A 55795-nucleotide genomic window follows, 5' to 3' on the forward strand; every position below is an offset into this window, starting at 1 on the left:
CATAGGTGCCCTGGCCGGTCAGCGTATAGATGCGGCGCGAGAACACGTTGGACTCGCCGGCCTGGTAGCGGGCCCAGGCTTCGGCCAGCGCGGCGTCGTCGATGGCCCGGGCAATCTCGTCGGTCAGGCCCGACAGACCGGCCTGCGGCTGGGTGCTGGCCTGCTTGGCCGTGGCATTGCGCAACACGTCGCGGAGCCAGCCGCCTTCGCCCTGCGGGGCGGCATCGGCTTCCACCGCTGCCTGGGCATCCACGTCGCGCTGCGGCGCTGCGGCACGGGCAGGTTCGGGCTGACGAACAGGTTCAGGCTGGCGCACGGGCTCGGTGGTGCGGATCGGGTCGACCAGCGTCTGGCGCGGCGGCTCGCGATAGGTGTCGCGCGGGGCCTGATAGGCCGGGGCTTCCTGGCGCGGTTCAGTGCGCGGGGCAGGGCGCTGCGGCGGGCGGCGGTCGTTGAGGTCGAGCGTGGCCGGCTGGCTGCGCACGATGGCATTGAGTTCGCTCAGCGCCTCGATCTGCTCGGCCACGACGCGGCGCATGGCAGCGGCACTGGCGCGGGTTTCCTCGGGCAGCTCGTTGACGCCGCGAGCCAGTTCGGCGCGGGTGGCTTCGAGTTCGCTGCCCACTTCCTTGGCCGTCTGGCGCATGGCCCGCGCAGTGTCGTTGAAGCGCTGGGTGGCTTCTTCCATCGCCTTCTGCATTTCGGCGATCATCTGCTGCTGCGCTTGCTGCAGGGCCGCATTGGCGCGGCGACCTTCGGCATCGGCACTGTCGCGGAAATCGCCGAGACGGCTGCTGACTTCGCCCGAAGTTTCGTCCAGTGCCTGGCGGAACGTGCCGGTGGTCTGGTCGATGGCGTTGCGCAGCTGGCCGGTATTGGAGGCAATCGCCCCACGAACAGAAGCGGTCGAATCCGCAATGGTGTCGGCCAGCGTGCTGGTCGTCGTGGTCAGCACATCGGTGACATTGCCGGCGGTCGAAGCCAGCACGTCACTGACGCGGTTGGCGTTTTCTTCCAGTGCGTTGTTGACCTGGCTGGTCTGATCGCTGAGCGCCAGGCGAACCGAGGAGGCCGTCTGGTTGAGCGCATTGGCGGCAGCTTCGGCGGCACGCTGCACGGCGCCATCGACCTGGGCGGCATTGCTCGACAGGGTCGAGGTGAACCGCTGGTTGGTCTGGTAGAGCGCGTCGTTGACATCGGCGGTCGAGGACTGGATGGCCTCGGTAATGGTTGCCGTGGTGGCTTCCAGCGTTTCGGCAACCGAGCCGGTGGTGGCCTGCAGGGCCTCGTCCATGGCGCGGCGGGCGCCGATCAAACGGCGTTCCGTGTCATTGACCGTATCGGCGATCGACTGCGCGAACATGCGCATGCGGCCATCGATATCGTCGGCGCGGCTGGCAAAGCTCTGGGCTAGGGCATCCATGGCGCCGCGGCGATCTTCGAGCGTAATAAGAGCGGTTTCGCTGGTCGAGCTGAGCTCGTGCGACACCTGCTGCATATTGGCTGCTTCCGCATCGAGCCGGCCGAGCACGGTCGAGAATTCGTCGACCATGGAGCGGATGGTGGATTGCAGCGCGCCAACATGCTGGCTGACCATGACGCCGGCCTGTTCGGTCTGCCCGATGGCATCGCGAATGGTGTTGGAATAGGTCGAGGTCTGCTGGGCGACTGATGTCTCGAGATTGGCCAGGTTTGCCGTCGAGGCATCGAGCACCCGCTGCAGCAGCAGGTTCGAGTCATTGAGCTTGCCGAGCGCGGCGGTGACATCGGTGAGGATGCGCGAGGTCGAGACGGCCATGATGGCCTCGGCTTCCTTGGCATTCTCGCCCAGGGCGTCGCGCAGCAGATTACCATGGCTGAGCAGGGCGTTCTGCAACTGGTCGGAGCGATCGCTGACCAGAGCCGCAAAGGCATTGGTATGCTCTTCGACCGAGCGATTGATGTCGGTGAGGCGGGTTTCGATCGAGCCCACGGCGTCAGGCGCCTTGACGGTCAGCAATTGATCGATATTACCCGCAGCAGCGCGGATCAGGTCGAGCACATTGCGCACCGCGCCGTCCATGCGGTCGGCCGTGGCGGTGACGTCGGTGGCGATATTTTCCGTCGCTGCCGTGATGCGGGTCGCGATGGTTTCCTCGATCCGGTCGGCGCCGGCTTCGAGATCCGCCATGGACTGGGTGATCGAGGTATTGATCGAGGCGTTGAGCGCGGCCAGCCGTTCGGCCGTGATATCGGCACGGGCGGTGATGGCCTCGGGCAGGGTGCCCAGGCGCTGGTCGACCATGTCGGTAATGGCGCGACGAGCCGAATTGACGCCGCTCTCGATGAGGTCGGCGGCCTTGCGGGCGCTTTCGCCCACGGTGGCGCTGGCCGCGTCGATGCGGGCGGACACGCCATGCTCGGCGTCGGAAATGCGCGAAATAGCGCTGTCGAGGCCGGTGCCCAGATGCGTGTTCACCTCGGCCACCTTCTCGGCGATCATGTCCGACATGGTGGTGACGCGCTCGTTCATCGTCTCGGTGACATTGTGCAGCGAGGTTTCGATCTTGGTGCGGGCTTCTTCGCCCTGCAGCGCAATGGCGTCGGCCAGTTCGCTGGTGCGCAGGCCGATGGTTTCGCCCATCGAGGCGGTGTGCGTTTCCAGCGTGTCGCTGAGTGCCTGGGTGCGCTGATTGAGGGCTTCGCTGAGCGCCAGGGTGCGGGTGCCCACGGCCTGGGCCAACTGCTGGGTGCCGCTGTCGAGCGTGGTGCGCAGCTGCGCCGAGCGTTCGTCCAGCGCGCCGGTCAGCGTGGTGGTGTGATCGGCCAATTGGCTGGTCAGCGTTTCGGTGCGCTCGCTGAGCTGAGTGGCCAGCAATTCGGTGCGTTCATCGAGCTGGCTGGCCAGGTTCCCGGTGCGGGATTCGATTTCCAGCGCCAGCGCCGAGGTGCGTTCCGATAGCGTATCGGCCAGCCGCGTGGTGCGGCCCGAGATCGCCTGGTCGAATTCGGAGGTGCCGGCCGAAAGGGCGTCGCCCAGTTCCTGGCTGCGCACGCGGATGGCTTCGCTCATATCGGTGGCGCGGGTGCTGAGCGTTTCGTCCAGTTCGAGCACGCGGGTTTCGATGGCGCTGGTGATTTCGCCGGCGCGGCTGCTCAGAATGCCGTCGAGCTTCTGGGTGCGGCCGTCGAGGGTTTCGGCGAGCTGGCTGACATGGCCTTCAAGCGAAGCCGCGAGGGCCTGGCTGCGGCTACCAATGTCTTCGGAAATGGCGCGGGCCTTGGCGCCCAGCACTTCGCCCAGTTCGCGGGTCTTTTCGCTAATGGCGCTGTCAAAGCGGCCGGATTCTTCGTTGAGCGCCATTTCGAGCACATTGGCGCGGGCGGCGAAGCTGGTGCCCTGCGCTTCAAGGCGCGCGATCAGGCTATCGCCCTTGTCGCCGATAACGCCATCGAGCGTGCCCAGGCGGGTGTCGAGAATGGCAGCGATTTCGGTCAGCCGGGCATCGAACTGGCTGAGCGAATCCTGGCCGGCAGAGGAGAGGGTGATGCGGGCGCGGTCGGACGTGTCGTCCAGCGCCCCGTTGATTTCGATCAGCGCCGATTGCAGGCGGCTATCCATGGCGTTGAGCTGGATGGACACCGATTCATCGAGCTGGCGGGTGAGGGCATTGAGCAGCACCTCGGCTTCGCGCGAGCGGCCGGTAATGTCGTCGGCAATCTTTTGGCCAATCAGGTCCAGCGCGCCGGTCACTTCATGGCCGCGGTCGCGCAATTGGCCGAGCAGGGAGGTGCTGCCATCGCTGAGCAGGCCCGAAATGGTCGCGGTGCGTTCGTCGAGCGCGGTGGCGAGACGACCGGTGGTTTCGTCGAGCGTTTCGGACAGGCGGCCGGTCGTGCCATCCAGCAGGTTGGCGAGCTTTTCGGCGCGAGCGTCGAAGGCCGACGCCAGGTTGCCGGTGCGGCTGTCCATCGCCTCGGCGATGCGGCCGCTGGTGCCTTCGAGCAGGCCCGCCAGGTTCGCCGTGCGGTCTTCGAAGCTGCCGGCAATGGCGCCGGTGCGTTCCTCGATCAGCCGGGTGCGCTCATCCATGGCGGCGGCGATGGTGGAGGCATGGCCGTCAAGGGCGTCGGTCAGCGCGGCAATGCGGCCTTCAACGCCGGCATTGAGCGTGCCGGCACGCTCGTCGAGGGCGCCGGTCATGGCCGCGGTCTTGTCGTCGAAGGTCAGCGACAGGCGGCCGGCGCTATCGTCGAGCGCCGAAATGAAGTCGGTGGTGCGGTTGTCGACCAGCGAGACGAAATTCTCCGTCCGCTCGCCAAAGGCGTTGGTCAGCGTATTGCCGGCGGTTTCGAGCGCGCGCGTCAGGTTGCCGCCGCTTTCCACGATGGTGCCGGAAATGCGCTGGCTGATCATGTCGAGGTCGAACACCAGGCCCGTATGGCTCTCGGTGATGGCTTCGCGCACGCGTTCGGTATTGGTCAAAACGCTTTCGCGCTGGCTGGCCAGTTCGGCGATCAGCGCCCGCATGCGCGATTCATTGTCCGAATAGGTGCGTTCGAGCGCGGTGACCTCGTTGTGGATCATCACTTCGAGCTCGCCGGCGCGCGACAAAGCGCGTTCCAGCCCGTCGCCCAGCGCATTGACTTCGCGGCGCACGGCCTGCCCCACCGAAGCGACCTTGTCGGCAGCGGTGACTTCGGGTTCGGCTAGGCGGATGGCGGCCTGGGTGATCGAGGAGGCTGCGTTGCGCAGGTCCTGGGCACGGCGGAACAGAGTGGCGACGCCGAAAAAGCCCAGCACGGGGAGGATCATGATGGCGGCGAGCGCGATGAAATCGATGCTGCTGGCAAACTGGCCGAAATTGCTGAGCTGGCTGCCATAGCGCAGATAACCGGCTGCGCCCGTAGCCACGAGCCAGATGATCGAGAGTGCCAGCGCTACCCAGGTGGGAGCCGAGGATGAACGGCTCTGCAGCGTATACAGCAGCTTGGAGGTGGGGAAGCGATCGTCATTGGCCACGGCGCCGGCCTGCTGGGCGATCTTATCGGCGGCGCGCAGGCGCTCTGACCGCGCAGGATTGGCCGTGCGCTTTTCCGGGGCCTTTTCCGGCGCGCTGTCGAGATTGAAGACCGAGTCCTTGAGGGCGTCTTCAACGGCAGAAAAAGCCAGGGCGGCGGGATCGTTTGGGGGTGTCGAATTCTGCGCCATACTCTTTACTACTCTCGCGTCGACTTCACAGCGATCGGGCGGCAAACTGGCGGTGTGTTAACCCCCAACCCGTTTCCGGGCCGATGGTCAAATGGAAACAATTCGATGCAAATGCCGCGCATTATTTCCGCACCACCGCCGCCGCGCGCTGGTTCAAAATCCATACATACATTCAATTTTACTCAAACCGAACGCTTTCTTACCCAAAGGTTAATTTTTTGGGGAGAACGAGGGCCATCAAAAACGGCAAAGAACGGCGAAGATGTGGCTTAATCGCCTGTTCATCCGGGGCTCCTAAGCTTGTGCAGCGGTTTTGTCCCTGTGGGCTGCGTCGCCGCTTTTGTTAAGGAGTTCGACGGATGGCCCAGCGGTTCCCCGCGCTCGACAGAGCCAGTCCTGTCCTTGCCCCGCGCCGGGCGCGCCCCATCGATCTGGTGTATTTGGCCAAGCAATGCCTGGGCGATGCCGCGCTGGAACACGAAATGCTACGCCTGTTCGACACCACGATCCAAACTTACCTGACGCGGCTCCTCGCCGCCGAGGCTCCCGATCAGGTCCTGTTCACCCTCCACACCATCAAAGGCGCCGCCGCCGGCGTGGGCGCATTCGCCATAGCCGATCTCGCTAAAGCCATGGAAGCGGACGCCAGGGCCGGGATGAGCACCAATCCCGAGCAGTTGGACGACCTCAAAATAGCGGTGGAGGAAGTTAGCGTGTTTGTTGAGGACGTGCTGAGCAAGGATATGCGGGCGTAGGGATTACCAAACCCCGGGCACCCACCGATACTGAACCCGCAGCGCATAATCCGCGTAGCCCGGCAATTCCTGCTGCAGCGTGCGATCCTCAATAATTGTCCGCATCACCAAAGCCGCGATCACAAGGGCCGCGGGCAGCAGCGCCACCAGCGAGCCGAGAACCAGCGCCACGCTGATCGCCAACAAAGCGCCACTGACATAGCCGGGATGCCGCACCAGCGCGTAGGGGCCGGTATCGATCACCGTGTGCTGCCGGTCGGTCTGGATGCGGACACCCGGCTCGAAATGCCGGTTCCTGGCCTGTGGCCAGATTTGCCCGGCAAAGCTCAGCACGAACAGCAGATAGCCGACGACGACCAGCCAATCGGAGGCCTGCAGCCAGGCGAAGCGATAATCGAGCCCGGCCACCGGCAACAGTGCGGCCAGCCCGCCGATGATGAGGATCAGGAAGATATAGTCCCACCACTTGGTGCCGGCCTGTACACGCGAGCGGGCGACGAAGATCTCCGGATTGGTACGCCACAGGATGCCGACCGAGACCAGCATGGCCGCGATGAAGGCGGCCATGAACCACCAGCCACGTAACCAGTTGAGCGTGCCGGCCGTGCCGAACAACAGCGCTGCCACGATGACAACGGTGACGACCAGCGAAATCATGGATTTTTGCAGGGCCCGCCGTTGTGCCTCGTTTGCCTGGACCATGGTGCGCTCCCATTCGCGGGTGAGTGGCAAGGCTATGCTTGATCCTTACTGGCTTCAACCGTGCCATCCGGTTGCGGCATTTGACCACCACCCTTGCCTTCCCCTATAGAGCGCCCAATATTTGTTGCGCTTCGCAGCCCGCCGATCCGGGCGCCCAAAGGCAAGTTTCCATGAGCATGTCCCTCGCCGCCGAGACGCCGTCTCGCGCCATCACTGAGCCCTATCGCACTCGCCGGACCTTTGCGATCATTTCGCACCCGGACGCGGGCAAGACCACGCTGACCGAGCGGCTGCTGGCTGCTGCCGGCGCGATCCAGTCTGCCGGCGCGGTGCGCGGCAAGGCGGGCACCCGCTCGACCCGTTCGGACTGGATGGAAATGGAGCAGCAGCGCGGCATTTCCATCACCTCCTCGGTGATGACCTTTGATTATGACGGGCTGACACTGAACCTGCTCGACACGCCCGGCCACTCGGACTTTTCCGAGGACACCTATCGAACCCTAACCGCGGTCGACGCCGCCATCATGGTGATCGACGCCGCCAAGGGCATCGAAGCCCAGACCCTGAAACTGTTCGAAGTCTGCCGCCTGCGCGACATCCCGATCATCACCTTCATCAATAAGGTGGATCGCGAGGGCCTTTCCCCGCTCGAACTGATCGACGAAATCCAGGGCAAGCTGGCGCTCGATCTGACACCCGTGCTGTGGCCGATCGGGCAGGGCGTCGATTTCCACGGTTATCTGGACCTGTTGGAAAAGCGCGTGCTGAGCCCGCAGGGCAAGCCGATTGCCGAATATAATGCCATCGAAGACCTGCTCGATAACGACGCGCTTATCGAAGACCCCGTCTTCATGACGGCGCTCGAAACTCTGGAAATGGCCACGGCCATGCTGCCGCCCTTCGATCTCGAAACCTTCCACGCCGGACATTTGAGCCCCGTGCTGTTCGGCTCGGCCCTCAAGGGCATTGGCGTGGCTGAACTACTGCGTACGCTGGGCGAATGGGGCCCCGAGCCCCGCCCGCAGCCCGCCATTCCCGCACCCATCGAGCCAGCCGACAAAAAGGTCACCGGCTTTGTGTTCAAGGTGCAGGCCAATATGGATGCCAACCACCGCGACCGCATCGCCTTTGTCCGCCTTTGCTCGGGCACCTTCACCCGCGGCATGCGTCTGAAGAACGTGCGTTCGGGCAAGGACATGGCCGTGTCCAACCCGATGTTCTTCTTCGGCAATGACCGCGAATTGGCCGAACAGGCCGTTGCCGGCGACATTGTCGGCATCCCCAATCACGGCACCCTCTCGGTCGGCGATACGCTCACCGAGGGCGCGACGATCAACGTGACGGGCATTCCCAACTTCGCGCCGGAAATCATCCGCCGCGTGCGCCTCACCGACCATATGAAGACCAAGCAGATGGCCAAGGCCCTCTCGGACCTGTCCGAAGAGGGCGTCACCCAGGTGTTCCGCCGCGTCGTCGGTGCGGATTGGATCGTGGGCGTTGTCGGCCAGCTGCAGCTCGAAGTGCTGAGCTCGCGCGTCGCCAAGGAATATGGCGTGCCTATCACCTTTGAGAGCCTCAATTACGAAGTCGCCCGCTGGATCGAGAGCGATGATCCCAAGGAATTGGAACGCTTCATCGCCGCCCAGAAGATGAATATTGCCGAGGATCGCACCGGCTCCCCGGTTTTCCTCGCGCAAAACGCCTGGTGGGCCGACCGCGCCAAGCAGGATTTCCCAAAAATCCGCTTCCTCACCACGAAGGAACGGCATTGACCGACCGTATCGAAGAGTTCCTGAGCGCGGTGAAATCGGCCTTTGCCGGCAATAGCCTGGTCAAGCTGAAACTGGCCGGCTATCACGGCGGCGAAGCCGATCTTAAATCCATCGACGTCAAGAAGATCGTCGCCAAGGGGGTGGAGAAGTTCAGCTTCACCTTCCACTACAAAACGCGCGACATCATCAAAAATCAGATTCAGGCCGAGGCCCTGGGCAATCTGCGCATTGCCCTCAAGGACGAGTTCCGCAGCGCCCAGCTCGCGACCACCGAGTTCGATTTAAGCTTTGAGCGCAATGGCGACAAAATCCGCCTCAAGCGCAGTGAAGTCGCCGGCCGCGAAGCTCCTTCGACCGATCACAACCGCGCCAAGAACCGCCCGCTATCCGAGACCAATAAGCCGTATCTGCATGCCCTTGGCATTACCGGCAAGGATGGCGTGGTGCGCAACGACGCGCAGGATAAGTTCCGCCAGATCAACAAGATGGTCGAAATCTTTGCCCCCTTGATTCAGGCGATCAAGGCCGAGAAACCCCGCATCGTCGACATGGGCGCCGGCAAGGGGTATCTGGATTTCGCGCTCTACGATTACCTCGCCAATGTCGCCAATCGCCCCGCCGAGATCGTCGGCGTTGAAATGCGCGACAAGCTGGTCGAAGACGGCAACGCCACTGCCGCCCAGTCCGGTTTCGACGGCCTGAGCTTCCAGCCCGGCACTATTCTGGACCACGACGCGACGGGCGCCGACGCCGTCATCGCGCTGCATGCCTGCGACACGGCTACCGATGACGCCATCTACAAAGGCATTGCCGTCGGCGCTTCCTTAATCGCCGTCGCCCCCTGCTGCCACAAGCAAATCCGCCGCCAGATGGAAGCCGGCAAGCCCGAGGACGCGCTATCGAACCTGCTCCGCCACGGCATCTTCATGGAACGGCAGGCCGAGATGGTCACCGATGCCCTGCGCGCGCTTTATCTTGAGCTGAACGGCTACCGCACCAAGGTGTTCGAGTTCGTCTCCGACGCGCACACGCCCAAGAACAATCTGATCGTCGCCGAAAAGGACGGCCGCGTCGGCCGCGACCGCGATGCGATCCTCAAGCAGATAAGTGACACCAAGGCCATGTTCGGCATCGAGCGGCATTATCTTGAGGGTCTGCTGGGGCTCTGAGGGCGCAATCCCGCAATGCCGTGCGCAGGGTTCCTAAACCGTCCCCCAGCCTCTATATCCTTGGTGAACAGCAAGCCCTTAGAGACCAATGACCAAGATCACTTTCGTCCAGCAGGACGGCGAACGCATCGAGACTGAAGGCCAGAACGGCGCCACCGTGATGGAAACCGCCATCATGAACGGCATACCGGGCATCGTGGCCGAATGCGGCGGCGCCTGCACCTGCGCCACCTGCCATGTCTATGTCGATGACGCCTGGACCGAAACGGTTGGCGGCCCCTCGAACATGGAAGAAGACATGCTCGACTTCGCCTTCGACGTGAAAGCCAGCAGCCGCTTGTCGTGCCAGATCAAGGTCAAAGACGAGCTGGACGGCCTCGTCGTGCATGTGCCGAGCCGTCAGGGCTGAGCGGCGCACTCCCCCGGCACATACTTCACTGGGCTGAGACCCGGTACTATCCTCCCCACCGTTCTCCCTCGGACTTGATCCGAGGGCCGCTCTCAGCGCGGCCGGAATGCGAGAAGACCTCGGATCAAGTCCGAGGGAGACGTGGTGGGCGTTGTCTGATCCAGTTACCGCACCGCCACAGCGAGTAAAATTTTCTCCGCTTCCCCGGCGGAAAGATTCATTTAGCGGGTTTGTGGTATTCCCATTGTCGGCGTTCCACGCCATGCCCCGCTAGGGAAATATAAAAGCTATTGAATTTCAACGCCTTGTGTATTCGGGCCAGAGTGGATTATTTTGCCCACCACTCACAACAGGGTTCCAATGGGTTACCTCAACACATTTCCGTTGAGCTACAAGGTACAGGGTCTGCGCATCGTCATCGTCGGCGGTGGTGAAGAAGCCCTCAACAAAGCCCGGCTGGTGACTAAGACGACCGCTCAGGTCGTGATTATATCCCCTCAGATCGAAGCCGACTTTTCCGGCCTCTCCGTCACCCTGATCGAGCGCGATTTCATCGCCGCCGATCTCGACAATACGGCTCTGGTTTTCGTCGCCGAAGAGAGCGCCGCGGCCGACCGCGCCAAGGTTGAGGCCCGCGCTCGTGGCATCCCGCTCAACGTGGTCGATGTTCCCGCCGAATGCGATTTCTACACGCCCTCCATCGTTGACCGTGCGCCCCTGACCGTCGCCATCTCCACCGAAGGCGATGCGCCGGTTCTGGCCCGTCTGGTCCGCGCCCGGATCGAAGCGATGCTGTCGCCCCGCATTGGCAAAATCGCGAGGCTTGCCGGTGGGTTGCGCCACAAGGTTGAGAGCCTGATTCACGATGGTGCTGCCCGCCGCCGCTTTTACGAAGCGCTGGTGACCTCGCCCGCCATTGAGGCCGCCGAAGCCGCAGGGCAGGGCGTCAGTGCCGCCGAAACCCTGCTGGCTCAGCACGCTGACACGGCCCACGCTAATGGCGTTGTCTGGCTGATCGGCGCCGGTCCGGGTTCGGAAGACCTGCTCACCCTGCGCGCCCAGCGACTGCTGCAGGAAGCCGATGTCATCGTGCATGATCAACTCGTGCCCGATGCCGTGGTGCAGATGGGCCGCCGCGATGCCGAGCAGATTTCGGTGGGCAAGGCCAAGGGCCACCACAGCTTCAGCCAGGCCCAGATCAACACGCTGATCGTTCGCCTCGCCAAGGAGGGCAAAAAGGTTGCCCGCCTCAAATCCGGCGATCCGATGATCTTCGGTCGCGCCGGCGAGGAAATCGCCGCCCTGCGCAAGGCTGGCGTGCCCTATCAGATCGTGCCCGGCGTCAGTGCTGCGCTTGCCGCTGCCGCGGACACCGCCACTCCGGTCACCCTACGCAAAGTCTCGAGCGGCTTCGTCATGGCTACCGCGCATGGCGCCGACGATGGCGACCTGACCCATTGGGCGGCCCTGGCCCAATCCGGTCTGACGCTGGCGCTTTACATGGGCAAGTCCATCGCCCCAGACGTTGCCGCCCGCCTGATCGAGCAGGGCGCCAGCCCCGCGCTGCCCATCGGCATCGTGGTCAATGCGGGCCGGGCCGACAAATCCACCTATTGCGGAACTCTGGGGACGCTGGCGGCCAATGCCGTGGCGTTTGCCGATGGTCCGGCAATCATTTTCGTAGGCGAAGCCGTTGAGGCCGGTGATTGGGCAGATGCGGCCCAGCTTACCGGCATGAGCTTCAAGGTAGCATAGCAGCATGGAAATTCTGACCGGCAATGAGCTGATATCGGGGGCGACGGTTTACCTCGACGCCCACAACAATTGGGTCGAGGACCTGCAAGCCGCCCGGCTCTTCGGCAAGGAGGAGACGGCCGAGCGCGATGCAGCCTTGATCGCGACCAAGGCCGGCGGTCGCGTCATCAGTCTCGAGATCGAGGAAGTGAGCCAACTGGACGGCGTTGTCGTCCCCAAGCGCTTGCGCGAACGCATAAGGGCAGCGGGTCCTACCGCGCCCCTGACATTGAACGGCGAGATCTACGACCGCCAGCATCTGGGTGAGGACGGTCATGTATCGATATGACGAATTCGACGCGGCTTTCGTTGCGGGCCGCACCAGCCAATTTGCCGATCAGGTCAGGCGTCGCCTGTCGGGCGAGCTGAGCGAAGACCAGTTCCGCCCCCTGCGGCTGATGAACGGGCTCTACCTGCAATTGCACGCCTATATGCTGCGCATTGCGGTGCCCTATGGCACGCTATCGAGCAAGCAGATGCGCAAGTTCGCCCATATCGCCCGCACCTATGATCGCGGCTATGGCCACTTCACGACGCGGCAGAACATCCAGTTCAACTGGCCCAAGCTCAAGGACATTCCGGTGATCCTGGAAGAGTTGGCTTCGGTCGAAATGCATGCCATCCAGACCTCGGGCAATTGCATCCGCAATGTCACGGCCGACCATTTCGCGGGCGCCGCCGCCGACGAAATCATCGATCCGCGCCCGATTGCCGAAATCCTGCGCCAATGGTCGAGCCTGCATCCCGAATTCAGCTATCTGCCGCGCAAGTTCAAGATCGCCATTACCGGCGCGCCGAATGACCGCGCCGCCATCCGCTTCCACGATATCGGCCTGCAGGCAGCCACCAATGCCGCGGGCGAAATCGGTTGGGAAGTCTGGGTTGGCGGCGGTCTGGGTCGCACGCCGATGATCGGCAAGCTGATCAACAGCTTCGTGCCCAATGAGCACCTGCTGGCGTATCTTGAATCCATCATGCGGGTCTATAACCGCTATGGCCGCCGCGATAACAAGTACAAGGCGCGCATCAAGATTCTGGTGCACGAAGAAGGCCTTGAGACCATCAAGGGGCAGGTGGAAGCCGAGTTCGCCGAAGTGCGCGGTGGTGTGCTGACACTGCCGGCCGAGGAAGTGGACCGCATCACGGCCTATTTCGCGCCGCCGCAATTCAAGGCCCAGCCCGCCACCAAGATCGATGTGGCCTACCAGTCCATCATAGATCCCGCCTATGGCCGCTGGCTCGATCACAATATCAATTCGCATCGCGAGCCGGGTTATGCCTCGGTCACCATCTCACTCAAGCCGGTTGGCGGCGCCCCGGGCGATGCCACCGACAAGCAGATGGACGATATTGCCGATATTGCCGAGCGCTATGCGTTCGACGAATTGCGCGTGACCCACGAGCAGAACCTGGTCCTGCCCCATGTCGCCATTGCCGACCTGCGCGCCATCTATGACGCACTGGTCGCCACCGGCCTCGCCGAAGGCAACAATGGGCTGATCACCGACATGATCTGCTGCCCGGGCCTCGATTTCTGCGCCTTGGCCAATGCCCGCTCGATCCCCATCGCGCAGGAAATCTCCAAGAAATTCGCCGAGCCCAAGCGGCAGGCCGAAATCGGCGATCTCAAGATCAAGATTTCCGGCTGCATCAATGCCTGCGGCCACCACCATGTCGGTCACATCGGCATTCTGGGCGTCGAGAAAAAGGGCGGCGAACTCTATCAGATCACCCTGGGCGGTGACGCCACCGAGCACGCTTCCGTGGGCAAGATCATCGGCCCCGGCTTTGAGGCTGATGCCGTGCCCGGCGCCATCGAAACGCTGGTCGATACCTATATCGCCAAGCGCACCAGCGCTGACGAAAGCTTCATCGCCGCCTATCGCCGCCTGGGCGAAGCGCCGTTCAAGGAGGCCCTCTATGGCAATGCCTAAATTGGCCCCCGTTCCGGCCGCGCATGACAAATTGCGCGCGCTCGGCATTCTGGCGCTCAATGGTATGTTCGACGAAATGGATGCTGTCGGCGTCCTCCGCCAGGCCGCCAGCGAAATCCTCGCGGGCGATCTGGCTGTCGTGTCGTCCTTTGGTGCGGACTCCGCCGTGCTGCTGCACCTGGTCGCGCAGGTCGATCCGAGCCTGCCGGTCTATTTCCTCGAAACCGGCAAGCACTTCCGCGAAACGCTGGACTATGTCGAAACGCTGAAAAAGCATCTCGGCCTGATCAATGTGCATGCCCTCCATCCCAATTCCGAGGATGTGAAGCGGTTCGACCCGACCGGCGACCTGTGGGAAACCGACCCTGACTCTTGCTGCCATATCCGCAAGACCGAGCCGCTGGAGCCGGTCACCGAGCAATATGGCGGCTGGGTCACGGGCCGCAAGCGCTTCCAGACCAAGGAGCGCGGCGTGCTGCCGCATTTCGAGCTGACGAGCGACGATCGCATCAAGGTCAATCCGCTGGCCTATTTCTCCGATGCCGATGTCAACCAATACAAGATCGACCACGGCTTGCCCGAGCACCCGCTCTTCGCTAAGGGCTACAAGTCGATCGGTTGCGCGCCCTGCACCTCGGTAGTTGCCGAGGGCGAGGACCCGCGAGCCGGCCGGTGGCGCGGCCTCAACAAAAAAGAGTGCGGCATCCATTTCGATTTCAACGGAGCGATCGCCAAGCCGATGACTGCCGCGACCAAACACACTCTGTGGAAGGATGGCGCCTTCATCGCTGACCCATTCCATGAATGGGCCGAAGGCGACGACCCCGCGACCGTCAGCTACAAGCACGTGCCGCTGGCCGTGTTCCTGGCCAATCGCGATGCCGTGCTGGCCAATCCGCATCCGCTGGGCCTGCTGATCGTTCCGGGCGACCGGATCGAGGACGCAGAGGCTGATCTGGGCCGCTTTGCCTCCATCGCCATCAAATTCCCCGCCTTTACCGATGGGCGAGGTTATTCAGTGAGCCGGCTGCTGGCCGAGCGCCATGGATATGGCAATGAAATCCGCGCGATAGGCGATGTGCTTCAGGATCAGATTCCGCTGATGCGCCGCTGCGGCTTCAATGCCTTTGTGGTGACCCATGAACCCACAAGGCAGGCGCTGATCGAAAATCGCCTGCCCGAGGTGGCGCTGTTCTACCAGCCAGTGGGCATTACCGAAGTCCCCGCCGGCACGCGCCCCTTCCTTCGCCGCGCCCATTGAGGTAAGTGGAGCGGGTTTATCACATTAACCCACCGGGTCACTCCCGCGAAAGCGGGAACCCCCGTTTTGCTGAAACAGAGGTTCCCGCTTTGCCGGGAATGACACCGAGGTAAACTGTCATGCCTCGGCAAGAACGGACTTTGAGAAAAGCATGAGCACTGAAATCGTCACCGACGTTGTTGTGATTGGCGCGGGCCCCTGTGGGCTGTTTGCGGCCTTCGAACTCGGGTTGCTCGACCTCAAATGCCATTTCATCGACATTCTGGACCGCCCCGGCGGGCAGTGTGCCGAGCTTTATCCCGAAAAGCCGATCTATGACATTCCCGGCTTCCCGGTGGTGACCGGCCAGGATCTGACCGACAATCTGATGGCTCAGATCGCGCCGTTTGCGCCCGAGTTCCACTTCAATCGCATGGTCAATTCCATCGAGAAGCAGGAAGACGGCTCGTTCAAGCTGGCAACTGATGCCGACGAGATTTTCCACGCCAAGGTGGTGGTCATCGCTGCCGGCGGCGGCTCGTTCCAGCCCAAGCGCCCGCCGGTCGACAATATCGAAGCCTTTGAAAACAAGTCGGTGTTCTATTCCGTCCGCAAGATGGACGACTTCCGCGACCAGGACGTGGTGATTGTCGGCGGCGGCGATTCCGCCCTCGACTGGACGCTCAACCTGCAGCCCATCGTGCGCTCGCTGACCCTGGTGCACCGCCGCGCCGTGTTCAAAGCAGCTCCCGCTTCGGTCAACAAGATGCAGGAGCTGGTGGGCGAGGGGAAGATCAATTTCCTCACCGGCCAGATCGGCAAGCTCGATGGCGAGAACGGCCAGATCAACCATGTGCACCTGACCACCGATGCCGGCGATCTCTCGGTGCCCGCAACGCGCCTGCTGCCCTTCTTTGGTCTCACCATGAAGCTGGGTCCGGTGGCCGATTGGGGCCTTGAGCTCAACGACAACACGATCAAGGTCGATACCGAAAAGTTCGAGACCTCGGTGCCCGGCATTTTCGCCATTGGCGATATCAATTGGTATCCGGGCAAGCTCAAGCTGATCCTCAGCGGTTTCCACGAAGCGGCCCTGATGGCCCAGGCCGCCAAGAAGATCGTCTCGCCGGACGAGCGCGTGGTGTTCCAATACACCACCAGCTCCACCAAGCTGCAGAAGAAGCTGGGCGTGGCTTAAAACCCCAAGTCTGCCGAACAGTCTGCGGGCTTTCCCCTTGCGGGGGAGGCCGGGAGGGGGGTATGGACGCCCCGGAGTTGAGGAAGCGCCCATGAAAATCCAAGTCACCGACCAGGCCGGCGACGTCCACGAGCTTGAAGGGCTCGAGGGCTGGCGCGCCATGGAAGTGATCCGTGACTGGGGCCTCAACATCAAGGCCGAATGCGGCGGCGCGCTCAGCTGCGCCACCTGCCATGTCTATGTCGACAAGGACTGGATGGACGCAGTTGGCGCCCCCAGCGACGAGGAAGAGGACATGCTCGACAGCGTCGGCGACGTCCGCGCCAATTCGCGCCTCTCCTGCCAGATATTGATGAGCGACGCGCTGGATGGCCTCAAGCTGACTTTGGCGCCGAGTGCTGCCAAGGACTGAGCCGGCAAAGGCTCAGCACTGCCCCAATTTTGTTCCACCTACAGTGTCATCCCCGCGAAAGCGGGGACCTCTGTTTTGGGGGCCGGAGAAGGAAACAGAGGTTCCCGCTTTCGCGGGAATGACATTGTGGGTGGATCTATTCCGCAGCAACGTCCAGCGCGACGTCCCCATAGCGCTCGATGAACGCGGCAAACTTGTCCGTCCAACCCGAGAGGAACGTCGCCGTTGCCTCGTCGGTCACTTCCAGGTCGTCCGTGATCAGGCCCGGCTTCATGGTGAAATACATTTCCGGCTGGCCCATCAGGATCAGGCCATAGACGGGCAGGATGGACCGCAGATGGCCCTGGCCCGCCGCCGTACCAACGGCGCCAACCGAGGCGCCAATCAGTGCGGTGGGTTTGCCATGCCAGGAGCTTTGTCCCCAGGGCCGCGAGCCCCAGTCCAGCGCGTTCTTGATCAGCGCGGGGAAGGAGCGGTTGAATTCGGGCATGGCGATCAGCACGGCGTCGGCGCTTTCCACCAGCTGCTTGAACTGGGTGACCGCCGCCGGCGGGTTGCTCCACAATTCATTGTCGTAATGGGGCAGGCTGCCCAGATCGGCATAGCTGAATTTCAGCTTGCCGCCGGCCAGCTTTTCCAGCGTCCGGGTCAGCTGGCGGTTGATGGAATTGGGGCTCAGGCTGCCAACGAGGACGGCGACGGTTTTCATGATAAAGCCTATGGTATCCGTTAGAGACTGAGGCTATATGAGTGACTATATCCAATGCCGCAAGACGGCACTTTTGCGATACGATAGGCACCTGAATGAAACCAATTGAGCCCCACCACGATTGCCGCCCGGTCAGCGAAATCCTGCATCAGATTGGCGGCAAGTGGACTGTTTTGATCATCAACAAGCTCAGCGAAGGCCCGATGCGCTTCGGCGAAATCAAGCGGGTCATCGGCGGCATCAGCCAGAAAGTGCTGACTGCTACGCTGCGCGATCTGGAAATGGACGGGTTTGTCACCCGCACGGTAACGCCATCGATTCCCCCCAGGGTCGATTACGAATTGACCGAGCTGGGCCGCGACCTGCAGGGGCCGCTGCAAGCGCTGGGCAATTGGGCTGTCAACAACCGCCCCAAAGTCATCGCCGCCCGGATGCGCTATTTCGACGCCCACCCCGACGCCATGCCCAAGCCCAAGGGCCGGGTTGTGCTGCACCAGCCAATGCAGGCGGCGGAATAGGCATCTTGCTCTGAGTTCGATGTGGTCGCCTCCCTCCCCTTGAGGGGAGGGATCGAGGGCGGGGGTGCTGAGGTCCCCACGAATATTGAGCATTTGGAGGCCGCAGCACCCCCACCCTAACCCTCCCCTTAAGGGGGGGGATTGATCGTGGTTCGCTGTCGCCGGGACTAACTCGCCTTCCCCGCATCCGCCGTAACCTTGGTCAGTTCCGGAATAAAATCTCGCACCATGGGCTGCTTCTGCGTTTCGAACGGCAGCGGCCGCACCACGCGCATGGCGGCAATGCCCACCCGAACCGTCATCAGCCCATTGACCACGCCTTCGCCCAGCCGTGCCGATAGCTTGGCCGCCAGTCCCTGGCCCACCAGCTGCTCGACAATGCCATCGGTCAGCACCAGACCCCCCGTCACCGCCAGATGCGCCAGCACGGCCCCGGTGAGCCGCCAGGAGCCGAAAAAGCCTGGGCGGGCCCCGTACAGCGCTGCGATGGCCCCGGCAAGCCGAATGCTCTCGTAGATCACGAAGGCAATGTCGACCAAGGCGCGCGGCGACACCGCCGTCACCAGCGCCACGCGCCGCGCCGAGGCCGCCGTCAGCGTCTTGGCCCGCGCATCGAGCGGCGCCATCAGGCTCCGCTCGGCCAGCGCAATGGCCTCATGCCCGTCGAACAGATGCGGCAGATTATCGGCCACATGCTGCCGCGCCCGCGCCAGATCGGGCCGAGCCGCATAAATGGCTTCCAGCCGCTCCACCACATGCCTGGCCCTGTGCTGGTCATTGTCGGCGGTCGCCTGTGCCGCGTCGTTCCGCAGATGATCGAGCACCTTCAGCCGCCGCAGCGCAAACATTTCCCGCGCCGCCAGCACCAATACGGCCAGCACGAACAGCACCAGCACGCCGATGCCGACCCAGCCCAGCCATTCATTGCGCTCGAACAGGTCGCGGATCAGCCGGTCAGCGGCCAGCCCCAGCCCCGCCGATACCAGCACGCCACCCGTCGTCCAGGCCAGCCGCCCAAGCCAGCCCATGGGGCGTGGCGGCGGCGCGGCTAGGGTTTCATCCACGGCCGGGTCAAAATCGATCTCGGCAATCTCCACCTTGGCCGGCGCAAAGGCGCGCGGCACGCGGAGTGCCTCATTATCCTCGGTGATCGTTGCTGTCGGGCGGGCAATAGGGCGTTTCATGCGAGCCAATCTCCCACCAGATAGTCCAGCGCCCGGTCAAACCGGATATGGGGCAGCACCACGTCGCCCGCCGCATTGCGGTCGAGCTTTTGCGGCGGGGTGAAGCGCAGGAAGTTCAGCGCCACGGGCGTCCCATCCTCGAACAATGAATCCGGCCGCTCCGGCAAGTCGCCGGGGAATAGAGCAATTTCGGTTTTGCCGTCATAGCTCGTGCCATCTAGCACTTCGCCGGCCATGGGCGTGCCGATAATGGTCGGCAGCGTCTCGCCATTCTCGACAATGCTGCCTTCACGCGTCGCGCGAATGCCCGCCAACGCAATGGATTTGGTTTCCGCGCCGGCAAAGCGCGCTCGCTTGCTGGCGCTGGCCACCAGCCGGTTGAGGATCGCCTCCAGCCGGTCGTGGCTAGTGTGATGCACATGGTCGGCCTTGGTCGCGGCAAACAGGATGCGGTCGATCTTGCGCATGAACGGGCGCAGCAGCGGATTGCTCTCGCCCTGCCGGAAACAGGACAGCACCGCCGTCAGCGCCGTCTCGAGATCGGCCACCGCGGCAGGCCCGGCATTGAGCGCCCGCAGCGTATCCACCAGCACCACCTGCCGGTCCAGCCGGGCAAAATGATCGCGGAAGAATGGCCGCACGATCCGGTCCTTATAGGCCTCGTAGCGATGCTCCAGCATGGCATAGAGGCTCGATGAGCGGGCGCGCTGGTCCGAAGGCGGCAGCGGCGCAAAGGTTAGCGCGGGCGAGCCCTCAAGATCACCCGGCAGCAGGAACCGGCCCGGGGGCAGGGTGGACAGCGCCCCATGCTCCCGGCTCCGCCTGAGATAATCGGTAAACGCCGCCGCGAGCTTTTCCGCATCGGGATCGTTGGCCTCCTTGTGCGGATCAATCGACCCCAGCAGTTCAAGGAACGGCTTGGCCTCCTTGCCCGATCCGGGGCGATGCGCCCGCTCCAGCGCCTCGGCGCTCCATTCGGCAAAGGACAGGCTCAGCAGCGGCAGGTCCAAAATCCATTCGCCGGGATAATCGACAATATCAAGATTCAGCGTCGAAGGCCCGCGCAGCCCCGAATACCAGTGCTTGGACTGATATTTGAGCACGATGCGCAGTTGCGAAATTTGCCGCGTGCTATCGGGCCAGGTCGGCGTCTTGCCGGTCAGCGCTTCGAGATGCCGCTCATAAGCGAAGCGGGGAATGGTCGCGTCGGGATATTCAGCCAGCCGCGCGCCGATGAACCGCCCTTCGGCCAGTGGCGTGAACCCCGGCAGGCGGCCACCTGTCAGCAAATTATGCACCAGCGCGGTAATGAAAATGGTCTTGCCCGCCCGGCTCAGCCCGGTCACCCCCAGCCGCAGCGTCGGGGTAAAGGCGCCGGTCGCGGCGTCGCTCAGATTGGCCAGGGCAATGCCCAGTTCATCCACGATGGTGGTTGGAGATTGAGCCAAACGTCGAGCCTCCCATGTGCCCGCAGAAGGTAAGGGCTAGTGGCGACAATGCAAGAGCGGCGTGCAAGGGGCTATCCACAGGCGATGAATCCGCCCGCCCGCTCAAGTGTTTGAGCCAGCAGCCAAAACCCTTGTCGTCAAAACGTCATGCAATTGTCGCCCGTCTGTCAGCCGCGCTGCCTACAGATTGGAATGGTTCAAAACTTCCAGGCTGTTGAGGAGCTTTCCGCGATGAACGACCAAGCCCCCATTTTCAAGACGTCCCAGCTCGAAGCGGCCGATGCGCCGCCACGCAACATGACCGCCAATCCCACCATGGGCGAGCTGATCGGCGCGCGGTTCTCGCGCCGCGGGTTCCTGCAGGGTTCGCTGGCCGTGTCGGCTATTGCCGCCACCGTCAGTCCGCTGGCCCTTCTCACAGCCCAGGATGCCAAGGCCGCCGGCGGCTCGGCCTTCTCCTTCCCCGAGGTGGAAGCGGGGATCGATGAAACCCACCATGTCGCTGAAGGCTATGACGCCGATATTCTGCTGCGCTGGGGCGATGGCCTGTTCCCCGACGCCCCCGAATTCGACCCGACCGCCCAGACTGCCGCGGCCCAGGCCCGCCAGTTCGGCTACAATAACGACTATGTCGGCTATATCCCGTTCGAGGATTCCTCCGAACATGGCCTGTTGGTCGTCAACCACGAATATACCAACCCGCATCTGATGTTCCCCGGCATCGTGACGCTGGCAGAGGGCGAAATGACCCTCAACCCGCTCTCCAAGGAGCAGGTGGATATCGAACTGGCGGCCCATGGCGGCACCATTGTCGAGATCAAGAAGACCGACGGCAAATGGGCCGTCGTCAAGGATGGCGCGCTCAACCGCCGCGTCACCGTCAACACCGAAATGGCTATCAGCGGCCCGGCCGCCGGCCATGCGCGCCTGCAGACCAATGCGGACCCGAGTGGCAAGAAAGTCTTCGGCACCATCAACAATTGCGCCGGGGGCGTCACGCCCTGGGGCACCTATGTGATGGCCGAGGAAAACATCCACGGCTATTTCGCTGGCGAGCTTCCGGCCGGTCACCCCGAAGCGGCGAACTACGATCGCCTGGGCATCCCGGAAGGCTCCTATGAATGGGCCAATTTCTATGACCGGTTCGATGTTTCCAAGGAACCCAACGAGCCCAACCGCTTTGGCTATATCGTCGAAGTCGACGTGATGGACCCCAATTCCATCCCCAAGAAGCGCACCGCTTTGGGCCGTTTCAAGCATGAAGGCGCCGAGTCGATCGTCAACAAGGACGGCCGCGTGGTGTTCTATCTCGGCGACGACGAGCGCTTCGATTATGTCTACAAATTTGTCACCGCCGGCAAATTCAATCCCGATGACCGCGCCGCCAATATGGACCTGCTCGACGAAGGCACGCTCTATGTCGCCAAGTTCGCCGAAGACGGCACCATCGCCTGGCTCCCCCTGGTGCACGGCGAAGGCCCGCTAACCGAAGCCAACGGCTTTGCCAGCCAAGCCGACGTGGTCATCGCCACCCGCCTCGCCTCCGATCTGCTCGGCGCCACCAAGATGGACCGCCCCGAAGACATCCAGCCGAACGGCGTCAACGGCAAGGTCTATGTCATGCTGACCAACAACACCAAGCGCGAGGCCGACCAGGTCGACGCGGCCAATCCGCGTGCCGAGAATGCCTTCGGCCACATCATCGAGATTGCCGAGGCCGATGGCGATTTCGCTGCGACCACCGGCACCTGGGAAGTGCTGCTCAAATGCGGCGATCCCTCGATTGCCGAAGTCGGATCGACCTTCTCGACCGACACCACTGTCAATGGCTGGTTCGGCATGCCCGACAACTGCGCGGTGGATTCGTTGGGGCGTCTGTGGGTCTCGACCGATGGCAACAATCCCACCGCCACCGGCCGCACCGATGGCCTGTGGGCTGTGGATACCGAGGGCGATGCCCGCGCGACCTCCAGGCTGTTCTTCCGTGTGCCGGTCGGGGCCGAAATGTGCGGCCCGCTCTTCACCCCCGATGATGAAACGGCCTTCGTCGCCGTGCAGCATCCGGGCGATGGCGGCGACGATTGGGAAGGCTTCGGCCGCGTCTCCTATTACGAAGACCTCTCGACCCGCTGGCCCGACTTCGACGACGCACTCCCCGTGCGCCCCTCGGTCGTCGTCATCACCAAGCAGGGCGGCGGCAAGATCGCAGTTTAAGAATAGTGCTAGGGCGTGTGTCTAGCCGACACACGCCCTAGTGGCGGTTGGCTTTGCGGTCAGGGAGCCACGATCCAATCCCCTCCCCCTTGAGGGGAGGGCTAGGGTGGGGGTGTCGCGACCTCCACGAACTCTATGCTGGTGGAAAGTCCGACACCCCCACCCTCAATCCCTCCCCTCAAGGGGGAGGGAGGCAGATCGCGAGTGGCACTTAGCCCCGCTGCCTACTTGCCAATCTCGTCCATGTCATAGGGCGTCGTCTGGTAGATCTCGTTGATCCAGTTCTGGAACAGCAAATGCGCGTGGCTGCGCCAGCGGTTTTCCGGCTCGATGCTGGTGTCCCCGTTGGGGAACAGATTGGCCGGCGGCGGCGTATCCAGCCCGGATTTGATGTCGCGTTCATATTCGTCGGCCAGCGAGCGGTTGTCATATTCCAGGTGATTGAGGAAATAGACCGCCCGGTGCTTGCGGTCGCCCAGCATGGAGACCCCGATCTCCGCATTGTCGATCAGCACTTCGAGGTTCTCCCCCAGCGTCGTCCGGTCAATATCGTTGTAACGCGACACCGGGATCATCGGGCTGTCCGAAAACCCGCGCAGGAAGGGCGAGCGCGGATTGGTCACCTGATGGCGGAATACCCCGAACGCCTTGTTGTCCATGCGATAGCGCCTAGCGCCATGGAAATGGTGCAAAGCCGCCTGCGCGCCCCAACAGATGAACATGGCGTGGTGCACATTGGTCTTGGTCCACTCCATGATATCGAGCATTTCGGGCCAGTACCGCACCTCTTCGAACGGCAGGTTGGCGATGGGCGCGCCGGTCACGATGAAGCCGTCGAATTTCTTGGTCCGCACCTCTTCCCAGGTCTTGTAGAAGGTCTTGAGGTAATCCTCGGAGGTGTGCTTGGACTGATGATCGGTGATGCGCACCAGCGTCAGATCCACCTGCAGCGGCGTCGAGCCGATCAGCCTGGTGAACTGGGTCTCGGTACGCTCCTTGTTGGGCATCAGGTTGAGCAGGCCGATTTCGAGCGGACGGATGTCCTGCCGCGCGGCGCGCGTGGAATCCATCACATAGACGCCCTCATCCTCGAGGGTCTTGCGGGCGGGTAGATTGTCGGGAATACGAATAGGCATATCAGCCTCTTAAGCGAGAATGATCGGAAGGCGATTCAAGGCCGGCGCGTCTCCAATGGGAGAACGCGCTAACGCATTCGCCTCTCGATCGCCGCGGCCATCAGGTCCACGAATTCGTCCCCGTCGCGGACCATGGCGAGATCCGATGCCTCAACGACATAGCCAAAATTATCCGCCAGCGCCTGATAGCGGGGCAGGCGGTCATGCAGCAGCGCCTCGAACCCCCAGGCGCCGAACCCGGCCGGGTCGACGTCGCAGTCCTCGGCGATCTTGTTGAGCGCCTTGTACTCGGCCCATTTCTCGACGAGGAATGGCGGGCGGTAATACATCGGCTTGGGGCTCTGCTTGAAGCGCCGCACCAGTTCGGCGGCGTCCTTGTCGGTGCCACGAATGTAGAGCAGGGCGGTGGAAGCCGCCAGCGTCCTCACCACCGGGTCTTCCGGGTCGGTGGGGTCGATCACCTCGATCAGCGAGCCGCCGGTATCGGCGATGAAATCATCATAGCCATAGAGTTCCTTGGCCCGCTCGATGAAATGCGGCACGTCCTGCAACGCGGCAATCTCGGCCACCCGATGCTGTTCCTGCCGGCGCTGATATTCCGCCAGCGGCAGCCCGCCCTTGTCCGGATTGCCGGGCGTGCCGAGATAGCTCGAGAGCGGGTCGAGATTGTCGAAGGTGATATTGGACGAGATATAGATCGAGTCCGAACGCAGCAGGTCCGCTAGGAACGGCACCTTCATGGCTTCGCGCTTGAAATTGTCGACGATATATTCGCCCATATAGCGCGTGCCGATGCGGTAATCGGCCGAATAGTGGAACCAGCGCGACGTCCGCAGCATATTGCTGAGCCGCGTCTTGCCGACGCCGGCCATGCCGAACACCGTCACGGTGCGGCGATCGGCCTTCACGAACTCATCGGCGGACTTGAACAGCATGGCGGTGGTGATCCCGGGCGCAGTGTCTTTGTGCATTAATGCACTTGCCGCCATCAGACAAGCGGGCGGCAATTTCTGCCGGTAGGCCCGGACTCAATTGCCGGGTTTTCGCCGCAATTGCACAGCGTGCGCGCAAATTATCGTTTAAAATCAATGCCAGGTGCAGTTGGCACCCTACTTGCTCCTATCCGTGCTGAACAGGCGCAACCAGCGCGAGCAGTTTCAGGAGTTTTTGATGGGTATTTACGGGGCTCTTTCCAGTGCGGTGACGGGTCTGCGGGCGCAGGCACATGCGCTGGAAAACATTTCCGGCAATATCGCCAACTCGCAGACGACTGGCTACAAGCGCATCGAAACCGATTTCCTGGATTTGATCCCCGACGCCCCGATCCGCCGCCAGGTGCCCGGCGCGGTGCTGGCGCAGTCGCGCGGCACCAATGACGTCAAGGGCGACATCAAGACGGTGGCGAACGAGACCTTCATCGCGCTCAATTCCAACGGCTTCTTCGTGGTCGAGCCCAAGAACGGGCAGGCCGATGGCGACGGCACCTTTGCCGGTACCAATTTCTATACCCGCCGCGGTGATTTCGAGATCGACAAGGATGGCCTCCTGGTCAACGGCGCCGGCTATTACCTCAAGGGCCTGGCGATCGATCCGGCCACCGGCAACGTCTCGGGCTCGGCGCCCGCCGTCATCAAGCTCTCCAACGCCTTCCTGCCGGCCCAGCAGACCACGCGCATCAATTACCAAGCCAACCTGCCGCAATTGCCCAAGACCGACGCCTACAAGGCCTCGGTGCCCAATAGCGAGCTGATGCGCGCGGGCGATTACCTGCCGAGCACCTTCACGCCGGCGCGCTCCACTTCGACCACGGCATTCACCGCCACGCCCGCCAGCATGGTGGGTCAGTCCCTGACCATCGCGATCAGCGGGACGGCGTTCAACTACAATTTCTACTCGGCCGCTGCGGGCGCTCCGCCCGCCAATAACGCCTCCAACATGTATATCGACACCGATGGCAAGACCGTCGCTCAGGTGCTGGCTGAGGTTCAGACCCACATGCAGGGCCGTCCGAATGGCGCCGGCTCGACCGTCGCTATCCCAGCCACCGGTACCGACGCTGGTAAACTGCAGATCACCATGCCCACCAATTCCGGTTTTGCCATGACGGCCTCGGCCAGTGCGGGGCTTGCGACCTCATTCACTACCACGCCGCCGGTCAGCTCGGTGGCCAATGGCACTCCAGTGAACGCGATCTCTGCCAACCAGAACGCGCAATTCCTCACCAACACGATCCCGGCCGGCTCCATCACGGTTTATGCCCAGAACGGCGCCCCGGCCGAGGTGACTATGCGCTGGGCCAAGGTCGACAGCGCCACCAGCACCCCGCCCGGCAGCGACACCTGGCACCTCTACTACATGTCCAACGGCAACGCGGCCGGAACGGAGACGCAGTGGACCCGCGTCAACGAGACCTTCCAGTTCGCCGCCAATGGCTCGCTGGCGGCGCCGACGGGCGGCGCCACCACGCTGACCGGCCTCAATATCAATGGCGTTGGCGTGGGCGATGTGGAATTGCGCTACGACACCAACGGGCTGACCCAGTTCGCCGACGTGAACGGCAAGGCCAATACCTCTACACTGAACCAGAACGGCTATGGCGCCGGTGAATTCGTCTCGGTGGCCATCAACGACAATGGCCGGGTGGTTGCCACCTATTCCAACGGCGAGCGCATCGACATGGCGCAGGTGGTCACGGCCAATTTCAACGCCATCAACTCGCTCAAGCGGCTCGATGGCGGTGTATTCGCGTCGACCTCGGAATCGGGCGAGGCCATCCTGGATCTCACCGGCGAAGGCATTATGGGCGGCGCGCTCGAAGCTTCCAACACCGACATTTCGGACGAATTCACCAAGCTTATCGTGACCCAGCAGGCCTATGCCGCCAGCACGCGCATCGTCAGTGCGGCCGACAAGATGCTGCAGGAAGCGCTCAACATGATCCGCTAGCCGCAGCGGCGACAGTTTGGGTTCGCGGCACTGGCTGCGGACCCCGTTCTCGCGTGAGGAGCCCAAGACATGGGTTTGACGACATCTCTGACAAATGCGGTTTCGGGTCTGCGCACCAGCCAGGATGCGCTCTCCATCCTCAGCCGCAATGTGGCCAATGCCGGCACGCCTGGTTATCACCGGCAGTCGCTCAACGTCGTCGACTATAATTCGCAGAACAGCAGCTATGCCCGCACGCAGGGCACGGTGCGCGCTTTCAATACCAGCCTGCAGACCTATTACACCCGCCAGGTCAGCGACGCCGCCAATTCGGGCATTCAGGCCAATTATCTCGATCGCCTGCAGGGGGCGCTGGGCAAGCCCGGCACGGCCGGTTCGCTCGATACCATCTTTGCCGATCTGCAGAAGACCCTGCAGGGCATTGCAACCAGCCCCGACAATTACGCAGCCCGCTCGCAGGCTGTCGCCTCCGCCCAGACCATGGCCGAGACGCTCAATCGCCTGTCCGGCACCATCCAGGGCATGCGCCAGGAAACCGAAGGGCAGATCGCCAACCACGTCAACAATCTCAACGGCATGCTCAATTCGCTGGCCGAAGTGAACAACCGCATGCTCGACCTGGGCATGACCGATTCCGCGCGCGCCTCCCTGCAGGACCAGCGCGATCGTTTGGTCTCGGGTGTCGCCGAGCTGGTCGACGTGCAGGCAGATTACCGCGCCAATGGCACCGTTTCGCTGATGACGCGCTCCGGTGTCGGCCTGTTGGACAATGGCGTCGGGCAATTCTCTTTTGAAAGCGCGGGCAATCTCTCTCCCAATTCGCAGTTCAATGTCGATCAGAACCAGACCTCGGTCGGCAAGCTGATCCTGACCACTCCGTCGGGTCTCAAGCTCGATCTGGTGGCCCAGGGCATCCTGCAGGGCGGGGAATTGGCGGGCCTGGTCACCCTGCGTGACCGCACCCTGGTCGAAGCCCAGGATCAGCTCGACGAGATCGCCGCGGGCCTGGCCCAGGCCTTCTCCACCAAGACCGCGCAGGGCACGGCCACGAGCGCCGCGGGCGCCAATGGCTTTGATCTGAACCTGGGCAATATGCAGCCCGGCAATGACATGCTGCTGACCTATACCGAGAACGGCGTCGAACGCCGCGTTCGCGTGGTCAACAGCACCGATGGCAAGGACTATGTCGACGCCACCGGGCAGCGCGTTATCAGCATCAACCTGTCCGGCGACGCGACCGCGGCGGCAAACATGCTGGGCAGCAAACTGCCCAATCTGACGATCTCCAGCACGGGCGCCGGCAATATCCGCGTGCTCGATGCCGGCGCGGGCGGGCCAACGACGGTCAAGTCGGCTGCCGTGCGCACCACCGCCTCAGGCGTGCAGGGCGATGGCCTGGCGTTCAACCTGTTCGTCGATCAGGGCGACGCCTCCTTCACCAACAATCTCAATGGCGATCCGCCGCAGAAGCAGGGCTTTGCCGCCCGCATTACGGTCAATAGCGCCATCCTGGCCGACAATCGCCTGATGGTGCAGCACGAAGTGGGCGGCACGCTGGGCGATGCCGATCGCGCCAATTTCGTCATCGGCCAGCTCAGCAGCCTGCAGTTGGTTTCCGGTGGCAATCCCGCCGATTCCAAGAATTTCCAGCTCAACGGCAATCTGGGCGAGATGATCGGCCAGGTGCTCAATTTCCAGGGCTCCAGCATCAATGCGGCCCTGACCCGCTCCGATGATCGTCAGCTGACCCTCGATACCATCGTGGACCAGATGTCCTCGGAATATGGCGTGGACGTCAATGCCGAGATGGCCCGGCTGATGGAGCTGCAAAACGCCTATGCCGCCAATGCCCGCATCGTGTCGGTGGTCAAGGAACTGCTCGACGCCCTGTTTGCTTCGACCTGAGGAGACCCCTGAATGATCGTCAACAAGTCGATGTATCCGATCCAGACCGGGTTCTCCGTCATCTCGCGCATGCAGGATCGTTTCGCCACGCTGCAGGTCCAATTGGGCACCGGCATGAAGGCGTCGACTCTGGCCGAAATGGGCAACGATCTGCCCATGTCGATCTCGGTGCGCTCGCGCCTTGCCAAGATCGATTCCTTCTCCGCCAATATCGATACGGTCAATCTGCGCCTGAGCTTTCTCGACAATGCCATGGCGCGTTTCGACAAGCTCGAGGCCGAGGGCCGCAGTTCGGCCGTGCAGGGGCAATACGGCACCAACAATATCAACCTGGCCACGGTGCCGGGGCTCGCCTATGGCCGGCTGGATGAGATGGTCACCATGCTCAATTCCGATATTGCCGGCCGCTATCTGTTCGGCGGCTCCAACACCGACAAGGCGCCACTGCCCGATACCACCACGCTGCTCGAAGGGCAGGGCGGTCGCGCCGGCTTCAAGGCCGTGGTCACCGAGCGCAAGGCCGCCGATGCAGGCCTTGACGGGCGCGGGCGCCTGCAATCCTCGCACGCGGCGGGCACCACGAGTGTCAACCTGGTCGAAGATGGCGTGCATCCCTTCGGCATGAAGGTGTCCGCCATCTCCACCACCAGCGGTGCTGTCACCGTCTCGCAGCCGGCGGCGGGTGGTGGGGCGCTGGGCAACCAGGTCGGCGTCACCTTTGCGCCCACGCCGGCCGAGCAGATCGCCGCCGGCCAGACCATTTCCATGGGCTTCACGCTGCCCGACGGTACCGAAACGCAGATCACCATGCGGGCGATCGCAGCGGCCGATGCGCCCGGCGGCATCAATGAATTCGTCATCGGCGCGGATGCCGAGGCCACCGCCGCCAATTTCAAGACGGCGCTGGACAAAAAGCTGGTCGAAGTGGGCGGCACGACCCTGTCCGGCGCCTCGACCTTCGCCGCTTCCCAGAACTTCTTCAACGGGGCGGGTGAACCCGTGCTGCGGGTCGATCAGAGCAGCGGCAATCCCCCAACCAGCCTGCGGCTCGCCACCGAGGCCGACACGGTCATGTGGTATACCGGCCAGACCCCCGCAGTCGCCGCCGAAGGGCTGGGCCGCCTCGAGATCGGCACCAATGGCGCCAATGTCACCCTGGGCGAAAAGCAGCCTGTCTCGGCCGCCCATGGCTTCCAGGTCAGCGGCATTTCGGCGTCCACCGCCAACATCACCACCGGCTACACGGCAACGAACCCGTCCCAGGCCACGGCGCAATTCACGGCCGTTCCGGCGCCCGGGGAAACCGTCAATATCACCCTGACCGAACCGAACGGCACCACCCGCACCATGGCGCTGACCGCCGTGGTCGGCAAAGCGGGTCCTGGCCAGTTCACCATCGGGGCCGATGTGAACGCCACCGCCGCCAATTTCTCCAAGGCGCTGACCGGCGTCGTCACCGATGCTGCCATCCTGGCCGAAGGCAATCCGCGCCAGAGCGTCACCGCCCAGATCGACGATTCCACCCGCGTCAATTACGGCCTGCAGGCCAATGAATCGGGTCTGCTCGCCCTGATGCGCACCACCGCCGCCATGTCGGTCGAGACCTATCCCGATGGCGATCCGACCGCCACGGGCCGCTTCGACGCCATGGCCGAGCGCCAGCAATCGGCGCTGTCGGAGGCCCACAATGTCAAGCGCGGTTCGGTGGAAATCCTCACCATGGAACTGGGCATGGCCCGCAGCGCGCTCAACAACACCACCACCCGCCATTCCAATTACAAGCTGCAGCTGGAAAACCTGCTGAGCGATGTGGAAACGGTGAGCAAGGAAAACGTCGCCATGGAAATCCTGGCCCTGCAGACGCGCCTGCAAGCCAGCTACCAGGCCACCTCCATGATCAGCCAGCTCAGCCTCGTCAACTTCATGAAGTAGGGGTGCGGCGCGCGCTCTCCACGGGGAGGGCGCACTGGCTCGCCACTCAAACCCACGACACTATCCCCACCCACGGTGTCACCCCGGCGCAGGCCGGGGCCCATCTCGATATGGTAGACGTGCCGCAAGGTATGTGTGCGTTTGCACGGCCACCTGGCGGCACAACCACGATCTCAGGATGGGCCCCGGCCTGCGCCGGCGTGACACCGTGGGAGGGGATGGATGAGGTTTCACAGCCCAACACCCAAAAATGAGAAAGCCCCGCAATGCGGGGCCTTTTCATTCATTCCATCACGCTCAGTTCGCGCGCAAACCTTGCGCCAGCTGGCGGTTGATGTTGATCAGCGTGTCCAGCCGATTGGGGGATACCGGATCGAGCAGGATCTCGCGCGTCTCGTTGAGGATATACATCCCCAGATTGGCGATGTTCTGGCGCACCATGGCGGGCAGCGCATTGTCATCGCGCGTCACCGAGGTCATGAAGATGGTCCAGAGCTTGCGATTGAAGGTCAGCGCGCCCTTGAGCACTTCGCTGTCAGCCGGCCAGTTGTCGCGCACGGACTGCAAGCTCGCGGCGGATTTGATGAGCAACGCAGCTTCTCGTTCGCGGGGGGATTCAACCGTCTTGGCTGTCGTCTGATAGGCTGCCGCGCCGTATTGCTGCATGCTCAAACAGGTCCTGTTCGTACTGAATCAGCTCTTTGGCTGTCTTGAGAGCTTTGTACAGGTCGCCAGTTAAGATGTCGTTATTGATACGGTCCGCAATTGAAATTGTGGAGGGCGCCGCGCTCACGAAATCGTTGATCAGCGTGAAATATTCGTCCCGCAGCGTGGTGATGTCTTCCTGGATATACATCAGCTGCACGGCCAGGTAGATGCGCTTGGCGGGGGTGTCGGCAGTGTCGGTGGTCAGGATGTCCTTTTCACGCAGAATGGGCGCCTTGCCGTCGATAAACAGCCGCGAGCGCTGTTCGGAATTGGTGATGATGCAATTGCCCACCAGCAGTTTCTCGCCGGGCTTGAGTTCGACCTTTAGCGCCAAGGCATTCTCCTTCACATATTCGTTTGCGCGCTCACACTAGCGCCATTTGCGGCGCTTTCTAGTCCGAGCGGACAAAGAAAAAGGCGGGCTCGAAAGCCCGCCTTCCTCAAGCTGTTTGCGGTGCGATTAACGCAGCAGCTGCAGGATGCTCTGGTCAGCCTGGTTGGCCATCGACAGGGTCGAGGTACCCAGCGACTGGCGGGTCTGCAGCGCCATCATGTTGGCAGCTTCCTGGTTCATGTCGGCCAGCGTCAGGTTGCCAGCACCGGTTTCGAGCGTGTTGATCATGGACTTGGTGAAGTCCTGACGGTTCTGCACGATCGACAGGTTCGAGCCGAAGGACGAAGCCTGCGAACGAACCGAGTTCAGGGCGCCCTTGACCTGGTCAAGGAAGGCGTCGATGCCGGCGTCGCTGTCCAGGTCCTTGGCGGTCAGGGTCGTCGACAGCTTCAGGTTGGCGGCGTTGACTGCATCTTCACCCTTGCTCTGGATGTCGATCGAGGAGGTGCCGGTTTCGTTGAAGGTGATCTTCAGCTTGTCGCCACGCAGCAGGTTGATACCGTTGAACGAAGCATCGTCCGACAGCTTGTCGAGCTGGTCGCGCAGTTCGTTGAACTGGTTGGCCAGATCGGCACGCACGGAGTTACCGGCGATTTCCGAGGCAGTGGTGCCCTGGGTCACGTCGAGCGCCTGGGTCGACAGGTTCTCGATGCGCAGCTTGCCGTTGTCGTTGGAAGCGCGGATCTTGCCCTTGAGATCGTCGTTCTTGTTGATCTCGGAGACCAGCTCGTCGGTCGACTTGGCGGCGGTCGCGTCGGCGCCGAAGCCCAGAACGGCTGCGCCACCAGTGGTGGTGCCTTCAGCAACGGTGATCGCAGCGCCAGTGCTGTTGGAGACCTTCAGCTGGCCATTTTCCACCTTGGCGGTGATGGCGTTGCCGGCAGTGGTGGCAGCGGTGTTGATCTTGTTGGCGATGTCGGTGGCGGTGTCGCCGGTCGCCAGCGTGATGTCGAGGGTAGCAGTCGTGCCATCGCTGATGGTGAACTGCTTGCCGGTGTCAGCAGCGGCAACCGTGCCCGTAAAGGTTGCGGTCTTTACAGTCTTGGTCAGGGCCACATCAACGGCCGTGTCGCCGACAGCGCCGCCCTCAAAGCTGATATTGCCGGTCGTGGCAGCGGTATCGAGCGTGTAGGACTGGGTCTGGAACGACTTGTCCTGGCGAGCCTGGCGCAGGGTGGACTGCATCGATTCCAGGTTCTTGGTGATCGAGGTCAGGCCGTTATTGGCAGCTTCGATGGTCTTGATGCCGTTAGCCATCGAGTCCATCAGGTTGTTCAGGTCACCGGCGCGGCTGTTGAGCGACGCGGCAGTGAAGAAGTTCGTGGGGTTGTCGAGTGCCGAGTTGACCTTGTTACCGGTCGACAGGCGGTCCTGGGTCTTGGCCATCAGCGTCGCTGTGTTCTGCAGCGAGGAGAGATTGGACCGGACGGCGGCAGTGAGATTGATATCAGCCATGGTAAAGTTCCCTTTCTAGGAGACTCGTATTTTGCTTTGACGCCTCATTCTGAGACAGCGTGGAGCATGCACGGGGCGGCATAAAAAATCGTTAACTTGATGCCGCAGCTTGCGTTGATCTTGAGGATTACTCAGCTCGGTTAAAAGCAGGTGAAGAGCCTGCTACCCGGGCGGAATCCGGCGGAATCTGGGCCTCCAGACAGAACAAAGCCCCGTTGTCCGGGGCTTTTGTGGCAAGGACAAGGCTATGGGGCCCAACGTATCAGGCCATTAAGTCTTTCAGCCGCGCCATGGATTCGGGGGGAATGGTTGCGGAGCCGATGCGCTGGTACAGCTCGGCCAGCGTCTGTGGCGTCGGGGCAAGGGCGCCGGCAATTACCGCCGCGGCGAACATGGACGAGGAATCGCGCGCCGGCGCTTCCTGTTCGCTATCGCTGGAGCGCTCTTCGCGGTCCGGGTTCGGCTTGGCATTCTTGGGAGCGGATGGCGTGCTTTGCGGCAAAACGGTGCGTTCGCCCAGCGCGGCGCGATAGCGGTAATCCGAAATATTGGTATGACTCGGGCCAATCGGCTCGGGTGCGATTGCGGTGACCATGACGCTGTCCTTGCATATACGAATGCAGTGGCAGCCTAGGCACGAACAGATTGTGGCGCACTTACCGGTTTAGGGCGGATTAGATTCAAATGCGAAAGTGCGGCACACCTTATGAGGCCCCCTCATCCCAACCGAAATTCGCCTTCGCGAATTCGGTTTCCCTTCGGGCACCTTCTCCCACGAGGGGAGAAGGGGGCTCGCTGGTTCGACTGAAACTCGGAGCCAACCCTCGCCCTTGTGGGAGAGGGACCGTAATTTCTTCGTCCAGAAGAAATTACAGGGTGAGGGGTGCGATGCTGCCGCAAGCACCGCCCCTACATCGAGCGATTAACCGCAATCCCCCGGGCCGAACTCGCCGGATCGCTCGCCACCGCGCCAGCCCGGCCATAAGTCTTGGCCTTGTTCTGCTGCCCGACGATCTGCGCCACATCGGTCAGCAGATCCTCGGTCACCGTGCGCGCTGTCGCTAGCACACGCAAATTCTCCGCCATCTGCGTTGCGAGGCTTTCGTGCCCCTGTTTCAGCCGGTCGACGGCCTTGGGCGCCTCGGCGCGCAGGCGATCGCCCTGGCGCTGCACCGCGCGGGCAAAGCCCACATAGTCCTGCGCCAGCCGCGTCTTGTCGGGCGTCAGCGTGCTGGCCTGCTTGATGTGGCCGGTGCGCAGCAGCACGGTTTCCTGGTTCATGATATCGACAAGCGCGGCGAGGGCGACTTCGGCCATCTGGCACAGATCGTCGGCCGGCAGGCTGTCGAGGGCGGCGAGGCGGGCTGCGGCGGTCATGCTCAATAGGCTCCCTTGGGAAGTGTCAGGCTGTTCTGCGCGTTGGCGGCTTCCTGCAGGGTCAGCAGGTCGCCCATCAGCTGGTCGGCAATGCCGAGCCCGCCATTTTGCGCCATGGAATTGGCGAGTTGTTCCGATTGCATCGAGCGCCAGGTTTCCTCGCCAAAGCCGCCGCCAAAACCGTTCTCGCTCTTGACGCTTTCGAACATGGTCTTGGTCAAGGTGTTGAGGAACACGCCCTCGAATTCCTCGGCCTGCTGGCGCACCTTGGCGATCTGGCTGGCGCTGAGGGTGGAACCGGGCTTGGCGATGGCCTCGACCATTACAGCACCTCGATTTCGGCTTGCAGCGCGCCGGTGGCCTTGATTGCCTGGAGGATCGCGATCAGGTCGCGCGGCGCAATGCCCAGCGCGTTGAGCCCATCCACCAATTCCTGCAGCGTCACCGATTCATTGACTACCGCCAGCGCCTTGTCCGAGGCGAAGACATCCAGATTGGTGCTCGGCTCCACTGCCGTCACGCCATCGCTGAACGGGGCCGGCTGCACCACTGTGGGGTTTTCGGCAATGGTCACCGTCAGGTTGGATTGGGCCACGGCGACGCTGGACACCCGCACATCCTTGCCCATGACAATAATGCCGGAATTCTCATCGATGACGATCTTGGCCGGCTGGTCGGTTTCCACCATCAGCTGTTCGATATCGGTGAGCAGGTCGACAATATTGCCGTTGAAGCCGCGGGGCAGGGTGACCCGCACCGTGGCCGGGTCCTCCGGCGTTGCCGTGGGCACGCCGATGAAATCGTTGATCGAGAGCGCGATGCGCCGCGCCGTGGTCAGGTCGGGATTGCGCAGCGCCAGCCGTAGCGAGGTTTGCGAGCCGAGATGGAAATCGATCTCCCGCTCGATCACCGCACCCGAGGAAATCCTCCCCGTGGTCGGCACGCCCGAGATGACGGTGGCGGCATCGCCCTGCGCCTTGAAGCCGTTGATATTCACCGGGCCCTGCGCAATGGCATAGACTTCGCCATCGGCGCCCAGCAGCGGGGTCACCAGCAGCGTGCCGCCCTGCAGGCTGTCGGAATCGCCCAGGGCCGCCACCGAAACGTCGATGCGCGAGCCCTGCGTACCGAAGGGGGGCAGATTGGCGGTGACCATGACGGCGGCGACATTGGCGGTGCGCACATTCTCGCCCGCCGTATTGACGCCCAGTCGCTCCAGCATGGATTGCAGCGATTGCTTGGTGAAGGGGGAATTGTTGAGCCGGTCGCCCGTGCCGTTGAGACCCACCACCAGGCCATAGCCGACCAGCTGGTTTTCACGGACGCCTTCCATGTCGACAATGTCCTTGATGCGCGCTGCCGCGGCGAAGGCATCGGCCATCGGAGCCAGCAGCAGGGCGGCGCTGAGGGCAGTTGCAGCGAGCCGTCGCAAGATCATGTGCATCGTCATCCCCGTCATTCGGCCGCTCCATCCCCATGGCGCGGCATTTGACGAAGGCATTGCGAAAAGCGTGCCAAGCCGAGTTTTTTCTGTAAATCTTTGAAAGAAAAGGATTTTGTGTTGGTTTTGTCGGCGCCAAGACGCGCAACGACCCAGCGCTGAGCAATTCTTGCCGGGTCGATTAAGCTCTTGTTAACGCCTTGCGGCAGATTTTGCCGGGGATAGGCACCGAACTGATTTGAGTCTGGCTTTGCGCATCGAAACCAATACTCGCACCAATGGGGTCAGTGGCCGTAGCGCCGCAGGCCGCGCCGGCTCGGGCATGGCCTTCGTTCCGGCCGGCGAAGACAGTGCCGTGCGCACCGCCGCTGCCGCGCCCATGGCCGCCAGTGCCGGCATCGACGCGATCCTGGCCTTGCAGACTGTCGAAGACCCATTGGCCGGCAAGAAGAAGCGCGCCGTCAGCCGTGGCGCTTCGCTGCTCGACACGCTCGACGCCATCAAGGCAGACCTGTTGATCGGCCGCGTCGGCGCCGACAAGCTTGATCAGCTCGTCATCCTGCTGGGCGAAGTGCGCGAGCGCTCGATGCCTGGGCTCGATGCCGTGCTCGACGACATCGAACTGCGTGTCCGGGTGGAACTGGCCAAGCTGGGCCGGTTTCTCTAAGGCGTCACCGCCAGGGCAGGTTCAGCTTGCCATCCAAGCTCCAGGCGCCCGGCCCGGCGAACACCAGATAGAGATAGATAAAGCAGAACAAGATGGCCCCGGTGCCCATATTAACCGCGGGGTAGAACCCCATGGGCGCATGCCCGATCCAATAGCCCACCGCCATCATGCCCGACAGGATGAATGCAGCTGGCCGGGTGAAGAGCCCGATGGTCACCAGCGCGCCGCCCACCAGTTCAAGCACGCCGGCGGTCGTGGTCATCGCGTCCAGCGGCACCGGAAATGGCACAGGAAAGCCAATGAGCTTCTGCAGGCCGAAATGCACGAAAAGCAGGCCGGTGATAATTCTCAGGATCGCCAGGACATAGGGCGAAAGGCTGTTCAGTCTCGCAATCATTGATAGTCCCCTCAGACATGATGGAGCGAAGGGGTATTATACCCGTTCCCCACCACGACGACCAATAGGCGTCGGATTCGACAGCGGGGACGTCCAGATTTTTGCTTGGCCGTGTCGAAGTTGGGCCCGGCCGTTCGTTGGGACAGTGAAGTCGATGATCACCATCCGGAGCCTGTCATGATCCCCACCATCACCGCATTTGAACGCTCGCCCGACCGTGGCCAGGGACTGGCGCGCGACATGCGCGTGCGCTGGGCATTTGAAGAAGTGGGCCAGCCCTACAATGTCCGGCTGGTCTCCTTCGCGGAAATGAAACAGCCCGCCCATCGCGCGCTGCAACCCTTTGGACAAATTCCCACCTACGAAGAAGGCGATCTCGCCCTGTTCGAGACCGGCTCCATCGTGCTCCACATCGCCGAGCGTCATGCCGGGCTCTTGCCCGACGATCCCAATGGCCGCGCCCGCGCCATCACCTGGATGTTTGCCGCCGCCAGCACGGTAGAGCCGCCGATCCTCGAACTGCAGACCCTCAAATTCGGCGAAGGCGACAAGCCATGGTTCGAAGCACGTCTGCCCCTGGTTCAGGGTCGCATCCGCGCCTATCTGCGCGACCTCGCCGCCCGCCTGGGCGATGCCGATTGGCTCGATGGCGCCTTCAGCGCCGGCGATTTGATGATGGTGCATGTGCTGCTGCGCGTGCGGCCATCGGGGATCCTCGACGAATTTGCCACGCTTTCGGCCTATTGTGACCGCGCTCGGGCGCGCCCGGCCTATCAGCGCGCCTTCGCCGCTCAATTGGCACTGGCTACTGGCGCCTAGGTCGCCGCTTCCGGCTGGTTCAGCCGCAAGCCGAGCACCAGTGGCACGCTGAGCGCATAGACCGCCACCACCGATAGCCAGATCGCGCCGGGCCATTGCGCCTGGACCACGAAATAGAAGCTGGAAAAGCCCAGCGGCGCGGCGATCGAGGCCAGGCTCACTGCCGAGGCCAGTACGCCCTGGAACTGGCCCTGCTGGCTGGCATCGACCTGTCGCGTCGCCAGCGATTGCAGCGCCGGCACGCCAATGCCACCCAGCGCAAAGATCGGCATGATGGCAAAGATCATCCAGCTTTGATTGGCCAGTGCCATGACGGTCAGCGCAAGGCAGGCGCAACCGATACCGGTCAGGATGGCGGCGCGTTCGCCCAGCAGCTTCACCGCCGGCCCCGGCAGGAAAGCCTGCGCCAGCGTCTGGCAAATGCCGAAGGCGCCGAGCGACAGCCCGATCCACAGTCCGTTCCAGCCGAACGTGTCATTGCCCCACAGCGCCCAGCTCGTGCCATAGGCCTCGCCGGTGGCGCTGAACACGAAGAAGATGAAGACCACCGGCAACAGGCTCTTGAGCGAAAACACCCAGCGCAGCGGCCGCAATGGGTTGAGCGACGCCAGATCGATCTTCGCCTTGCTGGGGGTGCGCGATTCCGGCAGCACGAAAAAGGCCAGCAGCAGGTTGGCGGTGTTCAGCACTGCCGCCGCGATGAAGGGCAGCCGCAGCCAATGATCGCCCAAGGCGCCACCCAGCACCGGCCCGATGATGAAGCCAATGCCGAACATGGCATTGAACAGGCCGAAGCGCCGTGCCCGCTTATCCTCGGGCGAGATGTCGGTGATATAGGCCATGGCCACCGAAATATTGGCGCTGGTCAGCCCGGCAATGGCCCGCCCGATCAGCAGCAGCCACAGGCTCGGCGCGAAGGCGAGGAACAGGTAATTGACGGCAGCGCCCGCGATGGAAATCAGCAATACGGGCCGCCGTCCGAGCCGGTCGCTGAGCGAACCGAGTACGGGCGCGCAGATGAACTGCATGATCGCGTAGAGCGCCGTCATGATGCCGATATAGGGCGCCACGTTTTCGGCATGGGTCACCTCCTGCAGCAGCGAGGGCAGGATGGGGAAGATGAGGCCGATGCCAACGGCATCGAGGACAATGGCGGTGAAGATGACGGCGAGGGGTCTGTTCATGTGGACGTGCTCCGGCGCAAACATGCAGCGCCGCGCGGCGCCCATGGTGCGCGATTGAGCCTGATCGTGTCAGGCGGTGATGTGTTGGAGCCGCTGGCCGAGGCATGCCTTGGGCATGGACGGCCTGTGCTTGACCACCTGGACGACCATTCGTCCACCTATTTACTCCGCCACTGAGCGGATCAAGGAAAGCGGTCGCTTTTCGCGACATGCGTCAAATACGCCTGATCGCGGAGCACGGCAAGCGCTTTTGCGGCGGCGGGAATTCGAGCATCGAGCCGCTTGCCCGCCTACAAAAAAGCCGCTACCAATCAAGTGTGAGGTACGTACCTCATATTTTGGAGGGGAGAGCCAAAAATGTCGGACTTCAAGGTCGATCCGGACTTCACCATCACCGATGAGCAGACGCTGCGCAGTCTGTTTCCGGCGCAAACGGCGCTGGCCATTCACAAGTGCCAGAACCTGCTCGATAGCTATGCACAGGACTTTATCCGGCGCTCGCCTTTCGTCTGTATCGGCACCCAGCATGCCGATGGCCGGGCCGATGTCAGCCCGCGCGGCGATCCGGTCGGCTTTGTCGAAATTCTCGATCAGCACACCCTGGCTATCCCGGACCGTCCCGGCAATAACCGGCTCGATAGCCTGGTCAATATCCTGGCCAATCCCAATGTCGGCCTGCTGTTCATCATCCCGGGCTTTGACGACACGCTGCGCGTCAACGGTCAGGCCAGCCTCGTCACCGACCCGGCCATTCTGGGCGGGATGAGCGTCAATGGCCGCCAGCCAAAGCTCGCCATCGTGATCAAGGTCAGCGAAGCCTTCATGCATTGCGCCAAGGCGTTCCGGCGCTCGCATTTGTGGGACCCTGAACATTTCCAGGATCGCCGTGACATGCCCTCGCTGTCCAAGATCATCCTGGACCAGACCACCGGTGCGCCCAGCGACGCCGAGGCGATGCGCCAGATCGATGCCGATCTCGAAGTCGAATACAAGAAGTCGATGTACTAGGCGGGGCAGGGGCCCGGCCTGCTGCAAACAGCGGCCGGGCATCAGCTCATTTCGCTGCGGCAATGCCGTTGAGCACGGTCATGTCCTCGTCCGACAGCATAAGATCGGCGGCGAGCAGGTTTTCCTGCAGATGCGCCACCGAGGACGTGCCGGGGATCAACAGGAGATTGGGCGAGCGGCGCAACAACCAGGCCAGCGCCACCTGCATCGGGGTGGCACCCAGCCGGCTCGCGACCTCGGACAGCGCCGACGACTGCAGGGGGCTGAAGCCGCCCAGCGGGAAGAATGGCACATAGGCAATGCCCGCCTGCGCCAGCTCATCGATCAGGGCATCGTCCTCGCGATGCGCCAGATTGTACTGGTTCTGCACGCATACGATCGGCACCAGCTTGCGCCCTTCGGCCACCTGCGCCGCGGTGGCATTGCTCAGCCCGATATGGCGCACCAGGCCCCGGCTTTGCAGCTCCGCCAGCGCCGTCAGCGGCGCCTCGATCGAGCCCTCGGTCGGCCCCATGCCGAACATGATCCGCAGATTGACCACTTCGAGTACGTCGAGGCCCAGATTTTTGCGGTTATCCTCGACCGCTTGCGCCAGGTCGGCAGCGGAAAAGGCCGGCAACCACGAGGCATCCGCTCCGCGCACGGCACCGATCTTGGTCACGATGACCAGATCGTCCGGATAGCTGGGCAGCGCCTCGCGGATCAGCTGGTTGGTAATGTGCGGCCCATAGAAGTCGCTGGTGTCGATATGATTGATCCCCTGCGCGATCGCTTCGCGCAACACGGCGCGGGCGGCGTCGGGATCGCGCGGTGGCCCGAACACGTGGGGGCCGGCGAGCTGCATTGCACCATAGCCCAGGCGCTTTACGTGACGCGGGCCCAGGGCAAAGGTTCCGGCTGCTGCTAAGTTGGACATGATCATCTCCATTACTACGCCGCCAAGATAAGGTTTGCCCATTGCTAGGATAATGGGTCACAGTTCGCACGGGCTGTCCGACAAGGCGTACAATGAATCCTGATCTCAATGACCTTAGGGCTTTCGCCGCCGTTGTGCGCAATGGCGGCTTTCGCGATGGCGCCCGCGAGACCGGCAAGAGCGCGTCCAGCCTGAGCGATGCCGTCCGCCGGCTCGAGGCTGGCTTGGGGGTCAGGCTGCTCAACCGTACCACCCGCAGCGTCCTGCCCACCGAAGCAGGTCGCGACCTGCTGGCCCGGCTGGAGCCTGCCTTGCAGGAAATCCAGGCGGCCATGGATGTGGTCAATGCCCATCGCGAGCAGCCCATGGGCACGCTGCGGCTTAATGTGCCGGTCAGCGCCACCCGCACCGTGCTGCCCGCCATCATCCCGGCCTTCCTCGCCGCCTATCCCGATATCAGGGTGGAGATCGTCGCCGAGGAGAGTTTTGTCGATATCCTGGCCACTGGCTGCGATGCCGGCATTCGCTATGAGGAACGCCTGGCCCAGGACATGATCGCCGTGCCGATCGGCCCGCGCGTGCAGCGCTTTGCCCTGGGCGCCTCCGCCGCCTATCTCGACCGCCGCGGCCGCCCCGAACACCCCCGCGATCTGCTCAGCCATGCGTGCCTGCAGGGCCGCTTTCCCAGCGGCGTGCTGTTCTCCTGGGATTTCGAGCGCAACGGCGAGACGGTGAGTATCGAGCCGCAAGGTCCGCTCATCGTACAGGCCGGCGCCGCGACGGAACTGGCTATCGATGCCGCCATTGCCGGCACCGGCATTGTGGCCCTGTTTGAAGATTGGCTGCGCCCGCATTTCGTCAGCGGCGCGCTTCTGCCGGTGCTCGAGCCCTGGTGGGTCAGCTTTTCCGGACCCTTCCTCTATTATCCCGGCCGCCAGCTGGTGCCCGCACCGCTGCGGGCCTTCGTCGACTTCGTCCGGAAAATGCAACATTCCGTGCCGGCCAAAGGGGAGTAAAACCGCCATGAGTGACAAGATCAGGACGGGCGGGTGCCTCTGCGGCGCCGTGCGCTACGAAGTCTCGGGCGAGCCCTATATTGCCGGCCTGTGCCACTGCACCAAGTGCCGCAAGCTGACCGGCTCGGCCTTCTCAGCCACGGCAAATTGGCGCCAGGACCAGTTCACCATGACCGGCAATGTGCAAACCTACGACCGCCGCCAATTCTGCCCCGCCTGCGGCTCGCGCCTGTTCTTCCTGTTCGACGATGGCGTCGAAATCTTCCTCGGCACCCTCGACGACGCCCCCTACGACATCCCGCCCCATCTCGAAGTCTGGACTGCACGGCGCGAACCCTGGCTGCCGCACATCCGTGGCGTCGACATGCACGAGCACAACCCGCCGCCGCTGTGATTAGCCTAAAGGACTGCCGTGCCATCGAGGACGTCGCTGCCGCCAGGCCGATAGCTGTCTGGCTCCAGAGTTAATACCCCGATTGGACCGCATTCCGGTCGATTTCGTAGGCGGGGACATTTTCCGGCGCAGCCAGGCGTCGCCGCTGGCTGGCGGCATTTCGCTCTGCAATGAGTGCTGCTTTAAGTTCGGCTCGTGTGTAGCCAATGTCATTGAGCAGCCGGGGATCGTTTGGGATGTCCCGGATGCCACCATAAAGTTCATACTCCAGTTTGATTTCCTGAATCAGTGTGTGAATCAGCCTTCCGATCAAAGAGGTCATTTCTGCTCTCCGCGTCTGTGGTCGGATCACGCTAGGCCGTTGGCGCCGATCGCTCAAACGAGTATAAGGCAGCTCAGATAACCTGAGGTTGTCCGATGAAGCGCAGCCGTCTACCCCTTACCGCATTGCGCGCCTTCGAAGCGGCTGGTCGGCACCAGAGCTTCAAGAAGGCGGCCGAGGAATTGGCGGTGTCGGAAGCTGCCATTAGCCGGCAAATCCGGGACCTCGAGGGCCAACTCAGCGGCGCCTTGTTCGAGCGGGGGCATCGCAATGTCCGGCTGACCTCTGGCGGGGCGCGGCTATTGGGGCAATTGACGAAGAGTTTCGATGCCATCGACACGGCCTTGTCCGAACTGCTCGCGCCGCCACGCAAAAAGCGAGTATTCGTCAGCGTCGAACCGACCTTCGCCACGCTGTTTCTGATCCCCCGGCTTGCCGAGTTCACTGTCGCACACCCCGATATTGATGTTCAGATTGAAAGCAGTTCGACGCTCGTGGATCTAAGCGGTGACGATGCTGGCGTCGCCGTTCGCTACAGCCTCACCGACAAGAGCTGGCCACGGTTGGAGGCCCGGCATCTTATCGACAATCTGCTCACGCCCGTGGTCGCTGCCGGGCACCTGGCAATCGAGATAAAATCCCCTTTGGACATTGCAAAAATTCCGCTCCTGCGAGACGAAAACGAAGCGCCATGGCAGCGCTGGCTTGCTATTGCCGGGGTCCAGGCACGCCCGACATGGGGGCCGGTTTTCTCAAATGCCGCGATAGCCCTGCAAAGCGCCCAACTCGGGCATGGCGCCGCCCTTGCTGACCGTCACCTGGCCGATCGCCTCCTCAGGGATGGCCACCTCCGCGCACCGTTCGATCTGGATATTGAGAATGGTGCATATTGGCTGGTGGCACGGAGCTTCGCCAAGCTCACACTGTCCGAGAAGACGTTTTGCGACTGGCTAGTGGCGGCCGTGGGCATCTCCGGAAAATCACCCGCCTCCCGCTAAAAGCGGTCAAACGCCGCAAGCGAAAGCCGATACCGGGTTTGCCACTGGCCCAGCGCGTAGGCGGCTCTCGCATCGGCGGGTTCTCTGGTTGTGCCAAATGGGACGAGCCGATATTGCCGCTCGCAGATCCCCGCCTTGATGAACTTGGCAATCATCGCTACCAAAACTGCATTGCGACCCTGCAGGATAGTGATGCGGTGACCAAAGTTGAGCGGGCTTCATTTGGTCAGTTGCTGCTTTATCCCGGCTTTGTGCGGCTCTGGATGGCTGATGGGCTCTCCAATTTCGGGACGTTCATTTTCGGATTGTCGCTGCAGCTCTTGCTGATCCAGGTGCTCAATGCCGACCAGCTGGAGATCGGCTGGGTGCGGTCCGCGCAGTGGCTGCCCTCACTGTTGTTCGGGCTTTTGGCGGGCGTGGTCGTTGATCGTGTGCAGCGCAAGCAATTGCTGATCGCCACCGATATTGCCAGTTGTGTGCTGCTGCTGGCGATTGCCGGCATGGCTTGTTGGGAATGCTCTCCCCGTTTGGGGTGGCCGTGCTGGTCTTCCTGCTCGGCACCGCTGCGGTATTGCAGGGTGGGGCGCATCAATCGTTCACCGCCGACCTGCTGCCGCCAAGCCTTCTTGCTTCGGGCAACGTGGCGTTGACCCAGACCTATACCGCAGCGCAGACACTAGGGCCCTTGCTGGCAGGGGTACTGGCTGGTGTCGTTGGCGCGCCGGTCACCATGCTGATCAACGCTGCTACCTACGCCGCCTCGGCGGTGCTGTTGGCCGGCGTGCCCGGCAGGCAGCCCACCGAGCGCACGGCTCCGTCCTCGCTCGGCGCCGACCTGAGGGAAGGAATTGCCTGGGTCTACCGGCATCCGTTCCTCGCCCCCTATGCGCTTTGCCTGCATGTCTGGTTCATCGGCAACGCTATCGCCGGAACGGTTTACATCTTCCATGCGACGCGCCTGGGTCTCGATGGGGGCGCCGTCGGATTGACGCTGGGAATGGCGGGTCTGGCCGGGGTGATCGGGGCGGGGCTGGCCGAACGGACGGCGCGGCTGCTCGGGACGGGCAAGGCCATCCTCTGCTGCGACTTTCTGACCGGGTTCGCCTGGCTGATAGTGGCCGTGACGCCGCAGACGGGCGTCGCACTCTATGCGCTCTGCGCCGCGCAATTCGTCTATGGCATAGGGCTTGGCCTGCGCGGCCCCCTCGAGATGAGTTTCCGCAATGCGGTGACGCCCTCGCGGCTGCGGGGACGGATGAACACGACGATCCGCTCGATAAACTGGGGCCTGATCGCGCTGGCGGCACCCCTAGGCGGCTGGCTGGCCTTGCAATTCGGCGATCGCGCCGCACTGACAATTGCGGGTACAATAATGGTGGGGACGGGCACAGCCCTGCTACTCTCACGGTTCCGCCACGCCGCCATGCCCACTGACGCACCCGGCTAAGGCCACTGAGCATGAAGTCGAAGCTGCCGGGCAGGGAAGCGAGATAGGCCAGACGCTCCTGGCCCAATTACCGCCGACGGTGACTTCACAACTGGTCGACAGCGATCTACGACCTCAGCCGACCGCGGCCCCTTGCCCACCAGGTCGCCCAGGTTGAATATCCGGGTAATGCCGGCTTCCTGGATATGCGCGAGCACTGTTTCCAGCGCCGTCAAATTCCCATGCACATCGGAGATGATGGCGATCCGCTCACCTGCGTCCTGTGACCCATCCAATCATTCGCTCCATTTGTGGTATTGGTCCCAATGCTGTGGCAGCCCTCGGTCCATGGTGCGGTTCCTTCCGTTACCAAACCTGCAAGCGGACGTTCACCATCTTTGCAGCAACATGTCACTTCGCGTTGCAGTGATGGTCCGAAAGAACGAAATTGCATCTGAGTGGTAGGAACCGTGACCGAGTGGCTAAATTAACCGCGAAACCCGCATCATTGGATGTCTCGCTTCTTATTGTCATTCTGATATTGAACAGCTTTGTGCCCAACATTTTTGCCGCATTTGGCGTCAGAAATTTGTTCATTGGGCTGGCTTGCGCCTTCATAAACTTGGCGCTCTGCGTGGCTGGGTATTTGACGGGCCGTTTCCGCATATTTTGGGGGCTATGGGCGCTTTCTTCCGTGATCGTGCTTGTCCTCTTTGGCATGGTAAATCCCCTCGGGGCAGTCATGGTCCTGTGGAAGATTTGATCCTGGAAATCGAGGCAGCCTAGCATTTGCAGCGAGCGGAGGGGCAGGTGCCTGCATAGGCACAGACCGAACCTACGCCATCGCACCCGCACAGCTCATCGCGCCAAACCATAATTCCGATAGCCCCATTCATCAAACCGTTGCCGATTATCGGCTACACGGCCGGCACGGGGCGGTTTGTCGCGTTGTCCACCGGGTCATTTGTGTGCTTGCCCGGGCTCGCCTGCGCGCATATATAGGCCGCCTAAGGGGTGCATTGGAGTTGAGTCTACTGATGTCTTCGGTTGTTGACCTAGTTGAATACCGGCCCAGTGATGATGAGCCGTTCATGAATCCGCGCCAGCGCGAGTATTTCCGGGCTAAGCTGAATACCTGGAAGGACGAGATCCTTCGCGAAAGCCGTGAGACGCTCGCCAATCTTCAGGAAGAAAGCCAGAACCACCCCGATATGGCCGATCGCGCCAGTTCGGAGAGCGATCGCTCGCTGGAACTGCGCACCAGGGATCGCCAGCGCAAGCTGATTTCCAAGATCGATGCTGCGCTCAAGCGCCTTGACGATGGCACTTACGGCTATTGCGAAGAAACCGGCGATCCGATCGGCCTGGCCCGGCTCGATGCCCGCCCGACCGCGACGCTGAGCCTCGAGGCCCAGGAAATGCATGAGCGGCGCGAAAAGGTCTACCGCGACGAATGATCCGATAGCACCACAGAATTAAGGGCCCGCTTGCCACAAGCGGGCCCTTTGTCGTTTCCACATCCATCAGCTCAGAAGCCGAACACGCCGGTGAGGCTGGACTGGCCGTTGCCGTTCTGCACGCAGGAGCCATTGGTGTTCTGGCCGAACTGGAACAGGCCGCAGCTATTGTTGTTGCCATTCTGATGGATCGTGCCGTTGTGGCCATTGCCATTCTGCACGATGACGCCGTTATTGCCCGAGCCGGTCTGGCTGCCGCCGGCGGAATTGCCATTGCCGTGCTGGCTGACATTGGCACCCGTCGCGTTCATCCCCTGAAACAGCGAATAGAGGCCAAGCCCCAGGCCGAGCATCTGCGCCTCATCGGAATTGGTGGGAGCGTAACTGATGGAAACCTGCCCGGCGGCGGTGGCCGGGGTGGCAATCGCGGCGACGCCGATGGCGGCAGCGACAAGGGCGGCAAGGGTGGTCTTGATGATCTTGGTGGTCATGGCGTCTCTCCTGTTTGTTTTGCGCTGGGGTGATCCAGCTGATGGTTTGACTATGCAGGGGAGCGTCTGAACCGATCTGGAGCGTGATATTCACTCGGCGTTCACAGTCCGTGCACCAATTGGGCCAAAGTGCTAACGCAAAAGGGCCTCAGCGAACTGAAGCCCCTGTGGGTGTCGGCGATGCAGTCTTGATTCAAAGCGTGGTGACAAGGTCCTGATCGCAATCGAGTTTCTGGCCATTAGCCGTCACTTCGAACACCAGATCATATTTGGAACCGGCATTGATCATGACTTTTCCGAGCGAAACCTTGTCATGCGCCGCCGCCGAAAAATTGCCGCCCTGGCTGATATTGCTGCTGCCGCCAGAACCCGAGCTTTGCAGGCGGAACTGGTAGGACCCATTGACCGCCACATCGGTGCGCAGTGCCCCTTCGAGCATAAGCATGCCGTTCTGGGTGGTCGAGGTTATGCCGCACTGCACCGGGCCAGTGCTGGTGGTTTCGGCCTGTCCGCTGGTCACGGCGAAGGCTGCAAGGCCTAGGCCGAACAGGGCAGGGATGACGCCTAAACGTTTGTCGAAGCTAAGCATTTCTAAAAATCTCCCGTTCTAGGATGCAGCCGGAAGGAGCAAGCCCTTCCGGCTCAAGATCCATCAAGCATCAGGGGCAGGCCTGCACGAACGCGGTGACATTGCCGGCACCGGCCTGGGTGACATTGGCGCTGCAGCCATTGCCGACCTGTACGCCGGCGGCGACATTGCCATTGCCGTCCTGGGTCAGGATCGCGGTGTGGTTGTCGCCGAACTGGCCGACGCCGGCGGCATTGTTGTTGCCGTGCTGCCAGGTGTCGCCATAGTTGTTATTGCCCTGCTGGCCGATGGCGCCGACATTGTTGTGGCCGGACTGGTGGCCGACAGCGGAGTTCCAATTGCCGGTCTGAGAAATGCCCAGGCTGTTGTTCCAGCCAGCCTGGTTGCCGCCGGCGGCATTGCCGAAGCCCCACTGATTGACCCAGACGCCGGCCGCCATGGCGGGCGCTGCGGTGACGGCGAGCATTGCGGCGATTGCGGCGGTGATGACGATGCGCTTCATTTGACTTCTCCTGTTTGGCGGCGCTCCCTCCGAGCGCTTCTTGCCGATGACTGATGGTTTAAACAGGCGAGCCGGAACGCTGACTGAACCCGGGATTCAGATTCCGTTCATTCTCAAAAAGCGCAGCGGCGGGTTTTACCCCAGCGCGATCTCCCGCTCGATGCCGATGGCGTCGAGGAAATCGCGATCATGGCTGACCACCAGCAAGGCTCCGTCATAGCCCCGCAATCCGGCCTCCACCTGCTCGATGGCGTGAATATCGAGGTGGTTGGTCGGCTCGTCGAGGATCAGCAATTGCGGCGGATTATTACCGCCAATGGTGCAGGCCAGTCCGGCCCGCAGGGTTTCCCCGCCGCTGAGCGTACCCACCAATTGCAGCGCAGCCTCGGCCCGGAACATGAAGCGAGCCAGCGCCGCTCGTCCGGTATTCTCATCCGCATCGGGATTGAGGCGGCGGAAATTGTCGCGAATGCTGAGGGCAGGGTCGAGCAGGCTCACGGTCTGGTCGAGCAGGGCATAGGGCACGAGGATACGCACCGCGCCAGCGGTGGGCGGCAGATCGCCTGTCAGCAGCCGCAGCAGCGTCGTCTTGCCCGAGCCATTGGGGCCGGTAATGGCCACGCGCTCCGGCCCGATAATGCTGAACGAGGCGTTGGCAATGATCGGCGCCTCGGGCACAGGTCCGCCGCTGAGGCTATCGACCTGCAATACGGTGCGACCTGCTGGGAGGCCCGAGGGCGTCAGCGTGACGGAGAGCGGGGTCAAGATTTCGATCTGTGATCTGGCCTCGCTGGCGGCTTCCGATGCCTCGGCACGCAAGCGGCTGGCCAGCCGCGCATTGCCGCCGCTGGTGTTTTCCGAGTTCTCCTTCATGCCGCCCAGCATGATGCGCGGAATGTCACCCTTGGCCGCCTTGCGCTTGCCAGCGCTGTCCTTGCGCGCTTTCTTTTCAGCGACGGCCTGAAGCTTGCGGTCGACTTCGGCCACCTTGCGTTCAGCCGAAGCTAATTGGTGCTCGGCCGAGGCCAGTTCCAGCGCCTTGCGCTCGCTGTAATGGTCCCAATTGCCGCCATAGGTCTTGGCGCCCAGGCTGGTGAGTTCAACGATGGCATCCATTTCGCGCAGCAAAGTGCGATCATGGCTGACCATGATCGCGCCGCCGCGCCAGCGATGCAGCAGGTCGGCCACAGCCTGCCGCCCATCGGCGTCAAGATTATTGGTGGGTTCGTCGAGCAGGATCATGTCGGGCTTGGCGAGGATCAGCCGGGCGAGCGATAGCCGGGTGCGCTGGCCGCCGCTCAGGGTGGATATGAGGCGATTGGTGTCCAGCGTCGGCAGCTGCACATCGGCCAGCGCAGTCTCGATGCGGCCGGGTAGGGACCAGTCGGCTTCGCCGGCGTCGTCGGCAGTGCCGAGACCCTGTTCGAGGCGATCCAGCCGCGCGAGTTCACCGGCAACACCCAAACGACCAGCGACGGTTTCAGCAGGATCGACCTGCACGGATTGTTCCAGCACGCCCAGCGTGCCGGTTATGCTGATCGAGCCGGATGAGGGTGAAACCTCTCCCGTGATCAGGCGGAGCAGGGTGGATTTGCCCGTGCCGTTGCGGCCGATCAGCCCGGTGCGTTCACTGCCGAAGCTGAGGTCGAGGCCGGTGAAAAGTGGCTGATTGTCAGGCGTGGAATAGGAGACTTGGTGCAGCGTGATGGAGGCAGGCATGGACAGATTCCGAATGAGCGATGCGGATGAGGCAGTCGGTCATCGAGAATTCCATTGGGTACCGTCCGGTCTGTGCTGCGGATGGGGTGAAAATAGGCAGGGCGACGGAGATGTCAAGTTTTGGCCGGGAGGGCTCCCGTGCGGTGAGGAAGTCTCTTACCCCGCCGCACCGTCATTGCCCGGTTTGTCCGGGCAATCCATGTTGCAGCATATGCGGGGCGATGGATCACCCGGACAAGCCGGGTGATGACGATGGTGGGTGGGTCGGGGCCGACGGAAATTGATTCCGCCGTCCCGCCTACCGCGTTGATCTATCGATAAAACTACGCCAGATACCGCTTCTTCAGATGCGCCTTGAAGAAGTCCGCGTTGAGCGGTTCGCCCGTGGCCCGGGTGATCAGGTCCGGTGTCGACCAGCGCGAGCCCTGGCTCCAGATATTGTCCGAGCGCCATTGATTGACGCCGCTGAAGTCGCCCTTGCGAATGTCCTCGCGCACCTTGGGTTGTGCCTTTTCCAGCGCTGCCCATTGCTGGGCCGCGATCATGGCGCCCAGTGTGTAGCTGGGGAAGTAGCCGAAGGCCCCGCCCGGCCAATGTACGTCCTGCATCGGGCCGTCCTTGGGGTCGGCCAGGGTGGAGAGGCCCAGATATTCGGTCATCTTGGCGTCCCAGGCCTCGGGAATCTGGCTGGCCTCGAGCTTGCCATTGACCAGGTCCTGTTCCAGTTCGTAGCGCAGGATGACGTGGAGCGGGTAGGTGACTTCGTCGGCATCGACGCGGATATAGCCGCGCTCGACATAGTTCACTTCGCTCAGGATATCGGCAATGTCCCAGCCTGGAATGGCGTCCTCGCCCAGATGCAGATGCACCAGCGGCAGAGCGAATTCCCAGAACTCGGGACTGCGCGACAGCTGCATTTCCACGAACAGGCTCTGGCTTTCGTGGATACCCATGCCGCGCGCCTTGCCCAGCGGCCAGTGCGACCACTCCTTGGGCAGGCCCTGCTCATAGAGCGCGTGACCCGTCTCGTGCAGCACACCCATCAGCGAGGACAGGAACTCGTCAGTGCGGTAACGCGTGGTCATGCGCACATCGGTCGGCACGCCGCCACAGAAGGGATGGTGCGACACGGCCAGCGAGCCATGGGTGAAGTCAAAGCCCACCGCGCGCATGGCGGCAAGGCCAAGCTCGCGCTGCTTTTCAATGGGGTAGGGGCCGCTCAGCGCCTTGCGCGGCCGCTTGGCGAGCCGCTCTTCCTGCGCCGCCAGCGCCTCGGGCACGAAGCCCTTGAGGAAGCTCTTGAGATCGCCGAAGACCAGATCGAGATCGGCTGTGCGGTTGCCGGGATCGTATTGCTCCATCAGCGCGTCATAGGGCGCCAGCTTCAGCGCCTCGGCGCGCAATTGGGCTTCCTCACGCACCAGCGCCACGACGCCTTCAAGTGCCGGCAGGAAGCTGTCCCAGTCATTCTTGGCGCGCAATTCGCGCCACAGCTGTTCCGACCGCATGGTGGCAGTGGTGCGGCGCTCGACGAATTCGGTGGGCAGGCAGGTGGCGTTGATATAGCTGCGCCGGAATTCGACCAGCGCCAGCTTCTGGTCTTCCGACTCAACCTCTGTTTCCGCCGCCGCGATCCAATCGGCGATTTCGGGCGCGGTGGATTGGGCATGATAGAGCCCGGCCAGGTTGGACATGGCCTCGGCCCGCTTTTCCCCGCCGCCAACGGCCATGTGGGTGGCTTCGTCAGCCCCCAGAATGGACAGCGCATGCTCCAGCGCTTCGAGTTTGCGGCCGAGATCGTCGAGTTTGCTGAAGGACATGGGCTAGGCTCCAAATTTGCGCCCAGAGGTGTTCCATAGCTCGGCGTTAAGGGCAAGGTGTGCCCATAAAAGGGGAAGAGGCGCAGCCAGGGAGACTGCGCCTCTGGGGAAGGCCGGATCTGTTCTGGAGCCGGCCAGGCAAGGTCCTTCTGGACCCCGCCGGGAGAGCCCGGCCGCACCATTGGGGGAATGCGCGGCGGGAAACTGGGGAGTGGCGCGCTGCCTAGAAAGGCAGGATGGCGTCCATAACCTGCTGGCCGTAGCGGGGCTGCTGGACATCGGTGATCTGGCCGCGGCCGCCGTAGGAGATGCGGGCTTCGGCGATCTTGGCCGAGGGGATGGTGTTGTTGGCGCGGATATCGGAGGGGCGGACAATGCCGGTGACGATCAGGTCGCGGACTTCGAAATTCACCCGCACTTCCTGGCGGCCTTCGATGACCAGATTGCCATTGGGCAGGATCTGCGTCACCACGGCGGCAACTGAGGTCTCCAGGCTTTCCGAGCGGTTGACGGAGCCGGCGCCCTTATTGGCCATGCCCGAGGTGAAGTCGACGGCAGCGGAGGGATCGATGGCGCCGGCCGAAACGTCCTTGATGGCAGTGCCCAGGATGCCGCCCATGCCGGCGCTATTGGTGGCGCTGCGGCTGGAATTGGTGGCGTTGTCGATCTGGGCGCTGTCATTGATGGTCACGACGATGGTCAGGATATCGCCGATGCGGTGGGCGCGCTCATCCTTGAAGAAGCCGCGGGCCGAGGTGCGGTAGAGCGAATTGGCCTGGTAGGTGTCGGCAATGGCTTCGGGCATCGGCATGCGCACCGGCTGATAGCCGGCCACGGTCGTGGGGTCCTCGATGGCCGTCAGCACCGGGGCCTTGCCCACATTGGCGAGGCGATCAGTGGTGGTGCAGGCGACGAGCGAGCCGGTGAGCAGCAACAGGGCGGAGAGTTTGACGAGCAGCATTTTGGGGCTCCTGAGCTTAGAGGCCGGCAATTGAAAGGGGGGCGGCGCTGACTTCGACGGCGCCGGCGGCAATGGCGGTGGCGTTGATGACGCGCTTGGAGATGAGGTTGAGCACTTGCACCGGCCCGCCGGTGGCGGCGCTGGTAATGGCCTGCCCCTTGACGGTCAGCGTCATCGGGCCCTTGCGGAAATAGATGGTGACCAGCTGGTTTTTGGCGATCAGCTGGGGGATGGCGACGTCGGATGGCTTGAGCATCATGCCCTCACGGGTCTGGCGGGTCAGGGCCATGCCCACCAGCTGGTTGAGCTGGGCAATGCCGGCTGTTTCGGCAAAGCGCAGCGCCACCGGGCGCATTTCGATGTCGTCGGCCGACAGCACGGCGCCGGCGGGCAGGTTGGCTTTGAGATGGGGCGCCGCGATCATCAGTTCGATCGTGCCGGCAACATCGAGCGGCTGGGCTTCCCCGGCAATCGCGAAGCGGGCGGTGAAGGCGCCGGTACCCGGCAAGTAGCGCAGGCTGATAATGCTGGCGGGCTCGGCGACCGGCTCGGCGTTGAACGGGGCGATGCGTGTGTTGAACAGCATATCGGCCGTCATGCCATCGGTGATGATGCCGCGCTGGCGCAGGTCGGCGGTAATCAGAGCGGTGAGGCTTGCTTCATCCACGACGCTGCTGGCGCGGGTCACGCGGCTGGCGGTGGCGCCGCCATTGTCGAACCCGGTAATGCCCACCCGCGAAGCGGCGGCGGTGATGTCGGCCAGCGGCACCAGACCGCTGGTGCCCGGCTTGGGCGAGCGGAACAGGGGCTGCTCGGCGTCGATCCCGGCCTGCTCGAACATGTCGCCCACGGTGACCACTGCGGCCGAAACGACGATGTCGGTCTTGAGCACGGGCGCGGCAAAGGCGGTGCCGATCAGCAAGGTGGTGGCGAGAGCGGCAAGCAATGTGCGGGTCATCTAGGCTCTCCCTTAGCGAAGTTGGCTGGTGGCCTGCATCATCGTGTCGGCGCCAGAGATGATGCGGGCATTCATCTCGTAGGCGCGCTGGGCAGCGATGAGGTCGGCAATTTCGGTGACCGAATTGACATTGGCCATTTCGAGATAGTTCTGCAGCAAATTGCCGGTGCCATCCCGATTGGGCAGCTCCACCTGGGCCGGGCCACTGGCGGCGGTTTCGGTGAAGAGGTTATCGCCCAGCGATTCCAGGCCCGATTTGTTGACGAAGCGGGCGAGCTGGAGCTGGCCCAGTTCAGTCGGGTTGGTGTCGTTGTTGAGATAGGCTTCGACCACGCCATCGGCCGAGATCGACACCGAGGTGGCGGTGCCCGGAATGGTGATATTGGGCTCGATGGCATAGCCGCTCGAATTGACCAGCGTACCCTCGGCGCTGCGCTCGAACGAGCCGTCGCGGGTATAGCCGGTGCGGCCATCGGGCATGGTGACCATGAAGAAGCCTTCGCCGCGAATGGCGACATCGAGCTCGCGTTCGGTCATGTTCACATTGCCCTGGCTCATCACGCGGGGCGTGGAGACGGTACGCACGCCCGAACCGATCTCGAGGCCGGCCGGCAGCATGGTGCCCTGGTCCGAGGTTTGCGAGCCGGCGCGGGTGATCTGCTGGTAGAGCAGGTCCTGGAATTCGGCGCGCTGGCGCTTGTAGCCAGTGGTGCGCATGTTGGCGATGTTGTTGGAAATGACTTCGACGTTGCGTTCCTGAGCGCTCATGCCGGTCGATGCGATGTAGAGGGCTTTCATGGCTTTTCCTCAGGACTTAAGCGTTGGCATCGCCGAGACGCTGAATGGCCGAGCGGCGGAGCTCGTCCTGTTTCTGCGTCAGCGAGGCGATGGATTCGTAGGAGCGGGTGACGCGGATCATCTCGGCCATTTCGGACACGCCCGACACGTTGGAGCGTTCGACAAAGCCCTGCATAGTGCGAGTATTGGTGGCCGCGACGGGCGTGCCGCCGGCATAGAGATTGGCGCCTTCGCGGGTCAGGTCCTGCACATTGGCGAATTCGACCAGGCGCAGCCGGTCCTTGGGGCCGGCGCTGGAGCTGACCGAGCCGTCGGCGGCAATCTCGATGCCGCTTTCTTCGGGGCCGAACTGGATCGGACCGCCTTCGCCGAGTACCGGGTTGCCGTTGAGGTCGACCAGTGTGCCGTTATTGCTGATCTGGAAGGAGCCGGACTTGGTCCAGCGTTCGCCGGCGCCGGTCTGCACGGCAAAGAAGCCCTCGCCATTGAGCGCGACATCGAGTTCGTTGCCGGTCTGCACCATGGCGCCGCCGGACATGTCATGCATTGTCGCCCAGTCCTGCACATAGGAGAGAGGCTGGTCGCGGGTCTGGAAATCCTGGTCGCGGGCGACCGGCATGATGTATTCTTCAAACAGCAGGTTCTCGGCCTTGAAGCCGGTAGTGTTGATGTTGGCCATATTGTTGGCCACCACATCCATCTGCCGCTGTAGCGCGATCTGCCTGCTGAGGCTGATCAGTTGCGCGTTTCCGATCATCGCTGATCCCCGGTGTTAACGTCCCCGAAGCCGCCGACTTCCCCAAGCCTTGGCCTCGCCATTTACATTGCAGAAACCATGCCAAGTCGGAAAATTTAATAAAATCAGACGGATAGGATTTCGGCGGGCTTAGCCCTGCCGGGTTAGTCTTTCCCCTTGCGGCAAAAGCTGCCCGGCAAATTTTGCCGCTTTGCGTGTGTTTGTAACCAATCGTTAACCATCCGGCGCTTAGCTGGACGCAGAGCCGGAATCGTCCGGAATTCCTCGTGTTTGGCAGGTTGGCATGGTCGCTGAAGCAGAAGCCGGTGAAAGCGCTGCCCGCAAGAAGGGGATACCCAGGCTCTTCCTCATTATTGGGGCCGCCGCCGTGGTCGTGCTGCTGGGCGGAGCGGGCCTCTATTATTTCCTCTCGTCGGGAAGCTCTGCGGAAGGCGCGGCCGATGGCCATGGCGCCACTGCTGCCGCGACGACGCCGACCTTCATATTCAATTTGCCGCCGATGACGGTCAATCTCAGCAATGAGGCCGGCGGGGAATCCTTCATGCGGCTCACCATTGCGCTGGAAGTGGCCAATCAGGAGGTGATGACCGCCATCCAGCCCAGTCTGGCCAAGGTGACCGACGCGTTCCAGGTCTACCTGCGCGAGCTGCGCA

54 protein-coding genes (2 of these 54 running past the window's edge) are annotated in these 55795 nt (G+C 62.7%); 26 read left to right on the forward strand and 28 right to left on the reverse strand.

Annotated features, from left to right (window positions below; genetic code table 11):
- Nucleotides 1-5191: the 5' portion of an apolipoprotein A-IV repeat region-like domain-containing protein gene (locus N8A98_RS16580; protein ID WP_262166909.1), read on the reverse strand. It extends 194 nt beyond the left edge of the window; 5191 of the gene's 5385 nt are visible here — the first part of the coding sequence; it begins with the start codon at nucleotides 5189-5191; its stop codon lies beyond the left edge, outside the window.
- A gap of 359 nt (nucleotides 5192-5550) precedes the next feature.
- On the opposite strand from N8A98_RS16580, the gene N8A98_RS16585 reads away from it, so the two are divergent.
- A complete protein-coding gene (locus tag N8A98_RS16585; protein ID WP_262166910.1) occupies nucleotides 5551-5946 on the forward strand; it encodes an Hpt domain-containing protein in 396 nt (131 codons plus the stop codon).
- Nucleotides 5947-5949: 3 nt separating this feature from the next.
- On the opposite strand, the gene N8A98_RS16590 is transcribed toward N8A98_RS16585, so the two are convergent.
- Entirely contained in the window at nucleotides 5950-6648 is a 699-nt protein-coding gene (locus tag N8A98_RS16590) for a methyltransferase family protein (protein WP_262166912.1), read from the reverse strand.
- 170 nt (nucleotides 6649-6818) lie between these two features.
- Here N8A98_RS16590 and N8A98_RS16595 point away from each other — a divergent pair, with 170 nt between their 5' ends.
- The 9 genes from N8A98_RS16595 to N8A98_RS16635 all read left to right on the forward strand — a co-directional run bounded on the left by N8A98_RS16595 (nucleotide 6819) and on the right by N8A98_RS16635 (nucleotide 16576).
- Nucleotides 6819-8420 (forward strand): peptide chain release factor 3, encoded by a 1602-nt coding sequence (locus N8A98_RS16595; protein ID WP_262166913.1) that lies wholly within the window; start codon nucleotides 6819-6821, stop codon nucleotides 8418-8420.
- On the forward strand, nucleotides 8417-9589 hold the full coding sequence (locus tag N8A98_RS16600) for a class I SAM-dependent methyltransferase (protein WP_262166915.1): 1173 nt from the start codon (nucleotides 8417-8419) through the stop codon (nucleotides 9587-9589). The genes N8A98_RS16595 and N8A98_RS16600 overlap by 4 nt, the downstream gene beginning before the upstream one ends.
- 88 nt (nucleotides 9590-9677) lie before the next feature.
- Nucleotides 9678-9998: a 2Fe-2S iron-sulfur cluster-binding protein gene (locus N8A98_RS16605; protein ID WP_113123788.1), complete on the forward strand. Its 321-nt coding sequence runs from the start codon at nucleotides 9678-9680 to the stop codon at nucleotides 9996-9998.
- 360 nt (nucleotides 9999-10358) lie between these two features.
- Nucleotides 10359-11753 carry a siroheme synthase CysG gene (gene cysG / locus N8A98_RS16610; protein ID WP_262166918.1) on the forward strand — a complete coding sequence of 465 codons (1395 nt, stop codon included), beginning with the start codon at nucleotides 10359-10361 and terminating at the stop codon, nucleotides 11751-11753.
- A 4-nt stretch (nucleotides 11754-11757) separates the two neighbouring features.
- A complete protein-coding gene (locus N8A98_RS16615; RefSeq protein WP_262166920.1) occupies nucleotides 11758-12081 on the forward strand; it encodes a DUF2849 domain-containing protein in 324 nt (107 codons plus the stop codon).
- Nucleotides 12068-13726, forward strand: a complete 1659-nt coding sequence (locus N8A98_RS16620) for a nitrite/sulfite reductase (protein ID WP_262166921.1) — start codon at nucleotides 12068-12070, stop codon at nucleotides 13724-13726. The genes N8A98_RS16615 and N8A98_RS16620 overlap by 14 nt, the downstream gene beginning before the upstream one ends.
- Nucleotides 13713-14987: a phosphoadenylyl-sulfate reductase gene (locus tag N8A98_RS16625; RefSeq protein ID WP_262166923.1), complete on the forward strand. Its 1275-nt coding sequence runs from the start codon at nucleotides 13713-13715 to the stop codon at nucleotides 14985-14987. Before N8A98_RS16620 ends, N8A98_RS16625 begins: the two co-directional genes overlap by 14 nt.
- A 151-nt stretch (nucleotides 14988-15138) precedes the next feature.
- On the forward strand, nucleotides 15139-16164 hold the full coding sequence (locus tag N8A98_RS16630; protein WP_262166924.1) for an NAD(P)/FAD-dependent oxidoreductase: 1026 nt from the start codon (nucleotides 15139-15141) through the stop codon (nucleotides 16162-16164).
- 91 nt (nucleotides 16165-16255) lie between these two features.
- Nucleotides 16256-16576, forward strand: coding sequence for a 2Fe-2S iron-sulfur cluster-binding protein (locus N8A98_RS16635; RefSeq protein WP_262166925.1), 321 nt, complete (start codon nucleotides 16256-16258; stop codon nucleotides 16574-16576).
- Nucleotides 16577-16712: 136 nt separating this feature from the next.
- Here the strand turns inward: N8A98_RS16635 and N8A98_RS16640 are convergent, their stop codons facing one another.
- On the reverse strand, nucleotides 16713-17285 hold the full coding sequence (locus N8A98_RS16640; RefSeq protein ID WP_262166926.1) for an NADPH-dependent FMN reductase: 573 nt from the start codon (nucleotides 17283-17285) through the stop codon (nucleotides 16713-16715).
- Nucleotides 17286-17380: 95 nt separating this feature from the next.
- On the opposite strand from N8A98_RS16640, the gene N8A98_RS16645 reads away from it, so the two are divergent.
- Nucleotides 17381-17803 carry a winged helix-turn-helix transcriptional regulator gene (locus N8A98_RS16645; RefSeq protein WP_113123780.1) on the forward strand — a complete coding sequence of 141 codons (423 nt, stop codon included), beginning with the start codon at nucleotides 17381-17383 and terminating at the stop codon, nucleotides 17801-17803.
- Nucleotides 17804-17970: 167 nt separating this feature from the next.
- On the opposite strand, the gene N8A98_RS16650 is transcribed toward N8A98_RS16645, so the two are convergent.
- Together N8A98_RS16650 and N8A98_RS16655 are read right to left on the reverse strand one after the other, a co-directional pair.
- Nucleotides 17971-18987, reverse strand: coding sequence for a YcjF family protein (locus tag N8A98_RS16650; protein ID WP_262166928.1), 1017 nt, complete (start codon nucleotides 18985-18987; stop codon nucleotides 17971-17973).
- The gene (locus N8A98_RS16655) at nucleotides 18984-20435 is read right to left on the reverse strand and encodes a YcjX family GTP-binding protein (RefSeq protein ID WP_262166930.1); all 1452 of its coding nucleotides are present in this window, start codon (nucleotides 20433-20435) and stop codon (nucleotides 18984-18986) included. Before N8A98_RS16655 ends, N8A98_RS16650 begins: the two co-directional genes overlap by 4 nt.
- 231 nt (nucleotides 20436-20666) lie before the next feature.
- Here N8A98_RS16655 and N8A98_RS16660 point away from each other — a divergent pair, with 231 nt between their 5' ends.
- Nucleotides 20667-22649, forward strand: a complete 1983-nt coding sequence (locus tag N8A98_RS16660; RefSeq protein WP_262166932.1) for a PhoX family protein — start codon at nucleotides 20667-20669, stop codon at nucleotides 22647-22649.
- Between the two features lie 224 nt (nucleotides 22650-22873).
- Here N8A98_RS16660 and N8A98_RS16665 read toward each other — a convergent pair whose 3' ends face one another.
- Both N8A98_RS16665 and N8A98_RS16670 read right to left on the reverse strand, forming a co-directional pair.
- Nucleotides 22874-23785 carry a homoserine O-succinyltransferase gene (locus tag N8A98_RS16665; protein WP_262166934.1) on the reverse strand — a complete coding sequence of 304 codons (912 nt, stop codon included), beginning with the start codon at nucleotides 23783-23785 and terminating at the stop codon, nucleotides 22874-22876.
- 68 nt (nucleotides 23786-23853) lie between these two features.
- Complete coding sequence (locus tag N8A98_RS16670; RefSeq protein ID WP_262166936.1) at nucleotides 23854-24756, reverse strand: ATPase; 903 nt, start codon at nucleotides 24754-24756, stop codon at nucleotides 23854-23856.
- Between the two features lie 199 nt (nucleotides 24757-24955).
- Here N8A98_RS16670 and N8A98_RS16675 point away from each other — a divergent pair, with 199 nt between their 5' ends.
- The 3 genes from N8A98_RS16675 to N8A98_RS16685 all read left to right on the forward strand — a co-directional run bounded on the left by N8A98_RS16675 (nucleotide 24956) and on the right by N8A98_RS16685 (nucleotide 30568).
- Nucleotides 24956-26731 (forward strand): flagellar hook protein FlgE, encoded by a 1776-nt coding sequence (locus tag N8A98_RS16675; protein WP_262166938.1) that lies wholly within the window; start codon nucleotides 24956-24958, stop codon nucleotides 26729-26731.
- A 69-nt stretch (nucleotides 26732-26800) separates the two neighbouring features.
- Nucleotides 26801-28636 carry a flagellar hook-associated protein FlgK gene (flgK, locus tag N8A98_RS16680; protein WP_262166940.1) on the forward strand — a complete coding sequence of 612 codons (1836 nt, stop codon included), beginning with the start codon at nucleotides 26801-26803 and terminating at the stop codon, nucleotides 28634-28636.
- A gap of 12 nt (nucleotides 28637-28648) precedes the next feature.
- Nucleotides 28649-30568: a hypothetical protein gene (locus tag N8A98_RS16685; protein WP_262166942.1), complete on the forward strand. Its 1920-nt coding sequence runs from the start codon at nucleotides 28649-28651 to the stop codon at nucleotides 30566-30568.
- 297 nt (nucleotides 30569-30865) lie between these two features.
- Here the strand turns inward: N8A98_RS16685 and N8A98_RS16690 are convergent, their stop codons facing one another.
- The 7 genes from N8A98_RS16690 to N8A98_RS16720 all read right to left on the reverse strand — a co-directional run bounded on the left by N8A98_RS16690 (nucleotide 30866) and on the right by N8A98_RS16720 (nucleotide 35961).
- Nucleotides 30866-31159 (reverse strand): flagellar biosynthesis regulator FlaF, encoded by a 294-nt coding sequence (locus N8A98_RS16690; RefSeq protein WP_262166944.1) that lies wholly within the window; start codon nucleotides 31157-31159, stop codon nucleotides 30866-30868.
- A gap of 25 nt (nucleotides 31160-31184) precedes the next feature.
- Nucleotides 31185-31610: a flagellar biosynthesis repressor FlbT gene (gene flbT / locus N8A98_RS16695; protein ID WP_113121187.1), complete on the reverse strand. Its 426-nt coding sequence runs from the start codon at nucleotides 31608-31610 to the stop codon at nucleotides 31185-31187.
- Between the two features lie 126 nt (nucleotides 31611-31736).
- The gene (locus N8A98_RS16700; RefSeq protein ID WP_113121136.1) at nucleotides 31737-33125 is read right to left on the reverse strand and encodes a flagellin N-terminal helical domain-containing protein; all 1389 of its coding nucleotides are present in this window, start codon (nucleotides 33123-33125) and stop codon (nucleotides 31737-31739) included.
- A 262-nt stretch (nucleotides 33126-33387) separates the two neighbouring features.
- Nucleotides 33388-33720 carry a hypothetical protein gene (locus N8A98_RS16705; RefSeq protein WP_262166949.1) on the reverse strand — a complete coding sequence of 111 codons (333 nt, stop codon included), beginning with the start codon at nucleotides 33718-33720 and terminating at the stop codon, nucleotides 33388-33390.
- A gap of 314 nt (nucleotides 33721-34034) precedes the next feature.
- Nucleotides 34035-34502 carry a hypothetical protein gene (locus tag N8A98_RS16710; RefSeq protein ID WP_262166951.1) on the reverse strand — a complete coding sequence of 156 codons (468 nt, stop codon included), beginning with the start codon at nucleotides 34500-34502 and terminating at the stop codon, nucleotides 34035-34037.
- A 2-nt stretch (nucleotides 34503-34504) separates the two neighbouring features.
- Nucleotides 34505-34825 (reverse strand): rod-binding protein, encoded by a 321-nt coding sequence (locus tag N8A98_RS16715; protein WP_113121139.1) that lies wholly within the window; start codon nucleotides 34823-34825, stop codon nucleotides 34505-34507.
- Nucleotides 34825-35961, reverse strand: a complete 1137-nt coding sequence (locus N8A98_RS16720; RefSeq protein WP_162740157.1) for a flagellar basal body P-ring protein FlgI — start codon at nucleotides 35959-35961, stop codon at nucleotides 34825-34827. The genes N8A98_RS16715 and N8A98_RS16720 overlap by 1 nt, the downstream gene beginning before the upstream one ends.
- A gap of 220 nt (nucleotides 35962-36181) precedes the next feature.
- Here N8A98_RS16720 and N8A98_RS16725 point away from each other — a divergent pair, with 220 nt between their 5' ends.
- Nucleotides 36182-36610: a flagellar assembly protein FliX gene (locus N8A98_RS16725; RefSeq protein ID WP_262166956.1), complete on the forward strand. Its 429-nt coding sequence runs from the start codon at nucleotides 36182-36184 to the stop codon at nucleotides 36608-36610.
- 4 nt (nucleotides 36611-36614) lie between these two features.
- Here N8A98_RS16725 and N8A98_RS16730 read toward each other — a convergent pair whose 3' ends face one another.
- The gene (locus tag N8A98_RS16730) at nucleotides 36615-37007 is read right to left on the reverse strand and encodes a DoxX family protein (protein WP_262166958.1); all 393 of its coding nucleotides are present in this window, start codon (nucleotides 37005-37007) and stop codon (nucleotides 36615-36617) included.
- 177 nt (nucleotides 37008-37184) lie between these two features.
- On the opposite strand from N8A98_RS16730, the gene N8A98_RS16735 reads away from it, so the two are divergent.
- Nucleotides 37185-37826 (forward strand): glutathione S-transferase family protein, encoded by a 642-nt coding sequence (locus N8A98_RS16735; protein WP_262166960.1) that lies wholly within the window; start codon nucleotides 37185-37187, stop codon nucleotides 37824-37826.
- On the opposite strand, the gene N8A98_RS16740 is transcribed toward N8A98_RS16735, so the two are convergent.
- On the reverse strand, nucleotides 37823-39010 hold the full coding sequence (locus N8A98_RS16740; RefSeq protein WP_262166963.1) for a TCR/Tet family MFS transporter: 1188 nt from the start codon (nucleotides 39008-39010) through the stop codon (nucleotides 37823-37825). The two genes, N8A98_RS16735 and N8A98_RS16740, sit on opposite strands and share 4 nt — an antisense overlap.
- Before the next feature lie 357 nt (nucleotides 39011-39367).
- Between N8A98_RS16740 and N8A98_RS16745 the strand changes: the two genes are divergently transcribed.
- The gene (locus N8A98_RS16745; protein WP_262166965.1) at nucleotides 39368-40018 is read left to right on the forward strand and encodes a pyridoxamine 5'-phosphate oxidase family protein; all 651 of its coding nucleotides are present in this window, start codon (nucleotides 39368-39370) and stop codon (nucleotides 40016-40018) included.
- A 46-nt stretch (nucleotides 40019-40064) separates the two neighbouring features.
- On the opposite strand, the gene N8A98_RS16750 is transcribed toward N8A98_RS16745, so the two are convergent.
- Nucleotides 40065-40934: an aldo/keto reductase family oxidoreductase gene (locus N8A98_RS16750; RefSeq protein WP_262166967.1), complete on the reverse strand. Its 870-nt coding sequence runs from the start codon at nucleotides 40932-40934 to the stop codon at nucleotides 40065-40067.
- Between the two features lie 92 nt (nucleotides 40935-41026).
- On the opposite strand from N8A98_RS16750, the gene N8A98_RS16755 reads away from it, so the two are divergent.
- Nucleotides 41027-41950: a LysR family transcriptional regulator gene (locus N8A98_RS16755; RefSeq protein ID WP_262166969.1), complete on the forward strand. Its 924-nt coding sequence runs from the start codon at nucleotides 41027-41029 to the stop codon at nucleotides 41948-41950.
- Nucleotides 41951-41957: 7 nt separating this feature from the next.
- On the forward strand, nucleotides 41958-42344 hold the full coding sequence (locus N8A98_RS16760; RefSeq protein ID WP_262166971.1) for a GFA family protein: 387 nt from the start codon (nucleotides 41958-41960) through the stop codon (nucleotides 42342-42344).
- 70 nt (nucleotides 42345-42414) lie between these two features.
- Here N8A98_RS16760 and N8A98_RS16765 read toward each other — a convergent pair whose 3' ends face one another.
- The gene (locus N8A98_RS16765) at nucleotides 42415-42666 is read right to left on the reverse strand and encodes a hypothetical protein (RefSeq protein WP_262166973.1); all 252 of its coding nucleotides are present in this window, start codon (nucleotides 42664-42666) and stop codon (nucleotides 42415-42417) included.
- A gap of 95 nt (nucleotides 42667-42761) precedes the next feature.
- Here N8A98_RS16765 and N8A98_RS16770 point away from each other — a divergent pair, with 95 nt between their 5' ends.
- From N8A98_RS16770 to N8A98_RS16780, 3 genes are all read left to right on the forward strand, one after another.
- A complete protein-coding gene (locus tag N8A98_RS16770) occupies nucleotides 42762-43664 on the forward strand; it encodes a LysR substrate-binding domain-containing protein (RefSeq protein WP_262166975.1) in 903 nt (300 codons plus the stop codon).
- 113 nt (nucleotides 43665-43777) lie between these two features.
- Nucleotides 43778-44314, forward strand: a complete 537-nt coding sequence (locus N8A98_RS16775; protein WP_262166976.1) for an MFS transporter — start codon at nucleotides 43778-43780, stop codon at nucleotides 44312-44314.
- Nucleotides 44203-45111 (forward strand): MFS transporter, encoded by a 909-nt coding sequence (locus N8A98_RS16780; RefSeq protein ID WP_262172037.1) that lies wholly within the window; start codon nucleotides 44203-44205, stop codon nucleotides 45109-45111. The genes N8A98_RS16775 and N8A98_RS16780 overlap by 112 nt, the downstream gene beginning before the upstream one ends.
- Here N8A98_RS16780 and N8A98_RS23395 read toward each other — a convergent pair.
- The gene (locus tag N8A98_RS23395) at nucleotides 45108-45338 is read right to left on the reverse strand and encodes a metallophosphoesterase family protein (RefSeq protein WP_390888846.1); all 231 of its coding nucleotides are present in this window, start codon (nucleotides 45336-45338) and stop codon (nucleotides 45108-45110) included. The two genes, N8A98_RS16780 and N8A98_RS23395, sit on opposite strands and share 4 nt — an antisense overlap.
- Before the next feature lie 230 nt (nucleotides 45339-45568).
- Between N8A98_RS23395 and N8A98_RS16790 the strand changes: the two genes are divergently transcribed.
- Nucleotides 45569-45853 (forward strand): hypothetical protein, encoded by a 285-nt coding sequence (locus N8A98_RS16790; protein WP_262166978.1) that lies wholly within the window; start codon nucleotides 45569-45571, stop codon nucleotides 45851-45853.
- A 274-nt stretch (nucleotides 45854-46127) separates the two neighbouring features.
- Nucleotides 46128-46547 (forward strand): RNA polymerase-binding protein DksA, encoded by a 420-nt coding sequence (gene dksA / locus N8A98_RS16795; protein WP_113121149.1) that lies wholly within the window; start codon nucleotides 46128-46130, stop codon nucleotides 46545-46547.
- A 71-nt stretch (nucleotides 46548-46618) separates the two neighbouring features.
- On the opposite strand, the gene N8A98_RS16800 is transcribed toward dksA, so the two are convergent.
- The 9 genes from N8A98_RS16800 to flgF all read right to left on the reverse strand — a co-directional run bounded on the left by N8A98_RS16800 (nucleotide 46619) and on the right by flgF (nucleotide 55142).
- Nucleotides 46619-47038, reverse strand: a complete 420-nt coding sequence (locus tag N8A98_RS16800; RefSeq protein WP_262166981.1) for a curlin — start codon at nucleotides 47036-47038, stop codon at nucleotides 46619-46621.
- A 193-nt stretch (nucleotides 47039-47231) separates the two neighbouring features.
- Nucleotides 47232-47627 carry a curli-like amyloid fiber formation chaperone CsgH gene (gene csgH, locus N8A98_RS16805; protein ID WP_262166984.1) on the reverse strand — a complete coding sequence of 132 codons (396 nt, stop codon included), beginning with the start codon at nucleotides 47625-47627 and terminating at the stop codon, nucleotides 47232-47234.
- Between the two features lie 70 nt (nucleotides 47628-47697).
- Entirely contained in the window at nucleotides 47698-48129 is a 432-nt protein-coding gene (locus N8A98_RS16810) for a curlin (RefSeq protein ID WP_262166986.1), read from the reverse strand.
- Between the two features lie 135 nt (nucleotides 48130-48264).
- The gene (locus tag N8A98_RS16815; RefSeq protein ID WP_262166988.1) at nucleotides 48265-49848 is read right to left on the reverse strand and encodes an ABC-F family ATP-binding cassette domain-containing protein; all 1584 of its coding nucleotides are present in this window, start codon (nucleotides 49846-49848) and stop codon (nucleotides 48265-48267) included.
- Between the two features lie 323 nt (nucleotides 49849-50171).
- Nucleotides 50172-51668 carry a carboxypeptidase M32 gene (locus N8A98_RS16820; RefSeq protein ID WP_262166990.1) on the reverse strand — a complete coding sequence of 499 codons (1497 nt, stop codon included), beginning with the start codon at nucleotides 51666-51668 and terminating at the stop codon, nucleotides 50172-50174.
- A 223-nt stretch (nucleotides 51669-51891) separates the two neighbouring features.
- Nucleotides 51892-52629 carry a flagellar basal body L-ring protein FlgH gene (gene flgH, locus N8A98_RS16825; RefSeq protein WP_113121153.1) on the reverse strand — a complete coding sequence of 246 codons (738 nt, stop codon included), beginning with the start codon at nucleotides 52627-52629 and terminating at the stop codon, nucleotides 51892-51894.
- A 16-nt stretch (nucleotides 52630-52645) separates the two neighbouring features.
- Nucleotides 52646-53587: a flagellar basal body P-ring formation chaperone FlgA gene (flgA, locus tag N8A98_RS16830; RefSeq protein WP_262166992.1), complete on the reverse strand. Its 942-nt coding sequence runs from the start codon at nucleotides 53585-53587 to the stop codon at nucleotides 52646-52648.
- Between the two features lie 12 nt (nucleotides 53588-53599).
- A complete protein-coding gene (flgG, locus tag N8A98_RS16835; RefSeq protein WP_262166994.1) occupies nucleotides 53600-54385 on the reverse strand; it encodes a flagellar basal-body rod protein FlgG in 786 nt (261 codons plus the stop codon).
- 16 nt (nucleotides 54386-54401) lie between these two features.
- A complete protein-coding gene (flgF, locus tag N8A98_RS16840; RefSeq protein ID WP_315974497.1) occupies nucleotides 54402-55142 on the reverse strand; it encodes a flagellar basal-body rod protein FlgF in 741 nt (246 codons plus the stop codon).
- Between the two features lie 283 nt (nucleotides 55143-55425).
- On the opposite strand from flgF, the gene N8A98_RS16845 reads away from it, so the two are divergent.
- Nucleotides 55426-55795: the 5' portion of a flagellar basal body-associated FliL family protein gene (locus N8A98_RS16845; protein ID WP_262166996.1), read on the forward strand. It continues 125 nt past the right edge of the window; 370 of the gene's 495 nt are visible here — the first part of the coding sequence; the start codon lies at nucleotides 55426-55428; its stop codon lies beyond the right edge, outside the window.

This window comes from Devosia neptuniae (assembly GCF_025452235.1).
GTDB lineage: Bacteria > Pseudomonadota > Alphaproteobacteria > Rhizobiales > Devosiaceae > Devosia.

Bases quoted from the DNA above. Each gene is read 5' to 3' on its own strand.
- N8A98_RS16585 (WP_262166910.1), top strand. From the start codon at position 5,551: ATGGCCCAGCGGTTCCCCGCGCTCGACAGAGCCAGTCCTGTCCTTGCC.
- N8A98_RS16590 (WP_262166912.1), bottom strand. From the start codon at position 6,648: ATGGTCCAGGCAAACGAGGCACAACGGCGGGCCCTGCAAAAATCCATG.
- N8A98_RS16595 (WP_262166913.1), top strand. From the start codon at position 6,819: ATGAGCATGTCCCTCGCCGCCGAGACGCCGTCTCGCGCCATCACTGAG.
- N8A98_RS16605 (WP_113123788.1), top strand. From the start codon at position 9,678: ATGACCAAGATCACTTTCGTCCAGCAGGACGGCGAACGCATCGAGACT.
- cysG (WP_262166918.1), top strand. From the start codon at position 10,359: ATGGGTTACCTCAACACATTTCCGTTGAGCTACAAGGTACAGGGTCTG.
- N8A98_RS16615 (WP_262166920.1), top strand. From the start codon at position 11,758: ATGGAAATTCTGACCGGCAATGAGCTGATATCGGGGGCGACGGTTTAC.
- N8A98_RS16620 (WP_262166921.1), top strand. From the start codon at position 12,068: ATGTATCGATATGACGAATTCGACGCGGCTTTCGTTGCGGGCCGCACC.
- N8A98_RS16625 (WP_262166923.1), top strand. From the start codon at position 13,713: ATGGCAATGCCTAAATTGGCCCCCGTTCCGGCCGCGCATGACAAATTG.
- N8A98_RS16630 (WP_262166924.1), top strand. From the start codon at position 15,139: ATGAGCACTGAAATCGTCACCGACGTTGTTGTGATTGGCGCGGGCCCC.
- N8A98_RS16635 (WP_262166925.1), top strand. From the start codon at position 16,256: ATGAAAATCCAAGTCACCGACCAGGCCGGCGACGTCCACGAGCTTGAA.
- N8A98_RS16640 (WP_262166926.1), bottom strand. From the start codon at position 17,285: ATGAAAACCGTCGCCGTCCTCGTTGGCAGCCTGAGCCCCAATTCCATC.
- N8A98_RS16645 (WP_113123780.1), top strand. From the start codon at position 17,381: ATGAAACCAATTGAGCCCCACCACGATTGCCGCCCGGTCAGCGAAATC.
- N8A98_RS16650 (WP_262166928.1), bottom strand. From the start codon at position 18,987: ATGAAACGCCCTATTGCCCGCCCGACAGCAACGATCACCGAGGATAAT.
- N8A98_RS16660 (WP_262166932.1), top strand. From the start codon at position 20,667: ATGAACGACCAAGCCCCCATTTTCAAGACGTCCCAGCTCGAAGCGGCC.
- N8A98_RS16665 (WP_262166934.1), bottom strand. From the start codon at position 23,785: ATGCCTATTCGTATTCCCGACAATCTACCCGCCCGCAAGACCCTCGAG.
- N8A98_RS16670 (WP_262166936.1), bottom strand. From the start codon at position 24,756: ATGCACAAAGACACTGCGCCCGGGATCACCACCGCCATGCTGTTCAAG.
- N8A98_RS16675 (WP_262166938.1), top strand. From the start codon at position 24,956: ATGGGTATTTACGGGGCTCTTTCCAGTGCGGTGACGGGTCTGCGGGCG.
- flgK (WP_262166940.1), top strand. From the start codon at position 26,801: ATGGGTTTGACGACATCTCTGACAAATGCGGTTTCGGGTCTGCGCACC.
- N8A98_RS16685 (WP_262166942.1), top strand. From the start codon at position 28,649: ATGATCGTCAACAAGTCGATGTATCCGATCCAGACCGGGTTCTCCGTC.
- N8A98_RS16700 (WP_113121136.1), bottom strand. From the start codon at position 33,125: ATGGCTGATATCAATCTCACTGCCGCCGTCCGGTCCAATCTCTCCTCG.
- N8A98_RS16705 (WP_262166949.1), bottom strand. From the start codon at position 33,720: ATGGTCACCGCAATCGCACCCGAGCCGATTGGCCCGAGTCATACCAAT.
- N8A98_RS16710 (WP_262166951.1), bottom strand. From the start codon at position 34,502: ATGACCGCCGCAGCCCGCCTCGCCGCCCTCGACAGCCTGCCGGCCGAC.
- N8A98_RS16715 (WP_113121139.1), bottom strand. From the start codon at position 34,825: ATGGTCGAGGCCATCGCCAAGCCCGGTTCCACCCTCAGCGCCAGCCAG.
- N8A98_RS16720 (WP_162740157.1), bottom strand. From the start codon at position 35,961: ATGACGGGGATGACGATGCACATGATCTTGCGACGGCTCGCTGCAACT.
- N8A98_RS16730 (WP_262166958.1), bottom strand. From the start codon at position 37,007: ATGATTGCGAGACTGAACAGCCTTTCGCCCTATGTCCTGGCGATCCTG.
- N8A98_RS16735 (WP_262166960.1), top strand. From the start codon at position 37,185: ATGATCCCCACCATCACCGCATTTGAACGCTCGCCCGACCGTGGCCAG.
- N8A98_RS16740 (WP_262166963.1), bottom strand. From the start codon at position 39,010: ATGAACAGACCCCTCGCCGTCATCTTCACCGCCATTGTCCTCGATGCC.
- N8A98_RS16745 (WP_262166965.1), top strand. From the start codon at position 39,368: ATGTCGGACTTCAAGGTCGATCCGGACTTCACCATCACCGATGAGCAG.
- N8A98_RS16750 (WP_262166967.1), bottom strand. From the start codon at position 40,934: ATGTCCAACTTAGCAGCAGCCGGAACCTTTGCCCTGGGCCCGCGTCAC.
- N8A98_RS16755 (WP_262166969.1), top strand. From the start codon at position 41,027: ATGAATCCTGATCTCAATGACCTTAGGGCTTTCGCCGCCGTTGTGCGC.
- N8A98_RS16760 (WP_262166971.1), top strand. From the start codon at position 41,958: ATGAGTGACAAGATCAGGACGGGCGGGTGCCTCTGCGGCGCCGTGCGC.
- N8A98_RS16765 (WP_262166973.1), bottom strand. From the start codon at position 42,666: ATGACCTCTTTGATCGGAAGGCTGATTCACACACTGATTCAGGAAATC.
- N8A98_RS16770 (WP_262166975.1), top strand. From the start codon at position 42,762: ATGAAGCGCAGCCGTCTACCCCTTACCGCATTGCGCGCCTTCGAAGCG.
- dksA (WP_113121149.1), top strand. From the start codon at position 46,128: ATGTCTTCGGTTGTTGACCTAGTTGAATACCGGCCCAGTGATGATGAG.
- N8A98_RS16800 (WP_262166981.1), bottom strand. From the start codon at position 47,038: ATGACCACCAAGATCATCAAGACCACCCTTGCCGCCCTTGTCGCTGCC.
- csgH (WP_262166984.1), bottom strand. From the start codon at position 47,627: ATGCTTAGCTTCGACAAACGTTTAGGCGTCATCCCTGCCCTGTTCGGC.
- N8A98_RS16810 (WP_262166986.1), bottom strand. From the start codon at position 48,129: ATGAAGCGCATCGTCATCACCGCCGCAATCGCCGCAATGCTCGCCGTC.
- N8A98_RS16815 (WP_262166988.1), bottom strand. From the start codon at position 49,848: ATGCCTGCCTCCATCACGCTGCACCAAGTCTCCTATTCCACGCCTGAC.
- N8A98_RS16820 (WP_262166990.1), bottom strand. From the start codon at position 51,668: ATGTCCTTCAGCAAACTCGACGATCTCGGCCGCAAACTCGAAGCGCTG.
- flgH (WP_113121153.1), bottom strand. From the start codon at position 52,629: ATGCTGCTCGTCAAACTCTCCGCCCTGTTGCTGCTCACCGGCTCGCTC.
- flgA (WP_262166992.1), bottom strand. From the start codon at position 53,587: ATGACCCGCACATTGCTTGCCGCTCTCGCCACCACCTTGCTGATCGGC.
- flgG (WP_262166994.1), bottom strand. From the start codon at position 54,385: ATGAAAGCCCTCTACATCGCATCGACCGGCATGAGCGCTCAGGAACGC.
- flgF (WP_315974497.1), bottom strand. From the start codon at position 55,142: ATGATCGGAAACGCGCAACTGATCAGCCTCAGCAGGCAGATCGCGCTA.